General features: G+C 44.5%; 55 protein-coding genes and 7 tRNA genes (2 of these 62 cut by a window edge). 53 read left to right on the top strand and 9 right to left on the bottom strand.

Annotated features, from left to right (window positions below; translation table 11 throughout):
• Together pstA and pstB are read left to right on the top strand one after the other, a co-directional pair.
• Window positions 1–710, top strand: the 3' portion of a protein-coding gene (gene pstA, locus ACYFDN_RS03705) for a phosphate ABC transporter permease PstA (RefSeq protein WP_016402867.1). It extends 133 nt beyond the left edge of the window; the window shows 710 of its 843 coding nt (coding positions 134–843); its start codon lies off the left edge, out of view; the stop codon is at window positions 708–710.
• Window positions 711–719: 9 nt separating this feature from the next.
• A complete protein-coding gene (gene pstB / locus ACYFDN_RS03700) occupies window positions 720–1,469 on the top strand; it encodes a phosphate ABC transporter ATP-binding protein PstB (RefSeq protein ID WP_016402866.1) in 750 nt (249 codons plus the stop codon).
• Between the two features lie 69 nt (window positions 1,470–1,538).
• On the opposite strand, the gene ACYFDN_RS03695 is transcribed toward pstB, so the two are convergent.
• Complete coding sequence (locus tag ACYFDN_RS03695; protein ID WP_483510018.1) at window positions 1,539–1,751, bottom strand: DUF1289 domain-containing protein; 213 nt, start codon at window positions 1,749–1,751, stop codon at window positions 1,539–1,541.
• Between the two features lie 34 nt (window positions 1,752–1,785).
• Window positions 1,786–2,730: a tRNA-modifying protein YgfZ gene (ygfZ, locus tag ACYFDN_RS03690; protein ID WP_483510017.1), complete on the bottom strand. Its 945-nt coding sequence runs from the start codon at window positions 2,728–2,730 to the stop codon at window positions 1,786–1,788.
• A gap of 155 nt (window positions 2,731–2,885) precedes the next feature.
• Here ygfZ and ACYFDN_RS03685 point away from each other — a divergent pair, with 155 nt between their 5' ends.
• Both ACYFDN_RS03685 and ACYFDN_RS03680 read left to right on the top strand, forming a co-directional pair.
• Complete coding sequence (locus ACYFDN_RS03685) at window positions 2,886–3,131, top strand: FAD assembly factor SdhE (protein ID WP_016402863.1); 246 nt, start codon at window positions 2,886–2,888, stop codon at window positions 3,129–3,131.
• Window positions 3,132–3,258: 127 nt separating this feature from the next.
• On the top strand, window positions 3,259–3,516 hold the full coding sequence (locus tag ACYFDN_RS03680; protein WP_483510016.1) for a hypothetical protein: 258 nt from the start codon (window positions 3,259–3,261) through the stop codon (window positions 3,514–3,516).
• A gap of 52 nt (window positions 3,517–3,568) precedes the next feature.
• Here the strand turns inward: ACYFDN_RS03680 and nadB are convergent, their stop codons facing one another.
• The gene (nadB, locus tag ACYFDN_RS03675; protein WP_016402861.1) at window positions 3,569–5,182 is read right to left on the bottom strand and encodes an L-aspartate oxidase; all 1,614 of its coding nucleotides are present in this window, start codon (window positions 5,180–5,182) and stop codon (window positions 3,569–3,571) included.
• 202 nt (window positions 5,183–5,384) lie between these two features.
• Here nadB and rpoE point away from each other — a divergent pair, with 202 nt between their 5' ends.
• The 12 genes from rpoE to ACYFDN_RS03615 all read left to right on the top strand — a co-directional run bounded on the left by rpoE (window position 5,385) and on the right by ACYFDN_RS03615 (window position 14,674).
• Window positions 5,385–5,963 carry an RNA polymerase sigma factor RpoE gene (gene rpoE / locus ACYFDN_RS03670; protein ID WP_016402860.1) on the top strand — a complete coding sequence of 193 codons (579 nt, stop codon included), beginning with the start codon at window positions 5,385–5,387 and terminating at the stop codon, window positions 5,961–5,963.
• Window positions 5,964–5,984: 21 nt separating this feature from the next.
• On the top strand, window positions 5,985–6,521 hold the full coding sequence (locus tag ACYFDN_RS03665) for a sigma-E factor negative regulatory protein (RefSeq protein WP_152781653.1): 537 nt from the start codon (window positions 5,985–5,987) through the stop codon (window positions 6,519–6,521).
• Between the two features lie 32 nt (window positions 6,522–6,553).
• Complete coding sequence (locus tag ACYFDN_RS03660) at window positions 6,554–7,567, top strand: MucB/RseB C-terminal domain-containing protein (RefSeq protein ID WP_194164106.1); 1,014 nt, start codon at window positions 6,554–6,556, stop codon at window positions 7,565–7,567.
• Window positions 7,551–8,015 carry a SoxR reducing system RseC family protein gene (locus ACYFDN_RS03655; RefSeq protein WP_483510015.1) on the top strand — a complete coding sequence of 155 codons (465 nt, stop codon included), beginning with the start codon at window positions 7,551–7,553 and terminating at the stop codon, window positions 8,013–8,015. The genes ACYFDN_RS03660 and ACYFDN_RS03655 overlap by 17 nt, the downstream gene beginning before the upstream one ends.
• 198 nt (window positions 8,016–8,213) lie before the next feature.
• Window positions 8,214–10,013: a translation elongation factor 4 gene (lepA, locus tag ACYFDN_RS03650; RefSeq protein WP_016402856.1), complete on the top strand. Its 1,800-nt coding sequence runs from the start codon at window positions 8,214–8,216 to the stop codon at window positions 10,011–10,013.
• Between the two features lies 1 nt (window position 10,014).
• Window positions 10,015–10,929, top strand: a complete 915-nt coding sequence (gene lepB / locus ACYFDN_RS03645; RefSeq protein ID WP_338625035.1) for a signal peptidase I — start codon at window positions 10,015–10,017, stop codon at window positions 10,927–10,929.
• Between the two features lie 7 nt (window positions 10,930–10,936).
• Complete coding sequence (gene rnc, locus ACYFDN_RS03640; RefSeq protein ID WP_483510047.1) at window positions 10,937–11,611, top strand: ribonuclease III; 675 nt, start codon at window positions 10,937–10,939, stop codon at window positions 11,609–11,611.
• The gene (gene era, locus ACYFDN_RS03635; RefSeq protein ID WP_220718532.1) at window positions 11,608–12,507 is read left to right on the top strand and encodes a GTPase Era; all 900 of its coding nucleotides are present in this window, start codon (window positions 11,608–11,610) and stop codon (window positions 12,505–12,507) included. Before rnc ends, era begins: the two co-directional genes overlap by 4 nt.
• Window positions 12,508–12,509: 2 nt before the next feature.
• Window positions 12,510–13,217, top strand: coding sequence for a DNA repair protein RecO (recO, locus tag ACYFDN_RS03630; protein WP_220718531.1), 708 nt, complete (start codon window positions 12,510–12,512; stop codon window positions 13,215–13,217).
• 24 nt (window positions 13,218–13,241) lie between these two features.
• Window positions 13,242–13,982, top strand: coding sequence for a pyridoxine 5'-phosphate synthase (gene pdxJ, locus ACYFDN_RS03625; protein ID WP_338625040.1), 741 nt, complete (start codon window positions 13,242–13,244; stop codon window positions 13,980–13,982).
• Between the two features lie 3 nt (window positions 13,983–13,985).
• Window positions 13,986–14,360 (top strand): holo-ACP synthase, encoded by a 375-nt coding sequence (gene acpS / locus ACYFDN_RS03620; protein ID WP_483510014.1) that lies wholly within the window; start codon window positions 13,986–13,988, stop codon window positions 14,358–14,360.
• 14 nt (window positions 14,361–14,374) lie between these two features.
• Entirely contained in the window at window positions 14,375–14,674 is a 300-nt protein-coding gene (locus ACYFDN_RS03615; RefSeq protein WP_483510013.1) for a hypothetical protein, read from the top strand.
• Between the two features lie 79 nt (window positions 14,675–14,753).
• Here the strand turns inward: ACYFDN_RS03615 and barA are convergent, their stop codons facing one another.
• Entirely contained in the window at window positions 14,754–17,531 is a 2,778-nt protein-coding gene (gene barA / locus ACYFDN_RS03610) for a two-component sensor histidine kinase BarA (protein WP_483510012.1), read from the bottom strand.
• A 94-nt stretch (window positions 17,532–17,625) separates the two neighbouring features.
• Between barA and rlmD the strand changes: the two genes are divergently transcribed.
• From rlmD to rpoS, 14 genes are all read left to right on the top strand, one after another.
• Complete coding sequence (gene rlmD, locus ACYFDN_RS03605; protein ID WP_483510011.1) at window positions 17,626–18,936, top strand: 23S rRNA (uracil(1939)-C(5))-methyltransferase RlmD; 1,311 nt, start codon at window positions 17,626–17,628, stop codon at window positions 18,934–18,936.
• Between the two features lie 51 nt (window positions 18,937–18,987).
• Window positions 18,988–21,207: a GTP diphosphokinase gene (gene relA, locus ACYFDN_RS03600; protein ID WP_483510010.1), complete on the top strand. Its 2,220-nt coding sequence runs from the start codon at window positions 18,988–18,990 to the stop codon at window positions 21,205–21,207.
• A 22-nt stretch (window positions 21,208–21,229) separates the two neighbouring features.
• Window positions 21,230–22,045, top strand: coding sequence for a nucleoside triphosphate pyrophosphohydrolase (gene mazG / locus ACYFDN_RS03595; protein ID WP_483510009.1), 816 nt, complete (start codon window positions 21,230–21,232; stop codon window positions 22,043–22,045).
• A gap of 134 nt (window positions 22,046–22,179) precedes the next feature.
• Complete coding sequence (locus ACYFDN_RS03590) at window positions 22,180–23,811, top strand: CTP synthase (protein WP_483510008.1); 1,632 nt, start codon at window positions 22,180–22,182, stop codon at window positions 23,809–23,811.
• A 63-nt stretch (window positions 23,812–23,874) separates the two neighbouring features.
• On the top strand, window positions 23,875–25,173 hold the full coding sequence (gene eno / locus ACYFDN_RS03585; protein WP_016402842.1) for a phosphopyruvate hydratase: 1,299 nt from the start codon (window positions 23,875–23,877) through the stop codon (window positions 25,171–25,173).
• Window positions 25,174–25,309: 136 nt separating this feature from the next.
• Window positions 25,310–25,597 carry a cell division protein FtsB gene (ftsB, locus tag ACYFDN_RS03580; protein WP_483510007.1) on the top strand — a complete coding sequence of 96 codons (288 nt, stop codon included), beginning with the start codon at window positions 25,310–25,312 and terminating at the stop codon, window positions 25,595–25,597.
• Window positions 25,598–25,620: 23 nt separating this feature from the next.
• Window positions 25,621–26,325: a 2-C-methyl-D-erythritol 4-phosphate cytidylyltransferase gene (ispD, locus tag ACYFDN_RS03575; protein WP_483510006.1), complete on the top strand. Its 705-nt coding sequence runs from the start codon at window positions 25,621–25,623 to the stop codon at window positions 26,323–26,325.
• Window positions 26,326–26,331: 6 nt separating this feature from the next.
• On the top strand, window positions 26,332–26,805 hold the full coding sequence (ispF, locus tag ACYFDN_RS03570) for a 2-C-methyl-D-erythritol 2,4-cyclodiphosphate synthase (RefSeq protein WP_338626418.1): 474 nt from the start codon (window positions 26,332–26,334) through the stop codon (window positions 26,803–26,805).
• Window positions 26,806–27,861, top strand: coding sequence for a tRNA pseudouridine(13) synthase TruD (gene truD, locus ACYFDN_RS03565; RefSeq protein ID WP_483510005.1), 1,056 nt, complete (start codon window positions 26,806–26,808; stop codon window positions 27,859–27,861).
• Window positions 27,842–28,597 carry a 5'/3'-nucleotidase SurE gene (gene surE, locus ACYFDN_RS03560; RefSeq protein ID WP_483510004.1) on the top strand — a complete coding sequence of 252 codons (756 nt, stop codon included), beginning with the start codon at window positions 27,842–27,844 and terminating at the stop codon, window positions 28,595–28,597. Before truD ends, surE begins: the two co-directional genes overlap by 20 nt.
• Window positions 28,597–29,238 carry a protein-L-isoaspartate(D-aspartate) O-methyltransferase gene (locus ACYFDN_RS03555; protein ID WP_040307426.1) on the top strand — a complete coding sequence of 214 codons (642 nt, stop codon included), beginning with the start codon at window positions 28,597–28,599 and terminating at the stop codon, window positions 29,236–29,238. The genes surE and ACYFDN_RS03555 overlap by 1 nt, the downstream gene beginning before the upstream one ends.
• Entirely contained in the window at window positions 29,235–29,813 is a 579-nt protein-coding gene (locus ACYFDN_RS03550; RefSeq protein ID WP_406610871.1) for a YqaA family protein, read from the top strand. The genes ACYFDN_RS03555 and ACYFDN_RS03550 overlap by 4 nt, the downstream gene beginning before the upstream one ends.
• A 4-nt stretch (window positions 29,814–29,817) precedes the next feature.
• Complete coding sequence (locus ACYFDN_RS03545; protein ID WP_483510003.1) at window positions 29,818–30,621, top strand: peptidoglycan DD-metalloendopeptidase family protein; 804 nt, start codon at window positions 29,818–29,820, stop codon at window positions 30,619–30,621.
• Between the two features lie 55 nt (window positions 30,622–30,676).
• On the top strand, window positions 30,677–31,627 hold the full coding sequence (gene rpoS / locus ACYFDN_RS03540; protein ID WP_016402833.1) for an RNA polymerase sigma factor RpoS: 951 nt from the start codon (window positions 30,677–30,679) through the stop codon (window positions 31,625–31,627).
• Window positions 31,628–31,696: 69 nt separating this feature from the next.
• Here the strand turns inward: rpoS and mutS are convergent, their stop codons facing one another.
• On the bottom strand, window positions 31,697–34,270 hold the full coding sequence (gene mutS, locus ACYFDN_RS03535; RefSeq protein WP_483510046.1) for a DNA mismatch repair protein MutS: 2,574 nt from the start codon (window positions 34,268–34,270) through the stop codon (window positions 31,697–31,699).
• A gap of 161 nt (window positions 34,271–34,431) precedes the next feature.
• Between mutS and recA the strand changes: the two genes are divergently transcribed.
• The 15 genes from recA (at window position 34,432) to ACYFDN_RS03460 (ending at window position 44,845) form a co-directional block, all read left to right on the top strand.
• Window positions 34,432–35,475: a recombinase RecA gene (gene recA, locus ACYFDN_RS03530; protein WP_016402831.1), complete on the top strand. Its 1,044-nt coding sequence runs from the start codon at window positions 34,432–34,434 to the stop codon at window positions 35,473–35,475.
• A gap of 34 nt (window positions 35,476–35,509) precedes the next feature.
• On the top strand, window positions 35,510–35,959 hold the full coding sequence (locus ACYFDN_RS03525) for a regulatory protein RecX (protein WP_483510002.1): 450 nt from the start codon (window positions 35,510–35,512) through the stop codon (window positions 35,957–35,959).
• Between the two features lie 142 nt (window positions 35,960–36,101).
• Window positions 36,102–38,726 carry an alanine--tRNA ligase gene (alaS, locus tag ACYFDN_RS03520; RefSeq protein WP_483510001.1) on the top strand — a complete coding sequence of 875 codons (2,625 nt, stop codon included), beginning with the start codon at window positions 36,102–36,104 and terminating at the stop codon, window positions 38,724–38,726.
• 38 nt (window positions 38,727–38,764) lie between these two features.
• Window positions 38,765–39,979: an aspartate kinase gene (locus ACYFDN_RS03515; protein WP_483510000.1), complete on the top strand. Its 1,215-nt coding sequence runs from the start codon at window positions 38,765–38,767 to the stop codon at window positions 39,977–39,979.
• A 107-nt stretch (window positions 39,980–40,086) separates the two neighbouring features.
• Window positions 40,087–40,266, top strand: a complete 180-nt coding sequence (gene csrA / locus ACYFDN_RS03510; RefSeq protein WP_016402827.1) for a carbon storage regulator CsrA — start codon at window positions 40,087–40,089, stop codon at window positions 40,264–40,266.
• 243 nt (window positions 40,267–40,509) lie between these two features.
• Window positions 40,510–40,602, top strand: a tRNA-Ser gene (locus tag ACYFDN_RS03505).
• A gap of 11 nt (window positions 40,603–40,613) precedes the next feature.
• Window positions 40,614–40,690 (top strand) — tRNA-Arg (locus ACYFDN_RS03500).
• Between the two features lie 46 nt (window positions 40,691–40,736).
• Window positions 40,737–40,813 (top strand) — tRNA-Arg (locus tag ACYFDN_RS03495).
• A gap of 54 nt (window positions 40,814–40,867) precedes the next feature.
• Window positions 40,868–40,944 (top strand) — tRNA-Arg (locus ACYFDN_RS03490).
• A gap of 45 nt (window positions 40,945–40,989) precedes the next feature.
• Window positions 40,990–41,082 (top strand) — tRNA-Ser (locus ACYFDN_RS03485).
• A gap of 11 nt (window positions 41,083–41,093) precedes the next feature.
• Window positions 41,094–41,170, top strand: a tRNA-Arg gene (locus tag ACYFDN_RS03480).
• A gap of 59 nt (window positions 41,171–41,229) precedes the next feature.
• Window positions 41,230–41,306: transfer RNA gene (locus ACYFDN_RS03475), tRNA-Arg, on the top strand.
• Between the two features lie 351 nt (window positions 41,307–41,657).
• Window positions 41,658–41,900, top strand: coding sequence for an OadG family protein (locus ACYFDN_RS03470; RefSeq protein ID WP_483509999.1), 243 nt, complete (start codon window positions 41,658–41,660; stop codon window positions 41,898–41,900).
• Window positions 41,901–41,920: 20 nt separating this feature from the next.
• Window positions 41,921–43,702 (top strand): sodium-extruding oxaloacetate decarboxylase subunit alpha, encoded by a 1,782-nt coding sequence (oadA, locus tag ACYFDN_RS03465; protein WP_483509998.1) that lies wholly within the window; start codon window positions 41,921–41,923, stop codon window positions 43,700–43,702.
• 12 nt (window positions 43,703–43,714) lie between these two features.
• Window positions 43,715–44,845 carry a sodium ion-translocating decarboxylase subunit beta gene (locus ACYFDN_RS03460; RefSeq protein WP_016403962.1) on the top strand — a complete coding sequence of 377 codons (1,131 nt, stop codon included), beginning with the start codon at window positions 43,715–43,717 and terminating at the stop codon, window positions 44,843–44,845.
• Window positions 44,846–44,897: 52 nt separating this feature from the next.
• Here the strand turns inward: ACYFDN_RS03460 and ACYFDN_RS03455 are convergent, their stop codons facing one another.
• Window positions 44,898–45,065 (bottom strand): hypothetical protein, encoded by a 168-nt coding sequence (locus ACYFDN_RS03455; RefSeq protein ID WP_016403963.1) that lies wholly within the window; start codon window positions 45,063–45,065, stop codon window positions 44,898–44,900.
• A 412-nt stretch (window positions 45,066–45,477) separates the two neighbouring features.
• Here ACYFDN_RS03455 and ACYFDN_RS03450 point away from each other — a divergent pair, with 412 nt between their 5' ends.
• The 6 genes from ACYFDN_RS03450 to luxS all read left to right on the top strand — a co-directional run bounded on the left by ACYFDN_RS03450 (window position 45,478) and on the right by luxS (window position 52,252).
• The gene (locus tag ACYFDN_RS03450; RefSeq protein WP_483509997.1) at window positions 45,478–46,083 is read left to right on the top strand and encodes a beta-phosphoglucomutase family hydrolase; all 606 of its coding nucleotides are present in this window, start codon (window positions 45,478–45,480) and stop codon (window positions 46,081–46,083) included.
• 9 nt (window positions 46,084–46,092) lie between these two features.
• The gene (locus ACYFDN_RS03445) at window positions 46,093–46,524 is read left to right on the top strand and encodes a YqaA family protein (protein ID WP_483509996.1); all 432 of its coding nucleotides are present in this window, start codon (window positions 46,093–46,095) and stop codon (window positions 46,522–46,524) included.
• A gap of 24 nt (window positions 46,525–46,548) precedes the next feature.
• Window positions 46,549–49,395 (top strand): M16 family metallopeptidase, encoded by a 2,847-nt coding sequence (locus tag ACYFDN_RS03440; RefSeq protein ID WP_483509995.1) that lies wholly within the window; start codon window positions 46,549–46,551, stop codon window positions 49,393–49,395.
• 86 nt (window positions 49,396–49,481) lie between these two features.
• A complete protein-coding gene (gshA, locus tag ACYFDN_RS03435; protein ID WP_483509994.1) occupies window positions 49,482–51,059 on the top strand; it encodes a glutamate--cysteine ligase in 1,578 nt (525 codons plus the stop codon).
• 34 nt (window positions 51,060–51,093) lie between these two features.
• Complete coding sequence (locus ACYFDN_RS03430; RefSeq protein ID WP_016403968.1) at window positions 51,094–51,690, top strand: transglycosylase SLT domain-containing protein; 597 nt, start codon at window positions 51,094–51,096, stop codon at window positions 51,688–51,690.
• 52 nt (window positions 51,691–51,742) lie between these two features.
• Window positions 51,743–52,252, top strand: coding sequence for an S-ribosylhomocysteine lyase (gene luxS, locus ACYFDN_RS03425; RefSeq protein ID WP_152781609.1), 510 nt, complete (start codon window positions 51,743–51,745; stop codon window positions 52,250–52,252).
• Window positions 52,253–52,316: 64 nt separating this feature from the next.
• Here the strand turns inward: luxS and ACYFDN_RS03420 are convergent, their stop codons facing one another.
• Window positions 52,317–53,594: an HlyC/CorC family transporter gene (locus ACYFDN_RS03420; protein WP_040307703.1), complete on the bottom strand. Its 1,278-nt coding sequence runs from the start codon at window positions 53,592–53,594 to the stop codon at window positions 52,317–52,319.
• Window positions 53,595–53,665: 71 nt separating this feature from the next.
• Window positions 53,666–54,457: a cytochrome C assembly family protein gene (locus tag ACYFDN_RS03415; RefSeq protein ID WP_152781607.1), complete on the bottom strand. Its 792-nt coding sequence runs from the start codon at window positions 54,455–54,457 to the stop codon at window positions 53,666–53,668.
• Window positions 54,458–54,599: 142 nt separating this feature from the next.
• Between ACYFDN_RS03415 and ffh the strand changes: the two genes are divergently transcribed.
• A complete protein-coding gene (gene ffh / locus ACYFDN_RS03410) occupies window positions 54,600–55,994 on the top strand; it encodes a signal recognition particle protein (protein WP_152781605.1) in 1,395 nt (464 codons plus the stop codon).
• Window positions 55,995–56,118: 124 nt separating this feature from the next.
• Window positions 56,119–56,535, top strand: coding sequence for a GNAT family N-acetyltransferase (locus ACYFDN_RS03405; RefSeq protein WP_152781603.1), 417 nt, complete (start codon window positions 56,119–56,121; stop codon window positions 56,533–56,535).
• A gap of 56 nt (window positions 56,536–56,591) precedes the next feature.
• On the opposite strand, the gene aroF is transcribed toward ACYFDN_RS03405, so the two are convergent.
• A protein-coding gene (gene aroF, locus ACYFDN_RS03400; RefSeq protein WP_483509993.1) for a 3-deoxy-7-phosphoheptulonate synthase crosses the window boundary here: on the bottom strand, window positions 56,592–57,671 show its 3' portion. Its footprint extends 924 nt past the window's final position; only the last 1,080 of its 2,004 coding nucleotides appear in the window; its start codon lies off the right edge, out of view; its stop codon occupies window positions 56,592–56,594.

Genomic DNA, 57,671 nt, shown 5'->3' with positions numbered 1-57,671 from the left:
TTAGCTCTGCTTATACAACCGTTGGCAAAACCTCGGGTATTTTCTCGATGATTGTTTCAACCATTTACATGGTTGGATTATCTATCGCAATTGCCGCACCTATTGGCATTATGACCGCTTTGTATCTGACCGAATATGCAAAGCCAGGTAGTAAATTAGTTAAGGTTATTCGCTTCTGTACTGAGTCCTTAGCGGGCATACCGTCGATCATTTACGGTTTGTTTGGTATGACCTTCTTTGTGGTTACCTTAGGTTTGGGTTTCTCTATTTTGTCGGGCGCCTTAACTCTAGCTATTTTGATTTTGCCAGTGATTATTCGTACCACCGAAGAAGCGTTAATTGCGGTGCCTCAAGCTTATCGCGAAGCGTCTTATGGTTTGGGAAGCTCACGTATTTACACAATTTGGCGTGTGGTACTACCGTCAGCAATGCCAGGCATTGTTACCGCAGTTATCCTAAGTACTGGTCGAATTATTGGTGAATCTGCACCGGTATTCTTAACCGCGGGTATGGTAACTCGCATCCCTGAATCAGTGATGGATTCAGGCCGAACTTTAACGGTTCATTTATACAAATTAACTCAAGAATTGTTCACCGTTCATGAATGGAATCAGGCTTATGCAACTGCAACAGTACTGATTGTTTTAGTACTGCTTATTAACCTAACAACTAAGCTAATCGCTAGCCGATTCAACAAAGCTTCTTACTAAGAGATTGATATGAATAAGTTTGACGTTAACCAACTAGACCTACATTACGGTGACACTCACGCCCTTAAAGGGATTAACTTACCGATCCCTGAAAAGAAAGTTACTGCGTTAATTGGCCCTTCTGGCTGTGGTAAATCTACTTTATTGCGAACGTTAAATCGTATGAACGATTTAATTGAGAACGTAACCATTAAAGGTGACGTAAAGCTCGAAGGCAAAGACATTTATCAAGATCGCAATGTCGCCGCGCTTCGAATGAAAGTGGGCATGGTATTCCAAAAAGCGAATCCTTTCCCAATGAGCATTTATGAAAATGTAGCCTACGGCTTGAAAGCCCAAGGTATTCGCAATAAAAAAATTCTAGATGAAACGGTAGAGACAGCGCTACGCAGTGCAGCTTTATGGGATGAAGTAAGTGACCGCTTAAATAGCCCTGCTTTTGGTTTATCTGGTGGACAACAACAACGCTTGTGTATTGCGCGCACCATTGCGATTCAACCAGACGTGATTTTGATGGATGAGCCAACCAGTGCCTTAGACCCTATTGCTACTCACAAGATTGAAGAGTTGATGGACGAGTTGCGTAAAAAGTTCACGATTGTGATTGTGACGCACTCAATGGCTCAAGCTAAGCGTATTTCAGATAAAACCGCCTTCTTTTGGATGGGCGAGTTGGTTGAGCATGGCGATACCGACCAAGTATTTAATGCACCAGTGGATGAGCGAACTCGCGGTTACGTGAATGGCGATTTTGGTTAAGTATTAGATAGTTAAATAAAAGCCGCAGAGCTATGTTCTGCGGCTTTTTTGTATCTATAGTATAGCTTTCTAGCGCTTAACAATGTTGTGGTTAAATTGCCATTGTGGCGCTAGTTTTCGGCGTTGTTCACAGCGCTGCAAAATCGCTTTTCGAGATGCATTGTCAGAACCACTCCAAGCGCAAATCTCATCGAGGTGGCGAAAGCAGCCAACACAAACATCATCACCGTCAAGGGTGCATTGCCTAATACAGGGCGAATCAATAAGTTTGTGTAATTCCATGGCTAGGCAATCTCTACAGGCGCTTAATACTAGTTTAGTCTACTAAGCTGTAGGGCAGTTGAGCGATGGTATACAAGCTTTGCTCATCGCCTGCTAAGCGAAACTTAGCCTCTGCATCGGTATCGTTGTTTAGCACTGCCAATAGCTCCACGTAACCCGGTTCTAATTGAACTGCTTGTAATACAGTTCCTTTGCCGCGCCAGTTGTCACCCATTTGCTGTTCTAGTCTATCTCCAGCTTTAGGCAAAGTAGCACCGTGACCCGCTAAACGTAACGAAGCGCGTTTATTTGCGCCGCGATACTTGGCTCGAGCAATGGTTTCTTGGCCGGTATAACAGCCCTTAGAAAAACTTAAGGCGTTTAAATGCTGCAAGTTAAGCGCTTGAGGAATAAATTGCTGCTGAGTTGCCTGTTCAATGGTGGGTAAACCAGAAACAATCTGCAACGCACGCCAAAGCTCATTGGCATCAAGATCACTGTTAGGAGCATCTGCCCCCCAATTGTTATCTTCTGTAATCACCAAGTAGCGGCGTTTGGGGCCATCAATATGTACACAAATACCTTGCTCAATTAGGCCGCCATGGCTGGCAATTTCTTCACTAAATTGCTCGGCAATATAGTGAGGCGCTTCGGCTCCCATTACCGCTACTGTATGTAATGTGGATTCGGTTTCGATATTTACCTTTGAAAACACCGCATACTTTTTCAGTTCTTTTAATTGTGACTCTGCTAAAGATGCTGGTTGCAAGTAAAGGTAGTCTTGCTCCAAGCGCAGTAGACGTAATACCGACCACATTTTTCCGGTAGGGTCACAGTGAGCAGCCAAGCTTTGTTGGCCCGGTAACAGGCTATTTACATCGCAGCTAAGTTGGCCTTGTAAATAACTTTGGGCGTCTTCGCCACTTACTCTAACTAGGTGCCATTGATCCAAAGGTTGAACCAATAATGGAGGAAGAGTACATAAAGTTTGTTGAGACATAGTCGGCTTCCGTTGAGAGCTAAGTCAAGCTTATAAGGGTGTAATTTTGTTGTTGAAATGGTATCTTCGTCAATACTTTTACAGCACTACTTATAAGGCTTTTAGTCGAAATAAGTTGATGCTGACCAGTGTAACTCATGTCTACAAGGAACAACATGCAGGAAAATAAATCACGTTTAAAATGGGCTTGCCGTCGTGGGATGTTAGAGCTAGATGTTTTGTTTATGCCCTTTGTTGATGAAGCCTACGATGAACTAAGCGACGAGCAAAAGCTTACCTTTAAACGTTTACTAGCTTGTGACGATCCTGATTTATTCGCTTGGTTTATGGGCCATAAAGAATGTGAAGATGCACCGTTAGCGGCCATGGTTGAGCATATCCTTAAGCGTGTCAAAGTGTAACTTTTCGGCTCATCGCTCGCGCAGTTACTTGTACTTGATAGCTGCGAGTGTGCTTTTCCAAGGCTTGGTTTTAAGCCTCTTTCCTCAGTTATTTCCGCTTATAGTTTTTTGTCTGTTAACCAGTGCAGTGCTTGTCTCTCATTGGTGGCATTATCAGCCTAGTGGCTACTTCAGCCCTGACAGAATGGTTTTTGAACAACAAGATGAACAGCTTGAATGCACATGGTCAAGCTATTCTCGAGTTGCATTTGGCTGTTGTTTGGTGATTGTATTTGAGCAAGATGTACCTAAATGTAAACTGATTTTTGCCGACAGCTTGCCAGAGCATATTTATCGCAAGTTGTGCTTTGTGATTAATTTCCCTAAGGCGGAAGTAAGCCTTTAACTAAGCAAACTTATGGCTACAAAAAAGGCTTACCTATGTAAGCCTTTTTTAATTACCTTTCGTTATCTTCTTCTTGATAGAAGGTATTGGGGTCGAGAATGGTTGGTTTGATTTTATCCAACTTATCTGGGTAATCTAGGTTGTAATGAAGGCCGCGGCTTTCATGACGGCGCATCGCACAGCCAACAATTAATTCTGCTACTTGCAGTAAATTACGCAGCTCCAACAAGTTATTACCCACTTTAAAGTTTGAGTAATACTCAAAAATTTCTTGCTGCAGTAAGTGAATACGGCGCATTGCTCGCTGCAGGCGTTTGTTGGTGCGAACAATGCCTACGTAGTCCCACATAAATAAGCGCAGTTCATGCCAATTGTGGTTAATGATGACCTCTTCGTCAGAGTCGCTTACTTGGCTGTCATCCCAAGGCTGAATGCTGTTACATAGCTGCACCTCGTTTAAGTGCTGCTTTATATGCTCACTAGCCGCGTGGGCGAATACCACACATTCCAACAGTGAGTTGCTGGCCATGCGATTAGCGCCATGCAGGCCAGTGTAGGCCACTTCACCAATGGCGTATAAGTTGGCTAAGTCGGTTTCGCCTTGTAGGTTGGTGACTACTCCACCACAGGTGTAGTGAGCTGCAGGAACCACCGGAATAGCTTGTTTGCGGATGTCGATCCCCAGCTCTAAACAGCGCTTTAAGATAGTAGGGAAATGCAGCTCAATAAACTCATCATCGCGGTGGCTAATGTCTAAGTAGACACAATCTGCACCTAGTCGCTTCATTTCATAATCGATAGCGCGTGCTACTACATCTCGGGGAGCTAGCTCTTCACGAGAGTCAAAATCTGGCATAAAGCGGCTGCCATCAGGGCGTTTTAGTAACGCGCCTTCGCCGCGCAGCGCTTCGGTAAGCAAAAAGTTTCGCGCTTCTGGGTGAAATAAACAGGTTGGGTGGAACTGATTAAATTCCATATTGCCTACCCGGCAGCCCGCACGCCAAGCCATGGCAATGCCATCGCCGCTACTTACGTCTGGGTTACTGGTGTATTGGTAAACCTTACTTGCACCGCCAGTAGCCATTGCCACAAACTTGGCTTTAACTACCTCTACTCGCTCTTTATTGCGGTTCCAAACATACGCGCCAACCACTTTTTTCTGCTCGTTGTCAGTTTCGGTGATTAAATCAACGGCGTTGAAACGCTCTAGCAACGTAATGTTAGGGTGGCTTAATACCGCACGTACTAACGTTTTTTGTACCGCTTTACCGGTGGCATCGGCGGCATGCAAAATACGGCGGCGGCTGTGTCCGCCTTCACGGGTTAGGTGGTACTTGGCCTCGCCATTGGTGGCGGTTTCTTGATCAAAAGGAACGCCTAGATTAATTAGCCAGTCAATACATTGCTTGCTGTTTTCTGCGGTAAATTTAACCGCATCTTCGTCACATAAGCCATCACCCGCGATCAAGGTGTCATTGACATGTTCTTCTACGCTGTCATTCTTATCAAATACAGCAGCGATGCCTCCTTGAGCATAATAAGTAGAACCTTCTTTGAGAGGTCCTTTGCTCAGTACGTGGACTTTGGCATAATCAGCTAAGTTTAAGGCCATAGTTAAGCCTGCAGCGCCACTGCCTATTATTAGAACATCGCTAGTGTATTCCATTAGATGCGCTCTTATACGTAGTTAAAAGAAAAATTGGAGTATAAGCTAGTTTAACTGAAACTTACGCAAGTTTGCAGTGTCTCACAGAGGCGCAAAAATTTTATTTGGTTGGAAGAGAACTTTTTTGAAAACAAGCAGTCTGAAGAGATGTGCCGCCAAAAAAGCTACCGAATCTCAAGCATTAGGAGGACGGTAGTTACAAATGTCAGAACAGTGGACAGATCAAACGTTGGTCGAAAGAACGCAACGTGGCGATAAGGCGGCATTTAATTTGTTGGTACAAAAGTATCAGCATAAGGTAGCAAACCTTATATCACGCTATATTGTGAATCACGGGGATGTAGCCGATGTAACGCAAGATGCGTTTATTAAGGCTTACCGTGCACTACCAAACTTTCGAGGAGAAAGTGCGTTTTATACATGGTTATACCGAATTGCAGTAAATACTGCTAAAAACCACATTGTTGCTCAAGGTCGTAGACCGCCTGCAAATGATGTGGATGCTGATGAAGCAGAGTTCTATGATGGCGCAGATGCTTTGAAAGAAGCCGACACTCCAGAAACTTTGTTGTTATCCGAAGAAATAAAAGAGGTAGTTTTTGCTACAATGGAAGGACTACCTGATGATTTGCGCACTGCAATTACTCTTCGAGAGATAGATGGTTTAAGCTACGAAGAGATTGCCAATGTAATGGATTGTCCTGTCGGGACCGTGAGATCACGGATTTTCCGAGCAAGGGATGCAATTGAAAAGCGAATACAACCGCTTTTAAGTAGGTAACTTTGGGGATTGATGACTAATATGGCAAATAAAGAACAGTTATCCGCACTGGTTGATAACGAATTAACCGACGCAGCACTGTTAGATCTGTTAGCCAATGAGCCGGAGCATGCAGAGCAGTGGAGTAATTATCACTTAATTGGTGATGTACTTCGCGGAGAAACTCCCAAGCAAATCGATATTGATATTGCTAGTGGTGTAGCTGCTGCCTTGGAGCAAGAGCCAGCGATTGTAGCCCCTAAACCTCAGGTGGCCGAACAAAAGGAATCGTCAGTACGTGTCGTTCGATTCTTCAAATATGCTGGGCAATATGCAATTGCTGCATCGGTAGCGGTAGCCGCTATTATTGGTGTTCAGCAATATTCATATCAAGCCAACGATGCTGACCAACCTTTACCCGTATTTAGCACAGTACCGGTGGGGGGAGCTGTAGCACCAGTTAGCTTACAGTCTAACCCTCAGCCTCGTGAGCTAAGTGAAGCTGAAATTATGGAGCAGCGTAAGCGTATTAGCGCCTACTTACAGGACCATCGCTTCCAGCAACGAATTGTAGAGTAAATAATTAGCCTATGCGCTTAAAAACTATCTCGATGCCAGTAATCTTATTACTGGCATCTTTTTCTGTTTCAGCAGAGTTCCCCGTAACCACCACTGATGCCTCGGCTACCTCAGTTAGCCAAACCAGCCCTGCGGTGAGTTTATTACACGATTACCAACAGGCTTTTCATCAGCGTCAGTATGAGCTCTCTTATATTGTGGTTCGCCAAGGACACATCGAGCCAGTGCGCTTAATTCACGGAGTGGTTAATGGGGTAGAAGTTGCCCATCGCGTTTACTTAAACGGCCCTGCTAATGAAGCGGTATACCGTGAAGGTACCGTAGCGTTTTTTGAACCAGGGCAATCACCTTACAGTTTGGCCTCAAGTCGTTTACCCGGCATGTTTGGCAATTTAGCGGCGGTAAAACTGGAAGATTTACAAAGCAATTTTGACTTAGTGATTGCTGGTAAAAGCCGGGTTGCCGGTCGACCCGCACAGGTGATGCGCATAGTGCCGAAGTCTTCCGATTTGTACGGTTTATACCTATGGATTGATTACGCATCTCACTTACCCTTGCGTTTAGATGTGGTTGATCAAACAGGTGAATTGATCGAACAGCATATGGCTGTGACGTTGGCTGAATATGAAAAGCCCAGTGAATGGATGACAGAATTGGCCAGCTTAGAGTTGCCTAGCACTGTAATGGGTAAAGAATCGGTAGATAAACAAGAGCACCAAATTAATTGGCGCTTGGGTTGGTCACCTAAAGGGATGAAAGTTGCCCAAAAAGAACAGCATTCCTTGGCGGCGATATCAGAATCGGTTGATTACATAAAACTTAGCGATGGCCTGTTTGATATTTCGGTTTATGCCAATGCCGTTGGCAAGACTAACCCCTTACGTGAACAACTGGTTCGCCAAGGTGCGACCAGCCTACATACCGTTGTACGTAAAGGCATAGAAATCACCGTTGTTGGTGAAATTCCACCAGAAACTGCCTCAAAAATGGCCGATTCAGTAACCATTGGTCCTTACTTCGAGAAGCCCATTGAGCCGGCCCAGTAATTCCGCATTAATCATCGAAACAGCCAAGGTTGTTGAGGTAAGTGACGGTTACGCAAAAGTTGAATGTGTAAGTAAAAGTGCATGTGGTAGTTGCGCCAGTGCAGACAATTGCGGAAATAGTGCCATAGCTAAAGCCTTTCCTACTCGGGTTCATCAGCTTCAGGTAAAGCTTACTGAAACGGTTGAGGTGGGGGACCAGATAGAGTTAGCCTTGAACGCCAAAAACATGCTGCAAAGTGCATTGCTTGTTTATTTGGTTCCCATTGCCATGCTGATTATAGGCGCAGCACTCGGTAAATTTATCACTATGCAAGGCTTTGCGGGTGAATGGGCTATTGCCATCTGCACCTTACTAGGTTTAGCCCTAGGCTTTTTATTGGTTCGTGGCTTTACTCGTTACTTTGCACGGCAGCCACGATATCGCCCCCAAATGCATGCTAAGCAATAAACTTCTTTTAGAAAACGCCCTGTAATGGGCGTTTTTTGATTTTAGGGATACAAAACAATTACTAATTTAAGCCTGCATTTTTTTTGGTTCTGGGTGGATTGTGGTAGTATCCGCGTCAACGATATAATGCGCGATTGCTGCATTTTTAAGAAAAGCGAATCCTAATTCGCGTATAGATGACTTTTTATAGGTAAGCTCTTGATAAATAAGAATATTCGTAACTTTTCGATTATTGCCCATATCGACCATGGCAAATCGACCTTATCTGATCGCCTGATTCAACACTGTGGTGGATTGAGCGCGCGCGAAATGGAAGCGCAGGTTCTTGACTCTATGGACTTAGAGCGCGAACGCGGAATTACCATTAAAGCACAAAGTGTAACCTTAGATTACACCGCCAAAGACGGTGAAACCTATCAGCTTAACTTTATTGATACCCCAGGACACGTAGACTTCACTTATGAAGTATCTCGTTCACTGGCGGCGTGTGAAGGTGCTTTACTGGTTGTTGACGCTGCGCAAGGCGTAGAAGCACAAACCTTAGCGAACTGTTATACCGCTATGGAAATGGACTTAGAAGTTATTCCAGTGCTGAACAAAATTGATTTACCACAGGCAGATCCAGACCGCGTAGCGGAAGAAATTGAAGATATCGTAGGCATTGATGCCACCGATGCAACGGTTTGTTCAGCTAAAACAGGCCTAGGTATTGAAGATGTATTAGAAACCATTGTACGTGACGTACCACCACCTGAAGGTGATGATACAGCTCCGCTACAGGCGCTAATTATTGATTCGTGGTTCGATAACTACCAAGGCGTCGTATCACTGGTACGTATTAAAAGCGGTGAGTTAAGAGCAGGCGAGCGCATGACAGTAATGTCTACCGGCCAAGCACATGTGATTAACGAAGTGGGTATTTTTACCCCTAAACAAACCAATACCGGAGTATTAAAAACCGGTGAAGTAGGTTACGTAATTGCTGGTATTAAAGAGATTTTGGGCGCACCTGTTGGTGATACTTTAACTACGCAAAAAAATGGCTCTACCGAAGCCCTGCCTGGATTTAAAAAAGTAAAACCCCAGGTATACGCCGGTTTGTTTCCTACCAGTTCTGATGAGTATGAAAACTTCCGTGATGCGCTAGCTAAGTTAAGCCTTAACGATTCTTCGTTATTTTATGAGCCAGAAAACTCTACCGCTCTAGGTTTTGGTTTCCGTTGTGGTTTCTTAGGCATGTTGCACATGGAAATCATTCAAGAGCGTTTAGAGCGTGAATACGATCTTGATTTAATCACTACAGCGCCAACCGTAATATACGAAGTAGAGATGAATAAAGGCGAAGTTATCTACGTAGATAGCCCTGCTAAGTTACCACCTACGAACAATATTGCAGAGATTCGCGAGCCTATTGCCGAAGTAAATATTCTGGTTCCTCAAGAATACTTAGGGAATGTAATTACCCTGTGTGTAGAAAAGCGCGGCATTCAAAAAAATATGGCTTATCACGGTAAGCAAGTTGCCTTAACTTACGAAATACCAATGGCTGAAGTGGTGTTGGATTTCTTCGATAAACTTAAGTCTACCAGCCGTGGATATGCGTCTTTGGATTACAACTTCAAGTACTTTAATGCGGCTAACATGGTGCGTGTAGATATCATGATTAACGGCGATAGAGTTGATGCGCTAGCCTTGATTACTCACAAAGATCACTCTGAATCTCGCGGGCGTCAGGTGGTTGATAAGATGAAAGAGCTTATTCCGCGCCAAATGTTTGATATCGCGATTCAAGCATCTATTGGTATGCACATTATTGCTCGTTCTACGGTTAAACAACTTCGCAAAAACGTAATCGCCAAGTGTTATGGCGGTGACGTAAGTCGTAAGAAGAAGCTGCTAGCGAAGCAGAAAGAAGGTAAAAAACGTATGAAGCAAGTAGGCAACGTGGAAGTGCCTCAAGAAGCGTTTTTAGCCGTACTTCATATTGGTAAGGATTAACATGGCCACAATATTTCCGCTAATTCTGGTAATTGCTACGTTTGTTACGGGCATTATTTGGGCCTTAGATAAGTTTCACTGGGAAAAGCAGCGCGAACTTAAATTGCAAGATGCTCGCACCGCTGCAGGTGGAGAGTTACCTAACGACGCAGAAGAAAAGATAACCACACCGCCAAGCTGGATTGAGAATGGTCGCTCGGTGTTTCCGGTTATTGCGATTGTGATGGTGCTGCGTTCGTTTATTTACGAGCCTTTCCAAATTCCTTCTGGCTCGATGATGCCTACGCTGTTAGTGGGCGACTTTATCTTGGTTGAAAAGTTTGCTTACGGCTTAAAAGATCCAGTTACTCGTAGCACTATTGTAGAAACTGGTTCACCTGAACGTGGTGATATTGCGGTATTTAAGTATCCTCAAGATACTCGTATTGATTACATTAAGCGCATTGTTGGCCTGCCTGGCGACAGAGTGATATATCGTGGTAAGCAGCTGTTCATTCAACCTAAGTGTGAAGCTAAACCTTGCCCTGAGCTAAAACCTGTACCCTTGGATTTTGAAGTTTCGGGGCGTTTTAAACAAGGTCCAATGGCTCTAGAGAATTATAGAGAGAGCCTAGCAGAAGTTGAGCACGAGATTTTGATAAATCCTGCTGCACCAGATCGTGTGCAATACTTTTATCAACAGCCGGGCACGGCTAAAGATGAGTGGATTGTACCAGAAGGCCACTATTTAGCCTTCGGTGACAACCGTGATAACAGTACCGATAGTCGCTACTGGGGGTTTGTATCAGACGACCACTTAGTGGGCAAAGCGGTAGCAATATGGATTAGCTTTGAATTTGAGCGTGCTGAAGATTCAGTATTACCGGGATGGATACCCACAGGTGTTCGATTTAATCGCATTGGCGCGATCAAGTAGGTAGATGATGATTAGCTCAAACCCAGAACGCTTGCAGCGTGCTATAGGGTATACATTTAAAGATGACAGTTTATTGCACCTAGCGCTTACTCACCGTAGTGCTGGTGGCGTACATAACGAGCGTCTCGAGTTTTTAGGGGATGCAGTGCTTAGTTGGGTAATTGCCGACGAATTGTATCACCGCTTTCCAGAAGTGTCGGAAGGCGATTTAAGCCCCATGCGCTCAACCTTAGTAAAGGGGAAAACCCTAGCTGAGCTAGCGCGCAGTTTTGAATTAGGCGAGTATATTAAGCTTGGGCCTGGTGAGTTGAAAAGCGGTGGTTTTCGCCGTGAGTCAATTTTGGCCGATGCCGTAGAAGCTATTATCGGCGCAGTATATTTAGATAGCGGTAACGATAGCGCCAAAGAAATGCTTTTGCGTTGGTATAAAGAGCGCTTAAATACCATTGAGCCAGGCCTAAGCCAGAAAGATCCTAAAACTAGATTGCAAGAAATACTGCAGTCTAGAAAGCAAGCCTTACCTGATTATCAAGTCGTTGAAATTAAAGGCGAAGCACATAATCAGCAATTTACCGTAAGCTGCTCAGTAGAAGGCTTGGATAAGCCCGTTATTGGGATTAGCACTAGCCGCCGCAAGGCCGAGCAAGTGGCGGCTGAACTGGTATTGGAGCGTTTAGTATGAACTATGATACCCGTTGTGGCTTTGTAGCCATTGTTGGTCGTCCAAATGTGGGTAAGTCGACCTTACTGAATGCTATTTTAGGCCAAAAGGTAAGCATTACATCTAAAAAGCCACAAACTACGCGCCACCGTATTTTGGGCATTGATACCGATGATATTTATCAAACAATTTTTGTTGATACGCCGGGTTTACACATTGAAGAACAGCGGGCCATTAACCGCTTAATGAACCGAGCTGCTACTAGTTCACTGGGCGATGTTTCGATGGTGATCTTTGTGGTTGAAGGTACCAAGTGGAACCCCGATGATGAGTTGGTTCTAGGTAAATTGCGCCACTTGAAAGTGCCTGTTGTATTGGCAATTAACAAAGTGGATAACGTACAGGAAAAAGAAGAGCTGTTTCCGCACATGCAAATGATGCAGGAGAAATTCGACTTTTCTCATATTTTGCCTATTTCTGCTAAGCAGGGAAAAAATGTTGAACAGCTGCGTGAGTGGGCACAGCAAACCTTGCCAGAGAACGTGCACTTCTTTCCAGAAGATTACATTACTGACCGTTCTTCACGCTTTATGGCGGCAGAAATTGTGCGTGAAAAGTTGATGCGATTTACTGGCCAAGAACTACCATATTCTACCACCGTAGAAATTGAGCAGTTCAAAATGCAAGAAAACGGTGTTTACCAAATTAACGCACTTATTTTGGTAGAACGCCCTAGCCAAAAGCGCATGATTATTGGCAGTAAAGGCGATAAGTTAAAAACCATTGGTAAAGAAGCTCGTCTAGATATGGAGCGTTTGTTTGATAACAAAGTGTTCTTGGAGATGTGGGTTAAAGTTAAATCTGGTTGGGCTGACGACGAACGCGCTTTGCGTAGTCTAGGTTACGGAGACGAATAAGCTTGCCTGAACAGGCACTCACACCTGCGTTTGTTATTCATACGCGGCCATATCGAGAAACCAGTTTGTTAGTACAGCTGTTTACCCTTGAATATGGCAAAGTGAGTGCTGTGGCTCGCGGAGCTAGAGCTAAACGCTCTAAGTGGCGAGGCATATTGCAACCCGGCGTTCCACTATTAGTTGAGCTTAGTGGTAAAGGTAGTTTACGTAACTTTAAACAGGTAGAAGCCAGTAACTTGGCGCTACCGCTGTTTGGGCAATATCTTTATAGCACCCTTTACCTTAATGAACTGCTTTATTATTTGCTGGAAGAAAATACCGCTTATCCAAGCTTGTATCATCATTATCAAGACAGCTTAATGGCCTTAGCCAAACAGCAGCCTTTAGAGGGCTGTTTGCGTGAGTTTGAGCTGTTGTTGGTGGCTGAGTTGGGTTTTGCCTTAGCCGAGCCGCAAGAATTTGCTCAAGGTCTTAGCTATCAATACCGATTACATGAGGGTTTTGTGGTTAGCAACAGCCGCTTTTCGCAGGTGGAATTTAGCTATCAGGAAATACTTATGTTATTAGCTTTTGACCCACAGCAAGCGCAACACTTATTATGTGCCAAAAGATTTTGTCGAATTGTGATTGCTCAACTGCTCAATGGCAGAGAGTTGACCAGTCGCAAATTGTTCAGTCAAATTAAAACTACCAATAGAGCCTTCAATTAAGGCCTTGTTGAAAAAGGAATATTTGTGAGTGAGATTTTATTAGGCGTAAATGTTGATCATATCGCCACACTTCGCCAAGCACGCGGCACGACATACCCAGATCCTGTGCTTGCTGCTGGTATTGCCGAGATGGCTGGCGCTGATGGTATTACCATTCATTTAAGAGAAGACCGCCGTCATATTGTTGACCGTGATGTTGCTATCATGAGTCAAACGGTGCAAACCCGCTTAAACCTAGAAATGGCGGTAACCGACGAGATGGTAGCCATTGCTTGTGAGCACAAGCCTCACTTTGTGTGTTTGGTTCCAGAAAAGCGTGAAGAGTTAACCACCGAAGGTGGTCTGGATGTTGTTGGCAATCTTGAGAAAATCACCGAAGCTGTTACTAAGCTAACTGACGCGGGTATTTTAGTTTCGCTATTTATCGATGCCGATGATGAGCAAATTGATGCTTCTATTGCATCTGGCGCGCCGTTCATTGAGCTGCATACTGGTCATTATGCCGATGCAGAAGATGAAGCCGAGCAGCAAGCTGAGCTGAAAAAGATTGCCGCTGCGGCCAGTTATGCTGCAGACAAAGGCTTAAAAGTAAATGCTGGCCATGGTTTGCATTACCATAATGTATTGCCAATTGCTGCTATGCCAGAAATTATTGAACTTAACATTGGCCATGCGATTATTGCGCGTGCAGTAATGGTTGGCATGGACGCCGCCGTGCGTGAAATGAAAACCTTGATGGTTCAAGCTCGCCAAGGTGAAGCGTAAACTGTGGCGATAGTAGGCTTAGGTACCGATATCGTTCAAGTAGAGCGAATAGCCAATAGCAAGCAAATGCATGCATTGGCTAAGCGGGTATTAACCGAAGCTGAATTTGTGCGGTTTGAGCAGCATGCTGCCCCAGCGCGTTTTTTAGCAAAACGGTTTGCTGCAAAAGAAGCAGCTGCAAAAGCGCTGGGAACAGGGATTGCCAAAGGTGTTGGTTTTCAACAAATAGAAGTGTCCAATAACCAATTTGGAAAACCTGAGTTGGTATTTAGCGGCGCTGCAATGGCCTTGTGCGAGCAGCTTGAGGTAAGCAGCCAGTTTATTAGTATTAGTGATGAGCGTGACTACGCGGTAGCTACCGTGGTGCTAGAGCGCTAATTAGGAGAAGAACATTGGTTGAACGATATCGCGTTCAGTTAGACCTGTTTGGTCTAATGAAGTTATTAGCCTTGGTAGGTTTTGGTGTGGGTGTGATTGCTGGTTTAGCATTACTAATTTATACGATAATGAATGGTGGCAATATTATTCAGGCGTTATTGCCTATGATTATTTCGCCGTTTAGTAATGCGTTAGTAACAGCCTTATTTGGTTTAGTTAGCTACCCATTTTATAACTGGTACTGCAATCGTAATCGCGGTCAAGTATTAACCGGTCGCTTCCTTAAAGAGCAAGAAGCTAATCAAGATATTTAGTGAGCATTGCTTACAATGCTTGCCAAAGAAAAAAGCCGCATAATAGCGGCTTTTATTTTGCGCCAAATACCTTGGAAGCTTAGCTTAGCTGCTGATTTAACTGCTTGGCAGCCTGTTTGACCTTTTCAATTTCATCACTTAATTCCAGCAATTCGGGCTCAACCTGAGCAACATCACCGTGCTGACGTAGGCTATCTTCGATGGTGGTTGTAAGTGACTCTAAGCGCTTACAACCACTGTATGCACAACCTCCGCGGAAGCGATGAACTAGCAGCACAAATTCGTCGGCATTGATTTGCTGATTCAGTATCTGCTCAATTGCTTCTTCTATCTCTACAAAACTGTCTTGCAACATAACAAACATATCTATGGCTAAGGCTTGGTTGTTGTTAGCGCGTTGCATGGCTAGTTGCCAAGACAGGCTAGCATTTTCAAATTCAATAGTTTTAGGTTGATCCAAGGTGGCGGCAAAGTCTTCTCGGCTAAGCAATTTAGCATTGGGTTGCCAGCGGTGGATAAGCTTCTCTAGTGAAGATTCATCTATGGGTTTTGCTAGGTAATCATCCACACCTTGCCCCAACAACTGCTCTTTTTCGCCCGCTAGAGCATGCGCAGTAACCGCGATAATTGGGGTTTGTTCATTTTTACTGTTCTGGCGAATTTTTTGGGTAGCGCTAATGCCATCTAAAATCGGCATTTGAATATCCATTAAGATGAGGTCGTAACTTTCTTCTTCAGCTTTAGTGATGGCTTCTAAGCCGTTAGTGCAGGTATCAACTTGGGTAACCAGCTCATGCAGCATTGCTGATATAAGTTTTAAGTTTGCTGCGTTGTCATCTACCGCTAGCACCTTTAACACCAGTTTTGAGCGGGAAACTTTTGCCATTGGCGTAACAACATCATTTACAGCAATCTTCTCATCAACTAATGCTTGCGCCAGTTTGCGATGGTTAATTGGCTTACTCATGCAGTGTTTAGCACCTGCTTCAATAACCCGTTGGTGAATATCAGGATCGCTGGAGTTGATTAATACAATCACTTCCGAGCTACGCTCTAGCGCTTCGGCTATTTTCTTTTGTAAGGGCTCGAGTGTTTGCCAGTCGCTATGGCCAATGATTACTGTACCTGAGAAGTGTTTTATCGCGCTTTGCCATTGAGCATCGTCAGTTGCGGTTTGCAGTGGCAGTTGCCACTGTTGGGCTAAACCGCTAATCACAGACTGGCTGACTTGGTGCGGTTCATATAGCAACACAGATAGCTGACTTAGCGCGGTTAATGGCAGCGGGGCTCCCAGTACCATGTTGGCCTGTTCTAGGTGAATATCGAAACTAAACACTGCGCCTTTTTCTGGCTCGGAGCTTAGTTTGATATCGCCACCCATATGTTGAACCAGCTTCTGAGTAATGACTAAGCCTAAACCGGTGCCGCCGTACTCGCGGTTAATACTGGTATCTGCTTGTTTAAAGGCCTGGAACAATTGCGATTGTTGCTCTTTAGAAATGCCAATGCCAGTATCTTTCACCGCAGCATTTAGCACCACTTGCTGGCCTTGTTGCTTGATTAAACTAATCGCAACGGTAATTTCACCCTGATGGGTGAACTTAATGGCATTGCCTAGTAGGTTAGTGAAAACTTGTTGTAAACGCAGTGGGTCGCCACGTAAACCTTCTGGCACACTAGGTTCTATCAGCAAGTTAAGTTCTAAGTTTTTATCTTGAGCACTTGGTGCTAGCAGTGTTACTACGTCGTTGATGGTATCTCGGAAGTTAAAATCAATGCGCTCGAGCTTCAGTTTTCCTGCTTCTAGTTTAGAGAAATCAAGAATGTCATTAATGATGGCAAGTAGATTGTTAGCTGACTTTTCAATGGTAAGCAGGTAGTCGGCTTGATTACTGTTTAGCTGAGTTTTAAGCAGTTGACGAGCAAATCCAATGACACCATTTAACGGAGTTCTTAATTCGTGGCTCATGTTGGCTAAGAATTCCGATTTCGCCTTAGCACCTTGTTGCGCCTCTTTTTTGGCGATATCTAACTCGATGTTTTGAATTTCAATCTGTTCAAGTGTTTCACGCAAATCACTCGTGGCTTGATCAATGCTTTGGTGCATTTCCTCATGATATTCGGCTAGCGATTTAGCCATGGAGTTAATACCGTGTTTCAGCAACCCCAACTCGCCGGTGTAACTGCCATCAACCCGGGCATCTAAGCGACCTTGGCGGATCCGGTCAACAATGTTCACCATGTTGGTAATGGGTTGGGTAACTTGCTTACTTAATTGGAAGGCGAATAGCACACTAATGAGTACGCCAAATAACACAATAAACAGCGCTACCGTGGTATCTCTAAACTGCAGCAGTAAGGCGCGGTCTTTGTTGTACTGCATTGAGATGTAACCCAGCAGCTCAGGTTTCCCATTACTAAAGGCGGCAAAACTACCTTCGGCTTCGGCCCAGATTGGCGCACGTAAAATAATTCGATTGGGGTAAATTTCTACCTGAGTTGATTGCGGCAGCGGTAGCTCTGGGTCGCTTTGTAGCAAGCGAATATTGCGGTGGTAGTTACTGGTTACAAAAAGTTGGTTGTGTTTATCGTACACCGCAATACTTTTAATTAACGGTGACATTTTTCGATGTGTAACGCTAATCAGCGATTTTACTTTTTCCCGGTTATAGCGGCTTAGGCCAACTTCACTGGCGATGGCGAGAGGCTCAATAACATTAACACCCTGCTCGATAACAAAGTTATCTAATTGCTGATTTCGATTAAAGGTGAAGTAGCTCGCCAACAAGATACCGACAAAAAGTGTAGGTATAATAGTGAGAATATATACGCGGGCGCGTAAGCCATACTTGGTCATAAACGTTTCTTATGGGAAAATGACATGGTTCCAATCGCTTATGATGACATAAGCCCGTCCCTTTTTGTATTCACCGAGTAAATAAGTCTCTTCTATGGCCCAATTTTTTAAAGCAAAAGCAAAATCTACTTCGATAAAGGCAATTAGAGACGCTCAGGTTCTAGCGCTTGATCACCATTTAAACGGAGTGGTAAAACACCAAGGCAAAACCTATTTTGTTGACGGGGTGTTGCCTGGAGAGCTGGTTGATGTATTACCTAGTGCTAAATCGGGCCCAGCTAAGTTACTAAAACGTTTAAATGATGCGCCCCAGCGCATCGAGCCTGCTTGTCAGTTTTACCAAGAGTGTGGTGGATGTAGTGCCCAGTATTTGTCGGCCCAGGCTCAGCGAGAATACAAACAAAGAGCGGTAGCTGAACTCATCAGTCGCCAGTCTGGTTATCGAGACTTGCCCGAGTTTGAAATATTAAGTGGAGATGATTGGCATTACCGACGCGCTACTCGTTTGAGCACTTGGTTTGATAAGCAGCGTGGTTGGCAGCTTGGTTTTCGTAAAAAGTCCAGTAAAGACATTGTGGCTATATCAGAATGCATTGTCCTTAAACCGCAACTGTCGGCGCTACTGGTGCCCCTTCAGCAATTATTAAAAACATGGCCAAAGTCTATCAATTTAGGTCATATCGAGCTTATTGACTGCCAGCCGAAAATTGTATGTCGGATCCGTGTTCGTAGTGAGCCTTCCGATAAAATTGCAGCGCAATTACGCAGCTTTGCTCAGCAACATTCCATAGCACTAGTTATCGCTACCGATGAGCAATCGAGCTATTTGATGGGGGAGCACGCTTACTACGATTTGGCTGAACAGGGCTTGCGCTTAGCCTTCACGCCCGGTGATTTTATTCAAGTGAACGAGGCCATGAATCAAGCTCTGGTTTCTAAAGCTTTAGAGTGGTTACAGCCTTGTGCAGAGGACCAAATACTGGATTTGTATGCCGGCATTGGTAATTTTAGCTTGGCTCTGGCGCAAAAAGCGCAGCAAGTGATTGCGGTGGAAGGGGTTACAGCAATGACTAAGCAAGTGCTAGCTAATGCTGAAGCAAATGGTTTAAGCAACGTTAGTGCATTTAGCGGCGATTTAGAGCAAGTTGAAACCGCTAAAGCTTGGCAGAAAACCAAGGTTAATAAAGTATTACTCGACCCTGCTAGAGCAGGAGCAAAACTAGCCATTTCACAGGTTGCCAAGCTTAGTCCAAGCACCGTAGTATATGTCTCATGTAATCCTGCTACCTTAGCCAGAGATGCCAAAGTGCTTAAACAAGCGGGGTATCGCTTAAGTAAGTTGGCGTTAGTAGACATGTTCGCACACACTGAACATGTAGAGACAATGGCCTTATTTGAACGTTAATGGTTGATGAGCAACCTGTGTTGGTAGCATTGATATAGGAATTTTTGTTGTATGGTTTCGGTACGAGAAACACATCTAAATGAACAACTTTTATTTGATGAGAATCAGTGGGTTGCTAGCCTTGATATTGCGGTAGAAGATCAACAGCACTTGTTTGCCGCCAGCAACTACTTTCGTGCTTTAGAAGCAGATAAAGACCAAGTCCATCGTTGTTTAACCAAGGGTAAGGAGATGGTGGAAATCTTAGTTACCCTTAACATGGATTTGCCTACCCTGGAAGCTGCGTTGTTATTTCCGTTTGTTGATGCTGGTTTGCTCGCAGAAGAAAAACTTAGCCCACAATTTAGTGATGAAGTGATCAAGTTGCGTCACGATGCGGCGCAAATGGACGCGATGAAGGCGCTAAGAACCGGTCAAAACAAAAGCCTATCATCTGGGCAAATAGATAATGTGCGACGGATGCTGCTGGCCATGGTGGGGGATGTTCGCGCTATTGTGATCAAGCTGGCCGAGCGTATTTGCTTTTTACGAGAAGTAAAAAATGAAGAAGAAGAGATCCGCGTATTAGCGGCCAAAGAAAGCCAGGATATTTATGCTCCGCTAGCGAACCGTTTGGGGATAGGCCAATTAAAGTGGGAGTTAGAAGATTTTACCTTTCGCTACTTGCATCCGGTCACCTACAAACAAATTGCTAAGCAGCTAGATGAAAAACGCCTCGCAAGAACCCAGTATATCGATGATTTTGTGGCTAAGTTGCAGCAGGATATTGAAGCTGCAGGCATTGATGCGCAAGTTTATGGTCGCCCAAAACATATTTACAGCATTTGGCGAAAAATGCAGAAAAAAGACTTATCTTTCGATAAGTTGTTTGATGTGCGTGCAATTAGGATTGTGGCTGAAAAACTGCAAGATTGTTACGCCATATTAGGCATAGTACATACCTCTTGGCACCATATCCCCAGCGAGTTTGACGACTATGTTGCCAATCCAAAACCGAACGGTTATCAATCTATTCACACCGTGGTAATTGGACCAGAAGGTAAGTCGATAGAGGTTCAAATCAGAACCAAGCAAATGCATGAAGAGTCTGAGCTTGGCGTGGCCGCACACTGGAAGTATAAAGAGGGTGGCAGCGGCGGTCGCAATGACTTCGAAGATAAAATTGCTTGGTTGCGTAAGCTATTAGCATGGCAAGACGATATTGCCGAAAATGGTGCCATGCTTGAGGAGCTGCGCTCCCAAGTATTTGACGACCGGGTATATGTATTCACCCCAAGCGGTGAAGTGATTGATTTGCCCGCTGGCTCCACGCCTTTAGATTTTGCCTACTACGTGCATAGCCAAGTGGGGCACCGCTGTATCGGCGCCAAAATTGGCGGCAGAATTGTCCCTTTCACCTACCAGTTACACACTGGTGAGCAAGTCGAGATTATTACTCAAAAAGAATCTAGCCCCAGCCGCGATTGGCTCAATCCCAATTTGGGCTATGTGAAGTCCTCGCGAGCGCGCAATAAAATAGCTACCTGGTTTAAAAAACAAGACAAAGACAAGAATCAAGTTGCTGGTAAAGAGCTGCTTGAAGCAGAGTTACATAAACATGGTTTTAAACTGAGTGATGCTGAGCTGTGTGTAGAACGTTTCAATGTAAAAAACCTCGATGATCTGCTGGCCGCTGTTGGCGCGGGCGATGTAAAGCTCAGCCAATTAATTCATCATTTGCAGGCCACGCTTAATAAGCCAACCGCAGAAGAAGAAGATCGTCAAGCATTGGAAACAATTGCCAAAAAGGCAGAGCATCACGGCCAAAAGAAAAAGCAGGCTAAAGATTCCATCGTAGTAGATGGCGTTGGCAACCTGATGACCCATATTGCTAAATGTTGTCAGCCTATTCCGGGTGACAGTATTAAAGGCTTTATTACCCAAGGGCGTGGTATTTCTATTCATAGTCACGATTGTGAACAGCTTGCTGAGTTAGTGAGTCGCACACCAGAGCGAGTGATTGATGCGGTATGGGGCGACAATACTGCCAGCAGCTACAGTTTAACCATTCGCATTATTGCCAATGATAGAAGCGGTTTATTACGTGATGTCACCACTGTGTTGGCTAACGACAAAGTGAATGTGATGGGTATGCAAAGCCACTCAGATGTAAAAAGCCAAACCGCTACCATTGATATGGAAATAGAGATTTATAACTTGGAAACCTTATCGCGGGTATTAGCCAAAATAAATCAGCTTAACCATATTATCGAAGCGCGCCGTTTACGCTAACTAGTCAGGAATTTTCATTTCAATGTCACAACGCCCTTATAGCATAGAGACGCTGTTAAGCATTATGACGCAGCTGCGCGACCCAGAAACGGGTTGCCCTTGGGACCAAAAACAAAATTGGCAAAGTATTGTTCCTTATACCATTGAGGAAACCTACGAGCTGGCAGATGCAATTAACCAAGCTTTAGAGCAAGCAGACTTTTCAGAAGTGAAGCTTGAGCTGGGAGATGTGTTGTTCCAAGTGGTGTTTTACGCACAATTTGCTAAAGAGCAGGGCGATTTTGATTTTGCCGATGTGGTTGATGGTATTTGTGAAAAGCTTATTCGCCGTCATCCCCATGTTTTCACTGAACAAGCTTTTAAGAATGAAGCGGCTATTAAAGCTAATTGGGAAGCTGAAAAAGCCAAAGAGCGCGCCAGTAAAGCGCAATCTAGCAGAGTGAGTGTTTTAGATGATGTGCCCTTGGCGCTTCCGGCTTTAAGCCGAGCGCAAAAACTACAAAAGCGTTGTGCAAATGTGGGTTTTGATTGGCCAGATGTGGCTCCTGTTATCGATAAGGTAGAAGAAGAGTTAGTGGAAGTTAAGCAAGCCATTGCCGAGAAGAATCAGCAAGAAATTGCTGAAGAAATCGGTGATTTGTTGTTTTCTTGCGTAAATTTAGCCCGAGCTTGTGATTTTGATGCAGAAGACTTACTACGTTCTGCTAACCAAAAGTTTACTCGTAGATTCCAAGGCGTTGAAGCGCTGGCAAGGGATTCGGGGAAAATCTTAGAAAGTATGAGTCTTTCAGAGATGGATGCGCTGTGGGATAAAGTGAAAGAAAATTACAAAAATTGATTTACAACAAAACCACTAAATCTTAGTCTTGATAGAGTGACATTGATTGTGGTGTTAAAGAGGCTTTGCTATACTATGCCCCCGTCCAAGTATCGCAGATACGCCCTTAACACATCCAACTTCTCAGGTTAGACATGACAACAAAGTACATTTTCGTCACTGGAGGCGTAGTATCCTCCTTGGGTAAAGGTATTGCCGCTGCATCATTAGCTGCGATCCTCGAAGCTCGCGGTCTTAAAGTGACCATTATGAAGCTTGACCCGTACATTAACGTTGATCCCGGCACAATGAGCCCGATCCAACACGGCGAAGTATTTGTAACCGAAGATGGCGCTGAAACTGACTTAGATTTGGGTCACTACGAGCGTTTCATTCGTAACAAAATGACTAAGCGCAATAACTTCACTACGGGTCGTGTTTATTCTGATGTACTGGCTAAAGAACGTCGTGGTGATTACTTAGGCGCAACTATCCAGGTGATCCCTCATATCACTAACGCAATTAAAGAGCGTGTAGTGGCGGGCGGCGAAGGTGTAGATGTAGCCATTGTTGAAATTGGTGGCACCGTGGGTGACATCGAATCGCAACCTTTCTTAGAAGCTATTCGTCAATTAGGTACCGAGATTGGCCGCGAACGCGCCATGTACATGCACCTCACCTTAGTGCCATATTTGGGTGCCGCTGGCGAAGTGAAAACTAAGCCTACTCAGCACTCGGTTAAAGAGTTGCGTTCTATTGGTATTCAGCCTGATATTCTTATTTGTCGTAGTGACCGTGCAATTCCTGCTAACGAGCGCGCTAAGATCGCCTTGTTCACTAACGTGCCAGATCGCGCGGTAATCTCCTTAAAAGATGTTGATAGCATCTACAAAATTCCAGCATTGCTTAAGTCTCAAGGCTTAGATGCTTTAGTGACCGAACGTTTCGGTATAGAGTGCGAAGAAGCTGATTTGAGCGAGTGGGAACAAGTTATTTACGAAGAAGCTAACCCAACCAATGAGATTGTTATTGGTATGGTGGGTAAGTATGTTGAATTACCTGACGCTTATAAATCAGTTAATGAAGCGCTAAAACACGGCGGACTTAAAAACCGTTTAAGTGTGAAAATTCAATATGTAGATTCTCAAGATCTTGAAGTAAAAGGCACCGATGTACTAAAAGACTTAGATGCGATTTTAGTACCAGGCGGCTTTGGCGAGCGTGGCGTAGAAGGCAAGATTTTGGCCGCACAATATGCTCGTGAGAACAATGTACCTTACTTGGGTATTTGTTTAGGCATGCAAGTAGCGTTAATTGAATACGCTCGTAACGTAGCTGGCTTAAAAGGTGCCCACTCAAGTGAGTTTGACCCTAAATCAAAACACCCAGTAGTTGGTTTAATTACCGAGTGGATTGATGAAGACGGTAAAGTAGAAACTCGTGATGTAGATTCTGACCTAGGCGGCACAATGCGTCTTGGCTCGCAGCTTTGTCATCTAACCAAAGGGTCTAAGGTGGCAGAGTTATATGGCAGCGTAGAGATTTATGAGCGCCACCGCCATCGCTACGAAGTTAATAATACTTTGTTACCAAAAATTACCGCGAAAGGCTTACTGGTAACCGGTCTTTCTTCGGATAAAAAGTTAGTAGAAATCATTGAAAACCCAGCTCACCCTTGGTTTGTGGCAGCACAATTCCACCCTGAATTCACGTCTACGCCTCGCGATGGACATCCGTTGTTTGCAGGTTTTGTAAAGGCAGCTGGTGAATTTAATAAAGCTCGCTAGACTCAATTAGCGAGTAATGTTTTTTAGAGAGTTAGAAGTTCATTTATATAGAGGAAATTAGTAATGTCTAATATCGTAAAAGTACTTGGTCGCGAAATCATGGATTCACGCGGTAACCCAACTGTAGAAGCTGAAGTACACCTAGCTGACGGTTCTATCGGTATGGCTGCTGCTCCATCTGGCGCATCAACTGGTTCACGTGAAGCCCTAGAATTACGTGACGGCGATAAAGCTCGTTACTTAGGCAAAGGTGTATTAAAAGCAGTTGAAGCTGTAAACGGCCCAATCGCAGAAGCACTTGCTGGTAAAGACGCATTGGCTCAAGCTGAGCTTGACCAAATCATGATCGACCTAGACGGCACTGACAACAAAGCTAACTTTGGTGCTAACGCTATCCTAGCTGTATCTCTAGCTGCTGCTAAAGCTGCTGCTGCTTCTAAGAAAGTACCACTATACGCTCACATCGCTGACCTAAACGGTACTTCAGGTGTTTACTCTATGCCTCTTCCAATGATGAACATCATCAACGGTGGTGAGCACGCAGATAACAGCGTAGACATCCAAGAATTTATGATTCAGCCAGTTGGCGCTGCTAACTTCCGTGAAGGCCTACGTATGGGCGCTGAAGTATTCCACAGCCTAGCTAAAGTTCTTAAAGCTGGTGGTCACTCAACTGCTGTTGGTGACGAAGGTGGTTTCGCTCCAAACCTAGAGTCAAACGAAGCTGCACTTGCTGCAATTAAAGAAGCTGTTGCTGGCGCGGGTTACGAGCTAGGTAAAGACATCACTCTAGCTATGGATTGTGCTGCTTCTGAATTCTACGACAAAGAAGCTAACATCTACGACCTTAAAGGCGAAGGTAAGAAATTCACTTCAGAAGAGTTCAACTTCTTCCTTAAAGATCTTACTGAACAGTACCCAATCGTTTCTATTGAAGACGGCTTAGACGAGTCTGATTGGGACGGTTTTGCTCACCAAACTAAACTTCTAGGTGACAAAATCCAATTAGTTGGTGACGATTTGTTCGTAACTAACACTAAGATCCTTAAGCGTGGTATCGACAACGGCATCGCTAACTCTATCCTAATTAAATTCAACCAAATCGGTTCTTTAACTGAAACTTTGGCTGCAATTAAAATGGCTAAAGACGCTGGCTTCACTGCTGTTATCTCTCACCGTTCAGGCGAGACTGAAGATGCAACTATCGCTGACTTAGCTGTTGGTACTGCTGCTGGCCAAATCAAAACTGGTTCACTAAGCCGTTCTGACCGTGTTGCTAAGTACAACCAACTTCTACGTATCGAAGAAGCTCTAGGTTCAAAAGCACCTTACAACGGCCTTAAAGAAGTTAAAGGCCAGTAATTCTTTTGAATTAAGCCGATAGCTTTAAAAATCCTCGCACTAGCGGGGATTTTTTTTGCCTAGGATTTAGATAAATAACACGCTGCTTATGGAGTAACAAACGGCTTTATGGGATTATCTCTGTTAGGGAGGAACCATGCGTTCGTTTAAGATTTTACTGATATTGATTGTTTTGCTGTTGCAGTATCAACTGTGGTTTGGCAAAAACTCGCTTAATGACTACTTCGCGCTACGTGAAGAGGTCACCAAGCATGACTTAGCAAATCAAGAATTAGCGCAGAGAAACTCGGTGTTAGTTGCCGAAATTGCTGATCTACGCAGCGGTTTTGATGCGGTAGAAGAGCATGCGCGTAATGAACTTGGCATGATTAAGCAGGGTGAAACTTTTTATCGCATAATTCCGTCCTCCGAAATAGAACAATAAGTGGCTCCGAGTATCAACATTTCATGAAATCTGAATGCAAGCAATATACTGCGCTGTTACCTGCCGCAGGTATTGGTAGTCGTATGCAAGCCTCTCTTCCTAAACAATATTTGCGTTTAGGTGAGCAGACCATTTTAGAAACTACCGCCAAGGTCTTTTTATCCCACCCTGCTATTAAAAACTTAATCATTGTATTGCACCCCAACGACACTTGGTTTAACCAATTACCCTTAGCCAAAGACGTACGCATTAATACGGTGGTTGGTGGCGATGAGCGGGCAGACTCTGTATTAGCTGGGCTTAAAGCGGCTAAGAAAGATGAATGGATTCTAGTCCATGATGCGGCCAGGCCTTGTATTACCGAAAGTGACATTAGCAAATTGATTAGCGCCGTTGAGCAACAGCAATGTGGTGGTATTTTAGCCACTCAAGTTCGCGATACGATGAAGCGCGCTGCGGATGGAAAAATTGCCCAAACAGTATCTAGAGAACAGCTTTGGCATGCATTAACCCCACAAATGTTTAAGGTTAAGCAGCTTAAAGACAATATACAAAATGCCTTGTTAACTGGCGTAGTGATTACCGATGAAGCGTCTGCTATGGAGTGGGCGAACTGCCCGGTGAGCTTAGTGACAGGGCGTAGCGATAACATTAAAGTGACTTGCCCAGAAGATTTGGCCTTAGCAAAATGGTTTATCAGCCAGCAACAGAATGAAGAGGAAGTATAAGTGAGTATTCGCATTGGCCACGGTTTTGACGTTCACAAGTTTGGTGGAGAAGGCCCATTAATGGTTGCTGGTGTTGCCATTCCTTACGAGCAAGGATTTGTTGCTCACTCTGATGGCGATGTTGCTCTTCATGCTTTATGTGACGCTTTGTTGGGAGCACTAGCCTTGGGTGATATCGGTCACCATTTCCCCGACAATGATCAGGCATATGCCGGCATCGACTCGCGAATTTTATTACGCCAAGTGGTCGCGCAGATATTTGAGCGCGGCTTTAAACTGGCAAATCTTGATTTAACCATTGTGGCCCAAGCACCTAAGATGGCGCCGCACATAGAAGCCATGCGGCTAAATATTGCAGAAGACTTGCAAGCCGATATAAGCCAAATTAATGTAAAAGCCACAACAACCGAAAAGCTTGGTTTTGAAGGGCGTAAAGAAGGCATCTCTAGTCACGCCGTTGTATTGCTGGAGAAAAACTAAGTGAGTGATTATCTAGAGCAAATTAACCAGCTCAATTATCTCCATGGTAAACCACAAAGTAGCGGTATCTTAAAACAACAAGCCGCGGATTTTTGTGTGGATGAAGTATTGCCCTTTGAGTTTAGTGGCGATGGCGAGCACATGATGGTGAAGGTGGAAAAAACCGGTGAAAATACTTCATGGGTGGTAAAAATGCTGGCCGAAGCCTGCCAAGTAAGCCCTAAAGTGATTAGCTACGCGGGTTTAAAGGATCGCCACGCAGTAACGACTCAATGGTTTAGTATTCAGTTGCCCGGAAAGCCTAATGTTGAGTTACCCGAGCTCTTGGGTGAGGGGGTAAAAGTTGTTGCCGTTGAGCGGCATAACCGAAAGCTAAAACGCGGGGCCTTGTCTGGAAACAATTTTAAGATCCGTTTGCGTGATGTATCAGATGCGAAAGATGCGTTAATCCGTGCAGAGTTAGTTGCAAAAGCGGGAGTGCCAAATTACTTCGGAGCGCAGCGTTTTGGACGAGGCGCCAGCAATATAGACAGTGCTTTAGCTATGTTTGCCGGTAAGCGCATTAAAAACCGTGATAAACGCAGTATTTACCTCTCGGCCGCGCGTAGCTTAGTATTTAACCGAGCTGTGAGTGAACGAATAGCCCAGCAGCATTTTTCAGAGCTGCTAACTGGTGATGTGATGAAATTTGCTAGCAGCAATGCTTACTTTGTCGCTGAGCAAGTTGATGCAGATATTGTTGAGCGTTTCCAGCAAGGTGAAATTGAGCTTTCTGCACCTATGGTAGGGAAGGGGGAGTTAGCTTGCGTAGAGGACGCTTTGCGCTTCGAGCAAAGCGTGCTGAGTCTCTATCCTCAAATTATTACAGGCTTAAGTGAAGCAGGTTTGAAGATGGAACGCAGGGCTCTGGCACTTAAACCACAACAGTTTAGCGCGAAGCTTGATGGTAATGACTTAGTACTGAGCTTTTACCTAAGTGCAGGAAATTACGCAACAAGCATATTGCGTGAAATAGTAAATTGCCAAGGTGAAGGTCATGACCATATTAGTGAGTAATGATGATGGTATTCATGCACCTGGCATTCAATGTTTAGCGCAGTGCTTAAAGCAACTAGCGCCGGTGTTAACGGTTGCCCCAGATCGCAATTGTAGCGGTGCCAGTAACTCTTTAACTCTAGAAAACCCCTTACGCATTGTGCACTTAGATGAACAGACTATCTCTGTTAAGGGGACGCCCACAGACTGCGTGCATCTGGCGATTAACGAGTTAGTGGATGAGCTACCAGAACTGGTGGTGGCGGGTATTAACGCAGGAGCCAACCTTGGTGATGACGTACTGTATTCTGGTACCGTTGCTGCAGCAATGGAAGGAAGAAACTTGGGTTTACCAGCAATTGCTGTATCGTTAGTTGGAAGTAAAGGGAAGCACTATCAAACCGCTGCAGAAGTAACTTTAAAGTTGATTAAGCAACTGCGCGAGCATGCCTTACCGAGTAATCAAATTCTTAATGTGAACGTTCCTGATTTGCCAATGGAGCAGATTAAGGGCGTAAAGGTAACTCGGGCTGGCAGCCGGCATCGTGCAGAAGTGATGGTTAAACAACAAGATCCACGTGGCCACGACATTTATTGGCTTGGTCCACCTGGAGAAAAGCAAGATGCAGGTGAAGGCACCGACTTTCACGCTGTTGCTCAGGGCTATGTATCAATAACACCTTTAACAATAGATATGACAGCCCACAGCTTTATTGGCAAACTAGACACATGGATCAAGGATTGGGAGGCAAGGTAATGCAATTTGGCGAAAGCCCAAATAGTGTGAAACTGGTGAATCAACTACGTCAACACGGTATACAAAACCAAGCCGTTTTGAACGCTATCGCTAAACTACCCCGACAATATTTCATTGATGAAGCGCTTGCACATCAAGCTTGGGATAATACCGCCCTGCCTATTGGTCAAGGGCAAACCTTATCTCAACCTTATATTGTGGCCAAAATGACTGAAATATTGCTGCAAACACAGCCGAAAAAAGTGCTCGAAATTGGCACCGGCTCGGGTTATCAAACTGCGGTTTTAGCTTCTTTAGTCGACCAAGTTTACTCAGTTGAACGGATTAAAACGTTGCAGTTTCAAGCCAAACGCCGCTTAAAAATGCTCGATTTACATAATGTTGCAACAAAACATGGCGATGGTTGGCAAGGTTGGGCTAGCAAAGGGCCATTCGATGCAATTATTGTAACTGCCGCTGCAGCAGCTATTCCTCAAGCGTTAGTTGAGCAATTGAGTGTAGGTGGCCAAATGATTATTCCAGTAGGTGAGCAACAGCAGCAACAGTCGCTTATCTTAGTAGAAAAACAAACCCAAGGTTTTACCCAACGTAATCTTGAACCCGTTCGTTTTGTTCCTTTAATTAATGGTGAATTAGCGTGAAAATTTTTAGTGCCTTATACGATAGAGTGATGACGTGGTCTGAGCACCGCCATGCTGTACGTTATCTTTCAGGGATGAGTTTTATAGAATCTATCTTTTGGCCTATTCCTGTCGATGTCATGCTGGCGCCTATGGCGCTTTCTCGCCCTAATAAAGCATTACGCTTTGCTATGTTGGCGACTATTTTTTCAGTATTAGGGGCGGCTTTGGGTTATGCCTTAGGCCAGTTTTTCTACGAGCCTCTTGTGGAGCCGCTGATTAAATCGGTCGGCTACCAACATAAAATGGATGTGGCCTTTGAATGGTTTGAAAAGTGGGGGGTATTAGTAATTTTTGTGGCTAGCTTCACCCCAGTTCCATACAAAGTCTTCACCTTAACTGCCGGTATTCTGAATATGGCATTTATCCCGTTTTTGCTTATCTCTTTAGTTGGTCGCGGTATGCGCTTTTACCTAGTGGCTGGCTTGATGATGTGGGGCGGCGAAAAAATGGAAGCTCAACTTCGTAAATATGTAGAAATTTTAGGTTGGTTAGTTGTGGCTTTAGCTGTGGTAGCGTACTTATTGCTTCGTTAACACTATGAATTACTGGCGTTATTTGGGCTTAGTGTTTCTCGTTTGCTTGCTACAAGGGTGTAGTCGAGAAGGCGGCCCCGCGCCAGTTACTAATGCTGGAACTTATAACGAAGAGACCCGAGGTGTCCTAAATAGCTCCAGTTATAAAGTAACAAAGGGCGAAACACTGTACTCGATTGCTTGGCGGGCTGGGATCGACCCCGAACAATTAGCAAAAAGAAATAATATTCCGCCTCCATACACAATATATGTTGGTCAAACTATAAATCTGAAAGCTAGCAGTGTTAAAACCAGTAAAGCTAAAACCAATAAGCATAAAACTGTGAAGCCGCAAGTTAAAGATGTTAAAAAATCGTCAAAAGAACTTGAATCAACGTCAACAAAGGCATACGCTAAAAACTCGCCGAAAGTTACCGTGAAGGCTAAAACCGGTCCCGTCAAAGGCTGGGTTTGGCCAACAAAAGGCAAGATTATCAAGGGTTTCTCTAACAAAGAGAATGGTAATAAAGGCCTAGATATTCGCGGTAAGCAAGGCCAAAAAATCGTAGCTTCAGCACCGGGTCGAGTGGTGTATGCAGGTAGTGCATTACGAGGTTACGGAAAACTAATAATAATAAAACACAATGATGATTATTTAAGTGCTTATGCTCATAACAGTCGTTTACGTGTCAAAGAAAAACAGCAAGTAGTAGTAGGGCAACATATCGCCGATATGGGCGATACAGGAACAACAGATACGCGATTACATTTTGAGATCCGTTTCAAAGGAAAGTCAGTAGATCCAGCTAAGTATCTACCGGCACTCTAGCCTAGATTGCATATAACAATAACAGCAATCAGGTCTTGTTCAGGGAGGTTATGCTATGACCCAAGTAAAAACTGCTGTAAAACTTAAAAGCGTTTCAACAGAAAATTCAAAGAATCAAACTGTTGATAAAAAATCTGATAAAGATGACATCATGCAAGCCGATGTTTCCAAGAGTTTAGATGCTACTCAGCTCTATCTTGGCGAAATTGGTTTCTCTCCATTGCTTACCGCCGAAGAAGAAGTCCTATATGCCCGCCGCGCCCTTAGAGGTGATGAAGCCGCGCGTAAAAGGATGATTGAAAGTAATCTTCGCTTGGTGGTAAAAATTGCTCGCCGCTACAATAATCGTGGTTTAGCACTGCTAGATTTAATCGAGGAAGGGAACCTTGGTTTGATTCGAGCAGTGGAAAAATTTGACCCGGAGCGTGGTTTCCGATTCTCCACCTATGCTACATGGTGGATTCGTCAAACCATCGAACGAGCAATTATGAATCAAACTCGAACTATTCGATTACCGATTCATGTGGTGAAAGAACTAAATGTATATTTACGTACAGCACGTGAATTAGCACACCGTTTAGATCACGAACCAACCGCCGAGGAGATTGCTGAAACGCTAGATCGTCCGGTTGAAGATGTCACTAAGATGTTACGTCTAAACGAACGCATCAGCTCAGTTGATACGCCTATTGGTGGGGATAATGATAAAGCCTTGCTTGATATCATTTCAGATGAGAATGACCACGGGCCTGAACACCGCACCCAAGACGACGATATGAAAAATAGTATCGTTGGTTGGTTAGGTGAGCTAAACAGCAAACAACGCGAAGTATTAGCACGTCGCTTTGGTTTACTAGGTTATGAAGCATCTACTCTGGAAGATGTGGGCCGTGAGATAGGCTTAACACGCGAGCGTGTTAGACAAATTCAGGTTGAAGCGCTACGTCGCTTACGTGACATACTTTCTCTACAGAATTTATCTATAGATTCGCTGTTTAAAGTGTAGTTAAAGAAATATTAGATAATAAAAAGGAAGCTTAGGCTTCCTTTTTTAGTTGCTGACTGAACAGGTAATTTAATGACTTTGCTGTTTTAGTTTATACAATAAATCTAAAGCTGCTTTAGGAGTTAGTTCGTTGGGGTCGAGCTGTTTAAGCTGCTCAACAACCGGGTGAGGTTCTGGTTCGCCTAAGTCCATGTTTAACTGAGCAGCTAAGTCTCCATTTACTGCATTTGAGCCAACAGGCTCAATCGCCTCAAGTTGTTTGAGCTTTCGTTTCGCTTGGTTGATGACTGCTTTTGGAATGCCAGCAAGAGCAGCTACTTGCAAGCCATAGCTTTTACTCGCCGCGCCATCTTGTACTTGATGCATAAATGCGATGGTATCCTGATGTTCAACCGCGTCTAAATGCACATTAGCTGCCCCTTCCAACAATTCTGGAAGCTGAGTTAACTCAAAATAGTGAGTAGCAAAAAGCGTTTGTGATTTAAGTTTAGCTAATGCCTGCGCTACGGCCCAAGCTAATGACATACCATCATAAGTGCTTGTTCCTCGGCCAATTTCGTCCATCAGTACTAGGCTATTGGCAGTGGCGTTATGCAATATATTTGCAGTTTCAGTCATCTCAACCATAAAGGTAGAACGACCACTTGCCAGATCATCGGAAGCACCAATACGAGTGAAGATTTTATCTATTGGTCCAAGTTCTGCGCTATCAGCCGGAACATAACTTCCCATGTAAGCCATCAAACAGATAAGTGCTGTTTGGCGCATATAAGTCGATTTACCACCCATGTTAGGGCCTGTAACTATTAATAGCTGGCGCTGTTTGTTTAGCTGAACTGGGTTGGCAATAAATGGTGTTTCATTTACATGCTCTACAACCGGGTGACGGCCGCCCTGGATACTAATACCTGAGTTTTTCACAAAGCTTGGGCGAGAATAGTTTAAGCTTTCGGCTCTTTCTGCCAAACACGCTAGAACATCTAGTTGAGCAATGGCTTGAGCACTTTGTTGCATTTTGTTTAGCTCTGGCATTAACAGGTCGAGTAGTTGCTCGTATAACTGTTTTTCAAGGGCTAGCGCTTTACCTTGACTAGAAAGCACTTTTTCTTCGTGCTCTTTAAGCTCAGGGATGATGTAGCGCTCCATATTCTTTAAAGTTTGACGGCGAATATAGTGCTCAGGAACTTGTTCTGCATGGGCTCTGCTAACTTCGATATAAAAACCATGCACTTTGTTATAGCCAATTTTTAGATTAGCGATGCCTGTTTGCTCGCGCTCACGCTGCTCTATATCACTTAAGAACTGAGTAGCCCCGTCACTTAAGTTACGCCACTCATCCAGTTCTTGATTGTAGTCTGGCGCAATAACCCCACCATCTCGAATGAGTACTGGAGGATTATCAATAATTGCATTTTGTAGCAGTGTGAGGGTATCTGGGAACTCACCGATGTTTTTAGCTAAAGGGGCTAAAGCCTGGCAGTTAAGTAAATAACTTTGCAGCTCGGGCAGTTGGTCAAAAGCATTGCGTAAGCGAGCAAGATCCCGAGGACGAGCAGAGCGCAATGCTAAACGCGCTAAAATACGCTCAATGTCACCTATGGATTTAAGAATGCTTTGAAGTTGTGGATAGAGGTCAGCACTTAAGATCTCGGCAATACAATCTTGGCGAGCTACAACTTCTTGCTGATTGCTCAACGGTTGATGGATCCAGCGGTTGAGCAAGCGGCTACCCATGGCAGTGGCGCTGCGATCTAAAATGGCGCTGAGAGTATTGTCATAAGTGCCGGCCAAGTTTCGAGTAAGCTCTAAGTTTTTGCGACTAGCTGCATCTAGCTGAATAAACTGGCTTTGGCTTTCAATAATAATTGCATTGATATGTGGCAATGCAGTGCGCTGGGTATCCTGGACATATTGCAATAAGCAACCCGCTGCCGACAGGGCGAGGGGATATTCACTCACGCCAAAACCATCTAGATGACGAGTACCAAATTGCTGGTTTAGCACTTTTTCCGCTGTGGCTAAATCAAACTCCCACTCACCGCGTCGGCGTAGGCCTTTGTAGCTTTGCAAACTTGGGTAAAATTCAAAATCGTCGGGGTAGAGCAATTCGGCTGGGTTTAGTCTCTGAAGTTCGGCTTGTAGCTGATCCTCGCCATTAAACTGATTGATAACGAAGCGACCACTGGCAATATCCAGGTAAGCAAGACCAATTTGTTCTAGTTGATTCACTACGCTAACTAGTAAGTTGTCTTGCTTTTCCTCTAGTAGCGCTTCGTCACTTACTGTACCAGGGGTGATGATTCTAACTACTTTTCGTTCGACCGGCCCTTTACTGGTAGCTGGGTCGCCAATCTGTTCACAAATCGCGACTGACTCGCCTAGTTGTACAAGTCGTGAAAGATAGTTCTCGGCCGCGTGATAGGGAATGCCTGCCATGGGAATCGGCGTACCGGCTGATTGTCCACGTTTGGTTAGCGAAATATCCATTAGTTCAGATGCGCGTTTTGCATCCTCATAAAACAACTCATAGAAATCGCCCATCCGATAGAACAGAAGGATATCAGGGTGTTGCGCCTTTAGATTAAGGTACTGGCGCATCATCGGCGTATGTTTTTCTAGGTTTGTTTCAGTCATCAGCGTAATCGAATTATTGGCTATTTAGGTGAACGAAGCTGCAAGGATAAAAGCTGCCAGCTAATTAGGCAAAACTCTTTTAGGAATTTTATGGAATAAACTTGATACTGTATGAATACCCAGTATACTACTGTTCAACAAGATAGTTAAAAGCACCTAACGAGGGCGATATGGATCAGAACAAACAAAAGGCATTAGCTGCGGCCCTAGGCCAAATTGAGAAGCAATTTGGTAAAGGCTCAATCATGAAGCTTGGTGATAACCGTACCATGGATATTGAAACCATTTCTACTGGTTCTTTATCAATTGATATTGCTTTGGGTGCAGGTGGCTTGCCAATGGGCCGTGTGATTGAAATCTATGGCCCTGAAAGTTCTGGTAAAACCACACTTACTTTAGAAGCTATCGCGCAAGCCCAAAAAGTGGGTAAAGTATGTGCCTTTGTTGACGCGGAGCATGCCTTAGACCCTATCTATGCGAAAAAGCTAGGTGTAGACGTAGACAACTTATTGGTATCTCAACCTGATACTGGTGAGCAAGCTCTAGAAATTACCGATATGTTAGCCCGCTCTGGTGCTGTAGATATGATTGTTATTGACTCGGTTGCAGCCTTAACACCAAAAGCAGAAATTGAAGGAGACATGGGCGATAGCCACGTTGGCCTGCAAGCACGTTTGATGTCTCAAGCATTACGTAAGTTAACCGGTACCCTTAAGCAAACTAACTGTATGTGTATCTTCATTAACCAAATCCGTATGAAGATTGGTGTAATGTTTGGTAACCCTGAAACCACTACCGGTGGTAACGCACTTAAATTCTACGCATCGGTTCGTTTAGACATTCGCCGCATTGGCGCAGTTAAAGCTGGCGATGAAGTTGTTGGTAACGAAACTCGCGTTAAAGTGGTTAAAAACAAAATTGCACCACCGTTTAAACAGGCTGAATTCCAGATTATGTATGGTGAAGGTTTTAACCGCTACGGTGAGCTGGTTGACCTAGGTGTTAAAGAGAAGCTGGTTGATAAAGCCGGTGCTTGGTTCTCTTACAAAGGCAATAAAATAGGTCAAGGTAAAGCAAACGCTTCTACCTACTTAAAAGAGCATCCAGAAGTTGCTCAAGAAATTGAGATGACAATTCGTAACAACCTGTTAAATAAGGTTGAGCTCGAAGAGCAAGAGCCTGCCGCTGAAGCTCCAGTAGATCAAGAAGCATAAGCGAGATAAAGGAGCCTAAGGGCTCCTTTTTGTTATGACTAATCGTAGTGCCTTACATACCACCATCGACTTGCTATCAAGACGTTCTTATAGCCAACTGCAGCTGTTGCAAAAACTGCGGCAAAAAGGCTACCAAGATGACGAAGTTAGTGATGCTCTAGAGTACGCGCAACAAAATGCTTGGTTAGATGATAGAAGTTATGCTGCATCGTTAACCCGCGCTAGGGTTAGCAGAGGCTATGGCAAAAACTATATTAAGCAGTATTTGCAAATCAAGGGTATTAGCGGCGATTTAGCGATTGAAGTTTTGGAACAGGATGACTGGGATTGGTACCAAGCCATCGAACTTTGTTTTAACAAGAAATTTAAGCAAGGTTTACCCAGCGACCGAATGCAAAAGCAAAAATGTACAGCCTACTTGTTTCGACGAGGCTTCGATTTCGAACTAATCAATATCTTGTATAGCGAACTACAACAGCAATAAGCCTCGAACACTTTGCCTGCAAAGGTCTGCGTGATATATTGTCGCGATTAGTAACGGTTTCACCTTTTTTAGCGCTTATCGACGGGAAACTTTAGGTTTCACCGCTATGTCGAGTTGCTACAAACCCCCAGGAAAGAGTTTCATGAAGATGACTTCAGCTGAAGTAAGAAATGCATTTTTAAGCTTCTTTAACAGCAAAAATCACCAAGTAGTTGCCAGTAGTTCATTAGTCCCTCACGACGATCCTACCTTACTATTTACCAATGCGGGTATGAATCAGTTCAAAGACGTATTTCTTGGCATTGATAAGCGAAATTACAGTCGAGCCACTAGCTCACAACGTTGTGTGCGAGCAGGCGGTAAGCACAATGATTTAGAAAACGTAGGCTATACGGCGCGTCACCATACTTTCTTTGAAATGCTAGGTAACTTCAGCTTTGGTGATTACTTCAAAGAAGAAGCCATTGGCTATGCATGGGAGTTCTTAACTGAAGTTGTTAAGTTACCTAAAGAGAAGCTTTTAGTCACCGTTTACCAAACCGATGATGAAGCCTTTGATTTGTGGGCTAACAAAATTGGTGTGCCTAAAGATCGCATCATTCGTATCGGCGATAAGTCTCCAGAGAAAAAGTTTGAGTCAGATAACTTTTGGCAAATGGGTGACACTGGGCCTTGTGGTCCTTGTACCGAAATCTTTTACGACCACGGTGAACATATCTGGGGCGGTCCTCCAGGAAGTCCTGAAGAAGATGGCGACCGTTTCATTGAGATTTGGAACGTAGTATTTATGCAGTTCAACCGTCAAGCCGACGGAACAATGGAGCCCTTACCAAACCCATCGGTTGATACCGGTATGGGCTTAGAGCGAATCGCCGCCATTTTGCAAGGCGTACACTCTAACTATGAAATTGATATTTTCCAAAACCTGATTGCAGCAGCTGCCAAAATTATTGGCACCAATGATTTGGAAAACAAATCATTGCGAGTAATTGCCGATCATATTCGTTCATGTGGCTTCTTAATCGCAGATGGTGTTATGCCAGCTAATGAAGGTCGCGGTTACGTACTTCGCCGTATTATTCGTCGAGCGGTTCGACATGGTAACAAGCTGGGTGCTACTGATGCATTCTTTTATAAATTGTTGCCTGCACTAATCGCTGAAATGGGTGAAGCCTACCCAGAGCTACAAACTCAACTACCGGTTATTGAGCGTGTTCTTAAGCTAGAAGAAGAACAGTTTGCCAAAACCCTTGACCGTGGTTTGCTAATTTTGGACGAAGCACTTAGCGAATTGGAAGGTTCGGTTATTCCAGGTGACCTGGTGTTTAAGCTTTATGACACTTATGGCTTTCCCGCAGATTTAACCGCTGATATCGCCCGTGAGCGAGAGTTAAGTGTAGATGAGGCCGAGTTTGAAGCGGCCATGCAAGCTCAACGTGAGCGAGCGAAGCAAGCCAGTAACTTTGGTACCGACTACAACGACAATCTAATTATTGACAGCGCGACTGAGTTCCTTGGTTACCAACACTTAGAAGCAGACGTTAAGATTGTTGAAATGTATAAAGATGGCGAGCCTCAATCGTCTCTTACCGGTGGTGACCAAGCTATTATCGTGTTAGATAAAACACCGTTTTACGCCGAGTCAGGTGGTCAAGCTGGCGATGCTGGCGAGTTGATGTACCAAGGCGGAAGCTTTGTTGTGCAAGATACCTTAAAAGTGGGCAAGGCTTTTGTACATAAAGGTTACCTGCAAGGTGGTGACTTAAATGTTCAGCAGCAGGTGCAAGCTAAAGTTGATTCTCGTCGTCGCTGGAATACTGCGCTAAACCACTCGGTAACACACCTATTGCACGCTGCATTACGTCAAACATTGGGTGAGCACGTTACTCAGAAAGGTTCTTTGGTAGAAGCGGCGCGCTTACGTTTCGATTTTTCACACTTTGAAGGTGTGTCTATGCGCTCGTTACGCCAAGTTGAACACCTAGTAAACCAACAAATTCGTCGCAACCTGCCTGTTGAGACCAAGGTAATGAACCTTGATGAAGCTAAGCAGGCTGGTGCGATGGCCTTATTTGGTGAGAAATATGACGACGACGTGCGTGTTGTAAGCATGGGTGATTTCTCAACTGAGCTATGTGGGGGAACTCACGTAAACCACACTGGTGACATTGGTTTCTTTAAAATCACCAGCGAAGCAGGTATTGCTGCTGGGGTTCGTCGTATTGAAGCAGTAACCGGTCAATTTGCTATCGACTTGATTCACCGCCTAGCCGAAGAGACAGAAAAAGCTGCTAACTTGGTTAAAGGCGACCAATTTAATATTGGCGAAAAAGTGATTCAGTTAGTTGATCGCAACAAAATGCTCGAGAAAGAAGTAACTCAGCTAAAAGCTAAGTTAGCTAGTGCCGCCAGTAATGATGCTGCAGATCAAATACAAACCATTAATGGTGTGAAAGTATTGATTGCTTTAATCGATGGCGCAGAAGGTAAAGCACTGCGTAGTAGCGTTGATGAGCTCAAAGTTAAGCTTGAAAGCGGCGTAATTTTACTAGGCACTGTAAACGACGGAAAAGTTAGCTTGGTTGCTGGTGTAACTAAAGATCTTACTGGTCGCGTTAAAGCGGGTGAGATGGTGAATATCGCTGCACAATGTGTTGGTGGTAAGGGTGGCGGCCGTCCAGATATGGCACAAGCCGGCGGTTCAAATCCAGATGGTTTACCTAAAGCCTTAGCTGAAGTGAAAGAGTGGCTTGTTGAGAAGCTTTAAATAGTTATACATTAAGTGTTAGAGAAAAAGGAAAGCAAGTGGCACTAATTGTTCAAAAATATGGCGGCACTTCGGTAGGTACTTTAGAGCGTATCCAAGCCGTAGCTGATCGCGTTATTCGCTGTAAAGAAGCGGACGATGACATCGTGGTTGTCCTTTCAGCAATGTCTGGTGAAACCAACCGTTTATTAGGCTTGGCCCAAGAGATTGATGAAAACGCCAGTGAGCGAGAAAAAGACGTATTGGTATCTACCGGCGAGCAAGTCACTATTGCCTTGCTGAGTATCGCACTGCAGAAGAAAGGTTGTGATGCGATTTCTATGACTGGCGACCAGATCCGCATGCATACCGATAATGCGCATGGTAAAGCGCGTATTACTGATATTGACGACCACAATATTCACGCACACTTGAAAGACAATAAAGTGGTGGTGATTGCTGGCTTCCAAGGTAGGAGCCCAGACAACTACATTACTACTTTGGGTCGTGGTGGTTCAGACACTACCGCAGTGGCTATTGCCGCCGCGCTTAAAGCCGATGAGTGTCAGATATACACCGATGTAGATGGTGTTTACACCACTGACCCACGGGTAGAGCCTAAAGCTCGCCGTTTAGAGAGCATTACTTTTGAAGAAATGCTGGAAATGGCCAGTTTAGGCGCAAAAGTTTTGCAGATCCGCGCTGTTGAGTTTGCCGGCAAATATAATGTGCCGTTGCGTGTTCTATCGAGTTTTACTGAAGGTAATGGCACCTTAATTAGTTATGAGGGAAATAAAATGGAGTCACCCGTAATATCAGGCATCGCATTTAATCGTGATGAAGCAAGTTTAACTATTTTGGGTGTACCAGATAAACCTTCCGTTGCTGCATCAATTTTGGCACCAATTGGTGATGCTAATATTGACGTTGATATGATCATTCAGAACTCGATGGGCGATAATACGGCAGATTTTACCTTTACGGTTCACCGTAATGATTACAAGCGAGCAAAAGAGTTACTAGAAGAAACCTCTAGCAAACTAGGCGCACGTGAAGTTCAAGGTAAAGATTCCTTGGCAAAAATTTCTATCGTTGGGGTGGGCATGATGAACCATCCTGGTGTTGCTAAAACCATGTTTGAAACCTTAGGAGACGAGGGCATTAATATGCAACTTATCTCGACTTCTGAAATCAAAGTGTCGGTTGTAGTAGACGAAAAGTATTTAGAGTTGGCTGTACGTGCTTTGCATAGTGCATATAACCTAGAGCAATAATAATGACTCTTTGGCTTAAACAAGCTAGTCTATACGCTTAATAGCAGAAAAATAACAGCTTAGATAAGTCGCTAAAGAACAAGAATATGAATTTAAGGAGATAATGAATGCTAATTTTGACGCGCCGTGTAGGCGAAACGTTAATGATTGGGGATGAAGTAACCGTAACTGTATTAGGTGTTAAAGGTAACCAAGTACGTATCGGCGTAAACGCACCAAAAGAAGTATCTGTGCACCGTGAAGAGATCTACATGCGCATTCAAGCAGAGAAAAGTGCCGGCGCCTAAGCAAGCCTTACATTGCCAAGATTTATCTTTAGGAAGCCTCTGGCTTCCTTTTGTTTTTTTAGGCTTTTGATGTTGATGAGCAGCGGCCACAAATTCACCTCTCAATAGCCAGAACGTTTGCTTTGTAGTCAGTTGCTAAACAAATACATAGCCAACTGTTCGAAAGCTGAACGAACAAGAGAAAAGTGGTAAAAAAGGTTTGACTATATTTTTGGAAGCAGTAATATCTGCATCCGAAATCGCGGTGAGGTGGCCGAGTGGCCGAAGGCGCTCCCCTGCTAAGGGAGTATAGGGTTTGTAGCCCTATCGAGGGTTCGAATCCCTCCCTCACCGCCATCGATTTCAACGCGCGTGTAGCTCAGCTGGATAGAGTACCTGGCTACGAACCAGGCGGTCGGAGGTTCGAATCCTTCCACGCGCGCCATATTTTAAAGAGTGACTCGTCATTCTTGTTTCAAAGTGTTTTCTGCGCGCGTGTAGCTCAGCTGGATAGAGTACCTGGCTACGAACCAGGCGGTCGGAGGTTCGAATCCTTCCACGCGCGCCATTATTTAAAAAGCTCATAGTTAATGTGAGCTTTTTTTATTGAAGTGTTACCTACGCGCGTGTAGCTCAGCTGGATAGAGTACCTGGCTACGAACCAGGCGGTCGGAGGTTCGAATCCTTCCACGCGCGCCATTCTTCTTTAGTTTGCCCTTGGGCGAGCTTGCTGAAGGAAATCGAGGTGAGGTGGCCGAGTGGCCGAAGGCGCTCCCCTGCTAAGGGAGTATAGGGTTTGTAGCCCTATCGAGGGTTCGAATCCCTCCCTCACCGCCATCGATTTCAACGCGCGTGTAGCTCAGCTGGATAGAGTACCTGGCGACGAACCAGGCGGTCGGCGGTGCGAATCCTTCCACGCGCGCCATTTTCTGTTTTTATTTGATGCATTGCCCATTCTCTTCTAGGCTTTGTTTCATAACCCACGCGCGTGTAGCTCAGCTGGATAGAGTACCTGGCTACGAACCAGGCGGTCGGAGGTTCGAATCCTTCCACGCGCGCCATTTTCTCTCTTTCTATTTATCCTCTTTCACGCCCTAGATCACTATTCACCTCTTATTCATCTTAAAATTGCATCTCTTGTGATCGACATTACTACTTTTGAGGTAGCTAAGCTGCTAGATTAGTTAATGAATTATGCTGTCGTACAGCTGTAAATCAGTTGTTAACTAAATGTTATCGTTTGGCGGTTTAAGCTGTGTAATGAGCGATGTGGCGTATAATTGCGAATTTTGTCATTGGCAAAATAAAGTTAACAATACCAAGGTTTTGAATAATTATTCAAAAATCAAGTTTGATTTTTGTTGTTTAGCATGTAATTCTTACGCCAATCTCAAAGGATGTGGATTAATAATATGATGGATTTGACTGAGCTGTTAGTGGAAGCAGCAACGTTAATGGGGGGCGGGATGATCGCCGTATTCGCTTTTTTATCGCTACTTATTGTTGCGGTAAATGGCTTAGCTAAGCTAGCGCCACCGCTAGCTGAAGTAGCGGAACCAACGCAAACCTCGTCTCCAACTCCCCAACCTGCCAATAACGCCACTGTAGTAGCCGCTATATCAGCAGCTGTTCAACAGTACCGGAAGGCCCAATAACTAAAAGAGGATTTAACGCAATGTCTAAACCACTTGCATTAACCGATGTTGTATTGCGCGACGCGCATCAATCATTATTAGCAACCCGTCTTCGTATTGAAGATATGTTGCCTATTGCTGAGCAACTCGACCAAATTGGTTATTGGTCTTTAGAAACATGGGGCGGCGCAACCTTTGACGCTTGTATTCGTTACCTTGGTGAAGATCCATGGGAGCGTTTGCGTGAGCTGAAAAAAGCCATGCCAAATACTAAACAGCAAATGCTGTTGCGTGGCCAAAATCTGCTAGGCTACCGTCACTACGCCGATGACGTAGTTGAACGCTTTGTTGAGCGAGCGGTTAAAAACGGTATGGACGTATTCCGTATCTTCGATGCGATGAACGATCCACGAAACTTCCAAACGGCGGTAAAAGCTGCTCTTGATTGCGGCGCACACGCTCAAGGTACGATTTCTTACACTACTAGCCCAATTCACACCACGGATAACTGGGTAGACTTAGCTAAGCGTTTAGAAGACATTGGTTGTCACTCAATTGCAATTAAGGATATGTCGGGCTTATTAAAGCCCTATGAAGCTGAAACCTTGATTAAGCGCCTTAAAGCTGAAACAGATGTGGAAATTGCGCTGCACTGTCATGCAACTACCGGTTTAAGCTTACCGACCCACATAAAGGCCATTGAAGCAGGCGTAGACATTATTGATACCGCCATCTCTTCAATGAGCTGTACTTATGGTCACAGCCCAACAGAGACCATTGTAGCAATGCTAGAAGGCACTGAACGCGATACTGGCTTAGACCTAACTAAACTGGAATCTATTGCCGCTTACTTCCGTGAAGTACGTAAAAAGTACGCTAAGTTCGAAGGCAGCCTTAAAGGTGTTGATTCACGCATTCTTATCGCGCAAGTACCTGGTGGCATGTTAACCAACATGGAAGGTCAGCTTAAAGAGCAAGGTGCTGCAGATAAACTTGATGAAGTATTACTTGAGATCCCTAAAGTACGTAAAGACTTAGGTTACATTCCATTGGTAACACCTACTTCGCAAATTGTAGGTAGCCAAGCAGTGCTTAATGTTTTAACCGGTGAGCGTTACAAAACGATTACCAAAGAGACCGCAGGTATCTTAAGTGGTCAATACGGTAAAGCGCCTGGTGAGCTGAATGCAGAGTTACAAGCGCGTGTTCTTGATGGCGCCGAAGCTATTACCTGTCGCCCTGCTGATTTACTGCAAGCAGAGATGGAGCGTCTTGAAACCGAAGTTGAGCAACTAGCCAAAGAAAAAGGCTTTACTCTAGCTGAAGACAAAATTGACGATGCCTTAACCTACGCATTGTTCCCACAAATTGGCCTTAAGTTCCTAGAGAATCGTGGCAACCCAGATGCCTTTGAGCCAGTACCAAGCGCTGATGACGTCAAAGTAGCAGCTCCTGCTAAACCTGGCGCGGTAGAAACTTACTCGGTGCGAGTAGACGGTCAGCTGTACACCGTAGATGTTGGCCCAGAGGGGTCTATTGATGGCGTAACACCAGTAGCCAGCTCAGCGCCAGCTGCGGCCACTCCAGCAGCACCAGCTGCCAGTGGCAAAGGCGAAGCGCTACCAGCTCCTTTAGCGGGTAACATTTTTAAAGTTCTCGCTAAGCCTGGTGCCAATGTGCAAGAGGGCGATGTATTGCTGATTATGGAAGCAATGAAAATGGAAACCGAAATCCGTTCCGCTAAAACCGGGGTTGTTGACGAGGTATTAGTTAGAGAAGGTGATGCGGTTGCAGTGGGTGAAGTCCTACTTAGCATCGCATAAGGGAGCGAGAACGTGGAAGGAATTACTAAGCTATGGCTGGAAACCGGCCTAGCTAACTTCGAACCTGCACAATTAGTGATGATGGCAGTAGGTTTACTACTGCTGTATTTGGCAATTGTGCGTAAATTTGAGCCTTTATTATTATTACCCATTGGTTTTGGTGCGGTGCTGGCCAATATTCCAAATGCTGGGTTTAACGATGAAGGTGGTTTGCTTTACTACGTTTACCATGTAGGAATTGAAACCGGTGTTTTCCCACTACTTATCTTTATGGGAGTAGGTGCATTAACTGACTTTGGTGCGCTTATCGCAAACCCAAGGATGTTATTGCTAGGCGCTGCGGCTCAGTTTGGTATTTTTGCAACGCTATTTGGCGCAATTTTATTAAACATGATCCCAGGTTTTGATTTCACGCTGGCTGACGCTTCTGCGATTGCCATTATTGGTGGTGCAGATGGTCCGACGGCTATCTTCCTTGCCTCTAAACTTGCACCCGATTTATTAGGTGCGATTGCGGTAGCTGCTTATTCATACATGGCGCTGGTTCCAATTATTCAGCCGCCGATTATGAAGGCCTTAACCTCTAAAGAAGAACGCGAAATTCAAATGGAGCAATTGCGTCCGGTAAGCGTGCGAGAAAAGATTGTTTTCCCTATCGCAGTACTTGGCTTAACCATTTTGTTCTTGCCAGCAGCAACGCCTTTAGTAGGTATGTTCTGTTTAGGTAACCTAATGCGTGAAAGTGGCGTAGTTGACCGTTTAAGTAAAACTGCGCAAAACGAGCTAATCAATGTAGTAACTATTTTCTTAGGTTTAGCGGTAGGTTCTAAGTTATCTGCAGATAAGTTCTTAACCGTAGAAACTTTAGGTATTCTTGGTTTAGGAGCTGTGGCATTTGGTATTGGTACTGCTTCAGGCGTATTAATGGCTAAGCTAATGAGCCGTTTAAGTGGCGGTAAAATTAACCCACTGATCGGTGCTGCTGGTGTATCTGCGGTGCCAATGGCTGCACGTGTAGTAAACAAGGTTGGTTTGGAGTCAAACCCTCATAACTTCTTGTTGATGCATGCAATGGGGCCAAACGTTGCTGGGGTACTAGGTAGTGCTGTAGCCGCGGGTGTATTGCTGTCTTTAGTTGGTTAATACTCAAGCGCTAAATAAAAAGCTTGCCTCGGCAAGCTTTTTTTATGTCTAGCTAATGGGTTAGCCAAATCATTAATGAGAAAAAACCGATCAATGCGCTGCTAATTCCAATAATCCAATAGTAGCCTTTTAAACCTTGTTTAAAGCTTAAACCGTAGTGGAATAGAAACAGTGTCCATAAAATGGTTAATAACAAGGGCAACAAGAAAAATCGCACCATAATTGTACCTACTGGGTCACTTAAGTAATTGAAGAACTTTTAGTTTACCTTCATTACTTACAAATTGAAGTAATACCAATCACACTAAGTAAGTGATCAGAAATAACGCAGGAAAAATACTCGAGAATAAGGCAGGATTTTTCTATAAGTAGTTATTCTACAATCAAAAATCCTAACGTAGTTATCGAGCATTTTAACCAGATAGAATGAATAGCTACTTAGTACGATTGGTATAAGCAAATCATTAACTTCGCTACGTTTCACACAGATTACTCGTTTTTACTCAACTTACTTTCATTGCTGGTTTCCCGTGTTACCACGCTTAATAAAATATTCTAGTTAAATCGCCGCTAATTGGTATGATGCAGGCTACATCGGCTGCTGTTCAGTCCGACCGCATACAGAGTAGATTATGAACTTCCAAGATTACCAAAACTATGCCGCTTTCATTTTTGACATGGATGGAACCTTAATTGACTCCATGCAACATCATCAAAACGCGTGGCAGTCTGCTCTCGATCAGTTTTCTATTCCTTTCACCTCAGAGCAAATGCTGGCGATGAGCGGTATGCCAACCTTACAAACAGTTGAAAACTTGCTTGCGGATGCCCATATAAAGGGGATAGATGTTAACCAAGTGGTTGAAGCTAAAGAGCAGTGTTATCACCAACTAGTGAATCGTGAAATACTGCCAACACCTTTAATTAAAGTGTATGAGCATTTTTTAGGTGAAAAACTGATGGCGGTAGGGACAGGTGCGAGCCAGCAGCAAGCCGAGATGATACTCAGTAAATTAGGTATAGCTGACAAGTTGCAGGCGATTGTTGGTGCCGATCTCGTTGCTGCCCATAAACCAGCTCCTGATACCTTCTTAAAGTGTGCAGAATTGATGCAAGTAGAACCGCAAGCATGCTTGGTATTTGAAGACGCTGATGCCGGCATTGAGGCTGCTAAAGCCGCCGGGATGGCGGTGGTTGATGTAAGAAACTTATGGCCAGCGAATTATTTTGTTGATTAGGCGGTTCTATTGTTAGTTGTTTTATTTTTTAGCGCCTTTGTATCGGCTACCTTGTTACCCGGTAGCTCAGAAGTTGTGTTGTTGGGTTTAGCCAGCCAAGTTCCTGAACAGTGGCTCAGCTTGCTAGTGGTAGCTACCTTAGGCAATACCCTAGGTGGCTTGGTCACCTTTGCGATGGGCTGGGGCGCTTTTTACTTTGGTAATAGGCATTTTAGTTGGTTACCTAACTTGAACGAACAAGCCAAGGCTAAGCCTTGGTTGGTCAAATACGGAGCCTGGAGTTTACTCATGAGCTGGGCTCCGGTAATTGGCGATGCGCTTTGTTTTGTTGCGGGCGCGGCTAGGCTTCCGGTTTGGCAAAGCACTATTGCCATGCTTATTGGCAAAGCTATTCGTTACGCTTTGCTGTTGGCATTAGGCAACGCAGTTGTGAATATTTAATAAATGATTAGAGAGGTCAATATAGTGCTTAGATGGTTAAGTGTGCTTAGCATTCTGTGGTTAGCTGCTTGTACTCAGATAGACCCTAACTCTTCAGTTGAGCTACCCAAAGGGGTGGAGTTAGTCGAAACCTCACAGGCCAATAATAGCGACATCCAGATAGCTTACAAAAAGTATCGCTTAGCTAATGGCTTAACGGTATTGCTCTATCAAGATGATAATGCGCCTTTAGCGCATGTAGATATTACTTATCATGTTGGCTCTAATCGCGAAGAACCGGGTAAATCGGGCTTTGCCCACTTCTTTGAACATATGATGTTCCAGGGCTCTAAGCATGTCGGAGACCAAGAGCACTTTCGCATTATTAATGAAGCGGGCGGAACCATGAATGGTTCTACTACAAAAGATCGCACCAATTACTACCAAACTGTTCCAGCTAATCAGCTGGAGAAAGTACTGTGGTTAGAGGCCGATCGAATGGGCTTTTTACTCGAAGCGGTAAGCCAGAAAAAATTCGAAATCCAGCGCGATACCGTAAAAAATGAACGTGCACAGCGAGTCGACAATGCTCCTTACGGTTTATTGTCAGAGCGGGTAGACGAAGCGCTTTACCCCCGAGAACATCCATACTCGTGGCAACCTATCGGCTACATAGAAGATTTAAATCGGGTAGATGTAAATGACTTAAAGGCATTTTTCCTTCGTTGGTATGGGCCAAATAATGCGGTGTTAAGCATTGGTGGTGATATTGATGAGCTACAAACCTTAGAGTGGATAAACAAATATTTTGGTGGTATCCCCAGTGGCCCCGAAATTCCCAAAATTACTCCAAGCCCAGCCAAGCTTAGTGAAACTCGCTATATTTCTTTAGAAGATCGTATCCATATCCCTTTGCTCTATATCAGCTATCCCACGGTGTATGCCGGTGCTGAAGACGAAGTCGCCTTAGATATGTTTTCTGAGATTTTAGGTGGTGGCAAAAGCTCACTGCTGCATCAATCATTGGTTGAATCAGGTAAAGCCTTGTCTGCGGGCAGCTCGCATTATTGCCGCGAAATGGCCTGTACATTGTCGATTTATGTGCGTGCTAATCCGCAAGCTGGCTTAACTTTGGCCCAGCTGGAGCAAGATGTTGACCAAGCCATTAACGATTTTGCAGAGCGCGGAGTAAGCGCAGAAGATTTACAACGCGTTCGCTCATCGCTTAAAGCTTCAACTATTTACAGCTTAGAAAGTGTCTCTGATGTGGTCACTCAGCTTGCCTTTGGCGAAACCTTCTTTGAACAGCCTTTATATATCAGTGAAGTACTGCAACAGTTTCAAAATGTAAACGATCAACAGGTTCAAGAGGCTTATCAGCATTACATCATAGGTAAACCTCGGGTGGTGATGAGTGTGGTACCAAGAGGGCAACCTCAATTAATTGCTGGCAAAGACAACTTTACACCCGCTCCGCGCACTTTGCCTGAGCAGCAGCACATTGATGACAGTGAGCTAGCACTGCGCGAAGTGAAAGATAACTTTGACCGCAGTATAGAGCCGCCTTCTGGCCCTGCTGTGGCTGTTAAATTACCGGAATTATGGCATGCAGAGTTAACCAATGGCTTGCAGGTATTAGGTACCTCAGAGCAGCCGACGCCTACGGTTACCCTGCAGTTTCGATTACCCGGCGGCAGTATTTCAGAGCCCAAAGGCAAAGAAGGTTTGGCTAAGCTCACTGCGCAAATGTTAATGCAAAGCACCCAGCAAACCACCGCCGCTGAGATATCAGATCAACTTACAGAGCTGGGCGCGTCAGTTAGCTTTAGTGGCGGGTTATACAGCCAAAATATTAGTCTGTCTTCATTAACCGAGAACTTGCCTCAGGTTCTGGATATTTTGCAGCAGCGCCTATTAACCCCCGCATTTAATAGTGCCGAGTTCGAGCGTGAAAAAGCACGCCACCTACAAAGTATCGAGCAGAAATTTAATCAGCCAAATTGGCTAGCCAGTATCGCCAGTCAAAGCTTGTTCTTTGGTGAAGGCAGCCGTCTAGCAACCTCTAGCTGGGGAAGCCGCGACAGCGTAGCTGCGCTCACCTTAGAAGATGTGAAGCAGTTTTGGCAACAGCATTACCAACCAAACGGCAGCCAGCTTGTTGCTGTGAGCAACCTCAAGCAAGCACAGATTGAAAAGGCATTGCAGCCTTTACAACAAAAATGGCAAGGCGAGGCGAGTAAGGCTGCTCATTTAACGGCGAAACCTTCTGCAGACAACAACACCATTTACCTGCTCGATAAGCCGGGTGCGGTGCAGTCGGTGATTCGGATTGGCCGTTTAGCGATGCCTTACGATGCTACCGGTGAGTACTTTAAAGCTAACTTGATGAACTTTAATTTTGGCGGCAACTTTAATAGTCGAATTAACATGAACTTACGTGAAGACAAAGGTTATACCTATGGCGTAAGTAGTGGATTTGGCGGTTTTAAAGATAGCGGTAGCTTTGTTATCTCAACCGATGTGCGACAAGATGCCACCGCATCGGCCATTCAAGAGTTGTTGGCGGAGCTAGAAGCTTACTCAAAAACTGGCCCAAGCGATGAAGAACTCTCATACATGCGCAGCGCAGTTTCTCAGCAAGAGGCCCTGGCCTACGCAACACCATCGCAGAAAGCTTCATTTTTGATGCAAATGTTGGCATTTGATTTGGGGCCAGAATTTGTCGCCACTCAGAATCAAATTACCGCCAATATTAGCCAAGCTGAATTACAGCAATTGGCGGCGAAGTACTTCTCACCAGAAGAAATGATAGTAGTGGTTGTGGGTGATAAACAGCAGCTACTACCAGAGCTAAAGAAAATAGGTATGCCAGTTCAAGAACTTGCATTGTAACGTAGCAACGCACAGTGGTGGCAAAACATGAGCGATCTCGCTATGCTTTGCCACATTAAGCGTTTTAACAAGATAGTGAGTTCAACTTGACTCAACAGTTTACTACTCGGCTGACGCAATTGAGCGCAGCAATGGCAGATACCGGAGTGCTTGGCATTAAACGCGGTATTGAACGTGAAGCTTTACGCATTTGCGAACAGGGAAAGTTAGCACCTAATGGCCATCCTAAAGCATTAGGTTCAGCACTTACTCACCCTCTAATTACCACCGATTACGCAGAAACCTTGTTAGAGTTTATCACTCCGGTTTCAGACAGCGTTGAACAGGTGCTGTCTCGACTCACCGATATTCACCATGAAACACTAAAGCAGCTTGATGGACAACGCTTGTGGCCTTTGAGCATGCCTTGTTACATTGGTGACGAGCAAGACATTGTGTTAGCGGATTACGGCCAATCAAATATTGGTAAGATGAAACATGCTTATCGCCAGGGGCTACGTCATCGTTATGGCAGCGCCATGCAGGTGATCTCTGGTGTGCACTATAACTTCTCATTGCCGCAAAGCTTTTGGCAGCAACTACAAAAAGTTGATGGCGACCAACAGCCGCTTTCTGAGTACATCTCGCAACGTTACATGGCTTTAATTCGTAACTTTTATCGCTATGGTTGGATGGTGGCTTATCTTTATGGAGCCTCACCGGCGCTATGTGGTTCATTCATGAACGCTGGCGAGAGCCAACTCGCTTTTGAGAAAATGGCTAAAGGTACACTTTATTTACCTTACGCCACTTCATTGCGCTTGAGTGACTTGGGTTACACCAGTTCGGCCCAACATGAGCTAGATATTAACTACAACAGCGTTAGTGAGTACGTACAAAGCGTTCGCAAAGCGGTGAGTTCTCATTCTGAAGAGTTTGCCAAGATTGGGGTTAAAGTTGATGGTGAATATCGTCAGCTAAACGCCAACATATTGCAGATAGAAAATGAGTTGTATGCGCCTATTCGGGCCAAGCGTGTTGCTAAGTCTGGTCAAACTCCTTCTCAAGCTCTAGCTCAAGATGGTATTGAATACATCGAAATTAGAGCGCTAGATGTTAACCCTTTTGATGCTGTAGGTGTAACCGAGGCGCAGGTGCGAGTGATAGATAGTTTGTTGCTAGCTTGCGTTTTGATGGACTCACCTGAAATGTGCAAAGAGGAGTTACAAGCGTGTCGTGACAACTTTAATGCGGTGGCTATTGAAGGGCGTAACCCTGAATTGTCACTCACCATTGCCGGTGAAGAACAAAGCTTGCCAGTACACATCGAAAGTTTGCTAGCTAAGATGCAACAGGCCGCGCAACTGCTTGATACTCAGCGTGCTGAGCCGGACTTTAGTGTATCGCTAGAGCAGGCGATAGCCGATGTTGCTAATGACAATACATACTCTTCACGTTTTCTACGTTTGTTAAAATCACAATCGGTAGACAACAGCAGCTTGGGCTTGCAATGGGCTGCACAATATCGCGAAGAGATGCTTGGTCATAAGCCTAATAACTGGCAAGATCAAGACTTTAGCGCGATGGCTGAACAAAGCTTTGCTGAGCAACAAGCAATAGAAGCTAGTGATGACCTCGATTTTGATCACTTTTTAACGAAGTATTTTGAGAATGCCAATAAGTAGGGATGTATCGCTTGTTCAGTGGGCTAAGGTAGCCATGGTAGTTTTGGGTTTAGGTGTATTGGCAGGATGCAGCAGTGCGCCGCCCAAAGATCCTGAGAACCTATGTAGCATTTTTGAAGAAAAGCGCGATTGGTATAAATCAGCTAAGAAGATGAACAAGAAGTGGGGCACCCCTGTGCATGTTCCTATGGCGATGATGTATCAAGAATCCAGCTTCAAGCACAATGCTCGCCCCCCAATGCAATATTGGTTTGGGTTTATTCCTGTAGGCCGTGCTAGTAGCGCTTATGGCTATAGCCAAGCTAAAACCATGACCTGGGATGACTACGTGCGTGAAACTGGCAACTCTTGGTCGTCACGAACTAACTTCGACGATGCTATCGACTTTATGGGCTGGTTTACCAACAAAACCCATAAAATAAACGGGGTATCGAAGTGGGATGCGCGCAATCAGTACTTAAACTATCACGAAGGCTGGGGCGGTTATAAACGTGGTACTTATCACCAGAAACAATGGTTGGTGAAGGTAGCGGGTACAGTAGACCAGCGATCGAAACGCTATGCTGCCCAGTATAATAAGTGTAAAGACGATCTAGATAGTAGCTGGCTATGGCGATTATTCTTTGCTTAAATACACCCAAATAATGAGTCTCAGCTACGCTGAGATATGAAGAGAGAAAATCATGCCTTTATTAGATAGTTTTACCGTGGACCACACCCGCATGCATGCGCCAGCGGTTCGCGTTGCCAAAACCATGTCTACGCCTAGCAAAGACACTATTACTGTATTTGATTTACGTTACTGTGTGCCTAACGAAGAGATTTTGTCTGAGAAAGGTATTCATACCTTAGAGCACCTTTATGCCGGCTTTATGCGTGAGCACTTAAATTCTGCCGACGTAGAAATCATCGATATTTCGCCAATGGGTTGCCGCACTGGCTTTTACATGAGCTTAATTGGTAGCCCTAGCGAGCAACAAGTTGCCGACGCTTGGTTAGCTTCTATGCATGATGTACTTGCTGTAGCTAATCAAAATGACATTCCCGAGCTCAATGAATACCAATGTGGCACTTATGCTATGCACTCTTTAGACGAAGCGAAGAGCATTGCTACTAGTATCATTGAACGCGGTATTAGCGTAAACAAAAATGATGAACTGGGATTATCTGACGAGATTCTTGGTAAGCTTTAAGCCGTATTTCGCCACTAAAAAAGCCAGCACTTAGCTGGCTTTTTTGTATCTCTGATAGATGAATTTATTTTTTAGGCTTGCTGTAAAACGCTGGAATGACTCGGGCCAAGCTTACAGTGTTGTTTTCTATCTCGACTATTTCGATGGGGTAACCCGCTAAACGTAAACATAAGTTAGCTTCGGGAATGTCTTCTAAGTGTTCCACAATCAGACCATTTAGCGTTTTAGGGCCATCGATGGGTAAACTCCAGCTCATTTCTTTATTCAAGTCTCGAATATTCACAGCACCGTCGATCAAATAGCTGCCATCAATTTGTGGATGGATTTCATCACTAGGGTCGGGGGCAATGCTAGTGGTAAAGTCACCAACAATTTCCTCTAGAATGTCCTCTAACGTTACCAAGCCTTGGATGTCGCCATATTCATCCACAATAAGTCCAATTCGCTCTTTACGGCGCTGAAACTTCAATAGCTGCACATTTAAAGGTGTGCCCTCGGGGATGAAGTAAATCTCTTTGGCGGCACGTAGCATCGAGGTTTTATCAAACTGCTCTCGAGATAATAGTCGCAGCGAATCACGTGAGTGGACAAAGCCTACCGAATCATCAATGGTGTCGCGAAATAACAAAATTTTGGTGTGAGTACTTTGAGTGAGCTGGCGAAGAATACTGTCCCAATCATCGTTGATATCGATGGCGGCAATTTCGTTGCGCGGGATCATAATGTCGTCAACCGTCACTTTCTCTAGGTCCAAAATGCTTAGTAGCATGTCTTGGTGACGCTTAGGGATAAGTGTGCCAGCTTGGTCAACTACGGTACGCAGTTCTTCAGGATTTAGTGCTTCATCATCTTTGTTTGTGGGGTTTACCCCTAATAAACGCAACAGGCCATTAGTGACGCCATTGGTAGCCCAAATAAATGGGAACAATAATTTCATTAATGGGCGTAGCAATATTGAAGCGGGGAAGGCAATCTTTTCCGGATAAAGCGCAGCCATGGTTTTGGGCGTTACTTCAGCAAAAATCAAAATGACAAAAGTAAGTGCAAGCGTAGCGATAGCTACCCCTACATCGCCGAACAGTCGCAAACCAATAATGGTGGCGATGGCCGAAGCAAAAATATTAACGAGATTATTGCCAATTAGAATCAATCCAATTAATCGGTCGGGGCGATCTAGCAGTTTGTCTACTCGGCTAGCTGCTTTATGTTTAGTATTAACTAAATGCCGCAGGCGGTAGCGGTTAAGCGACATCATGCCAGTTTCGGAGCTAGAAAAGAAAGCAGAGCAAATTATGAGGAACACGAGAAGTAGCAGTAAGCTACTCGTAGATATGTCGTCCAAACAGGAGAGTCCTTGATTAATATAACAGGGCTAATTTATATGCAGCCCCAAAGGGCTGTCAAGGTCTCATTTTAGTTGAGGATGATTTCCTTAACAAAGCGTGAGCCAAAATAGGCCAAACTAAGCAAGATTGAACCAATTACCGTCATGATCACGACCATTTTCCCGCGCCAGCCTCGATAGTGGTGTCCCCAAAGAAGGCTTGAGTAGATAAACCAAGCAATTAAGCTGAATATTGCTTTATGGCCACGGCCATTGGCAAAAAAGTCGGTTAAAAATACAAAGCCGCTTAATAACGACACGCTAAGCAGTATGAGCCCAACCCGAATCAAGGTGAATAACTGTTTCTCAATGCTCATTAAAGAAGGCATTGCTGGGTGAATTGCCCCAGGCTTGTGGCGTTTTAAAGTCCAGTCTAAGTAAGCCATCTGCAAGGCATACAAGCTTGCAATCATGAGAACTGTAAAGGCGGCTAAGGCAACGCTGATGTGGATCAGTACTTGCGGTTTTAACTCCAGATGAATGATGTAGTCACTAGGGATCATTACCGCTAATAACATGCTCACAATGGAAAATAGGTACACCACCGGTAAAATAAACCATAGTTTGAATGGTTTAACTAAAGCGGTAACGGTGAGAGCAATCAGCAAGCTGACCAAACCCGCTACATTAAAGATGCTTAAATCTTGGCCTTGCGCCAAAAATAAATGCTCTACTTCCCAAATGCCATGCAGTAGCATTGCGCAGCCAGCGCTGAGCCATAGCCATTTGTTGGCTCCGCTTTGTTTATTCAGTAAACCACTTATACATACGTAAGCGGCTAACAGATAAAAAACGGTGGTAGGAAGTACCAATACATTCATGATTTGAAGCTAACTATATGATTGTTTGGGTTCAGTATACTCGCCCTAAACAGTCAGGGCTAGAATTAGCTTTTAGAATATCGGCGCTTCGGTATAATGTGGCGGCTAAACAGTGCTCGCTATATGATCAACAGGAAAAAGCATGTTTGAAAACTTATCTGATCGACTCTCGAAAACTTTAAAAAATATCAGCGGCCGCGGCCGACTAACCGATGACAACATTAAAGATACCTTGCGCGAAGTGCGTATGGCCTTGTTGGAAGCGGATGTTGCCTTACCCGTAGTTCGCGAGTTTGTTAAAAAAGTAAAAGAACGTGCCCTAGGCCAAGAAGTAAATAAGAGCCTTAGCCCTGGTCAAGTATTCGTTAAGATTGTTCAGCAAGAGCTGGAATCAGCCATGGGCGAATCTAACGAAAGTCTTAATTTGGCAGCCCAGCCTCCGGCAGTCGTAATGATGGCTGGTTTGCAAGGTGCGGGTAAAACCACCTCTGTTGCTAAGTTAGCTAAGTACCTAAAAGAGCGCGAAAAGAAAAAAGTAATGGTAGTGAGTGCCGATATCTATCGTCCCGCTGCGATTAAACAGCTAGAGACTCTAGCAACAGAAGTTGACGCTATTTTCTTCCCAAGTAACGAAAAGCAAAATCCGGTTGATATCGTTAACGGTGCTATCGCCGAAGCCAGAACTCAATTTGCGGACGTACTACTTGTAGATACAGCGGGTCGTTTACATGTTGATGAAGACATGATGGACGAAATTAAAGCGCTTCATCAGGCGGTTGAGCCAGTAGAAACCTTGTTTGTTGTAGATGCGATGACTGGTCAAGATGCGGCAAATACCGCTCAGGCCTTTAACGAAGCTCTGCCACTTACCGGCGTGATTTTAACTAAAACCGATGGTGACGCGCGTGGCGGTGCAGCTTTATCGATTCGCCACATTACTGGTAAGCCAATTAAGTTTATGGGTGTGGGTGAGAAAACCGATGCTCTAGAACCTTTCCACCCAGACCGCATAGCTTCACGTATTTTAGGTATGGGCGATGTGCTTTCTCTTATCGAAGAGGTAGAGCGCAAAGTTGATAAAGACCAAGCGCAGAAGCTGGCTAAGAAAGTTCAAAAAGGTAAAGGCTTCGATTTAGAAGACTTCCGTGAGCAATTAGTACAGATGAAAAGCATGGGCGGCATGATGGGCATGATGGACAAGTTGCCTGGCATGGGGCAAGTTCCCGACAGTGTTAAAGACCAAATGAATGATAAGCTTACTAACCAAATGGAAGCGATTATCAACTCTATGACGCCGGGCGAGCGCCAACGCCCCGATATTATTAAAGGCTCACGTAAGCGTCGTATTGCTGCTGGTTCTGGTACCCAGATCCAAGATGTGAACAAGTTGCTGAAGCAGTTCACTCAAATGCAGAAAATGATGAAGAAAATGTCGGGTAAAGGCGGCATGCGCAAAATGATGAGCCAAATGAAAGGCATGATGCCTCCAGGTGGTATGGGCGGATTTGGCGGCGGTCGCGGACCAGGACGTTTCTAAACACTTATTTAATCTAAAAAAGCCCAGCGATTTGCTGGGCTTTTTGCTATTAAAACGGTGCTAAAATGGCTTATTTGGTTTGCCGCTAGCCTAGCGGCATATTTTTGTTTAGAGGGACTTAGCGTTGATATTTGAATTGAAGGAAGACCCTTCCCAAAAGGACATCGAGGCATTAAGGGCCGAATTGCTTAGTTTTAATCAAGTTTTTCTTGGAGATATTCAAGAGCAAACGGTGGCGTTATTTGTGTACGATGACAATAAGCAAAAGCTAGCTGGTATTACGGCCGAAATATTGGGTGAGTGGCTGATGATAAAACTGCTTTGGGTTAGCGAGGTCTGTCGAAAGCAAAAGATAGCGAGTAGATTATTGGCTGAAATAGAAGACTATGCTATCAGCCGAGGCTGTTTACATGCCCACGTTGATACTTTTAGTTTTCAAGCAAAACCATTTTATGAGAAGCAGGGTTACCAATGCCAATTAACACTGGGTAATTACCCCGTCACAACAGCCATGCATATATTGACTAAACAATTAAAGTGACGAGGTCTTAAATATAAAGCCCAGCTTTTAGCTACTGGGCTTTTTGTGCACAACTCTTAGTAAAGTTCGCTCATCAAGTGTTGTAGTTGTTTAAAATCTAATGATTTATCAGCATCTACACTGGCATCACTTGGTGATGGATGAGCACAAAGTACAATACCGTCGGCACCTAATAACTTGGCTGCTTTGGCCATGGGAGCCACTGCGCTTAGCTCGTCTACTGCTTCACCTGGGTTTACCACAATCGGTAGGTGGGTTCGTTGGCGCAACAAGCTAATCGCGCCTAAGTCCAAGGTGATTTTATTCTTGCCTTCAAGCGTTCTAACGCCTGCTTCACATAAAATCACCTGTTGGTTGCCTTGTGCCAAAATGTAGTCTGCGGCATGCAACCACTCATCAATAGAGGCCATGTTGTTGCGCTCTAAAAGAATAGGGCGAGTAGACTTACCCAGTTCTTTTAACAGGTTAAAGTTTTTCATGTGGCGCGAGCGAACATGCAGTATGTCTGCTTTAGCCGCTAAAGTAACAACCTGATCAACCGAGCTTACTTCGGTCATAGTTGGAAGCTTGTACTTTTTACCGGCGGCGTTTAAATAACTTAGGCCTTCTTCGCCTAAACCTTGGAAGCTATAAGGCGAACTGCGTGGTTTAAAGCAACCTGCGGCAAGTACTGCAGCACCACTTTCTTTGGCCGCTCCTGCACAGTTTATGATTTGTTGCTCAGACTCTACTGCACTAGGGCCTGCAAAGGTAACAAAGCCACCATCACCAATTTTAACATCGCCAACGCGTACTACCGTAGCACTAGCCTTATGTGAACGGCTAGAGAGTGCACCATCTTCTTGTACGGTGCTAATTAAGCTTGGTTCGCCACCTTTATTTCTGTCTTTGTTGGCTAAAGCTTCTAGTGGAATAAGTGTTGGGTCAACATTTTCACTTGGGTAGCAGCCAAGTACCTTAATGTAGCGGGTAAGGCGCGTTAGCTCTGCCAGTGCAGATTGCATTTGGCTAGACTTAACATTGGCGGAAACATCCACATAAAACATTTCTTCCCAAGGATTGCCTTGTACTGGGCGAGACTCCAGTTTGCTCATGTTTATATCGTGCTCGCGCAATACCAACAGTGCTTCTACCAA

The sequence above is a fragment of the Agarivorans sp. D1326 genome, from assembly GCF_056958115.1.
The sequence above is the reverse complement of the archived record's forward strand: the minus strand, read 5'-3'. Positions and strand labels throughout refer to the sequence as shown.

What these genes read in the sequence shown, in the direction of transcription:
- recA (WP_016402831.1), top strand. Translation starts at nt 34,432, where the DNA reads ATGGATCAGAACAAACAAAAGGCATTAGCTGCGGCCCTAGGCCAAATT.
- ACYFDN_RS03590 (WP_483510008.1), top strand. Translation starts at nt 22,180, where the DNA reads ATGACAACAAAGTACATTTTCGTCACTGGAGGCGTAGTATCCTCCTTG.
- ACYFDN_RS03545 (WP_483510003.1), top strand. Translation starts at nt 29,818, where the DNA reads ATGAATTACTGGCGTTATTTGGGCTTAGTGTTTCTCGTTTGCTTGCTA.
- nadB (WP_016402861.1), bottom strand. Translation starts at nt 5,182, where the DNA reads ATGGAATACACTAGCGATGTTCTAATAATAGGCAGTGGCGCTGCAGGC.
- lepB (WP_338625035.1), top strand. Translation starts at nt 10,015, where the DNA reads ATGGCCACAATATTTCCGCTAATTCTGGTAATTGCTACGTTTGTTACG.
- ACYFDN_RS03665 (WP_152781653.1), top strand. Translation starts at nt 5,985, where the DNA reads ATGGCAAATAAAGAACAGTTATCCGCACTGGTTGATAACGAATTAACC.
- ACYFDN_RS03450 (WP_483509997.1), top strand. Translation starts at nt 45,478, where the DNA reads ATGAACTTCCAAGATTACCAAAACTATGCCGCTTTCATTTTTGACATG.
- surE (WP_483510004.1), top strand. Translation starts at nt 27,842, where the DNA reads ATGACCATATTAGTGAGTAATGATGATGGTATTCATGCACCTGGCATT.
- ffh (WP_152781605.1), top strand. Translation starts at nt 54,600, where the DNA reads ATGTTTGAAAACTTATCTGATCGACTCTCGAAAACTTTAAAAAATATC.
- rpoE (WP_016402860.1), top strand. Translation starts at nt 5,385, where the DNA reads ATGTCAGAACAGTGGACAGATCAAACGTTGGTCGAAAGAACGCAACGT.
- rpoS (WP_016402833.1), top strand. Translation starts at nt 30,677, where the DNA reads ATGACCCAAGTAAAAACTGCTGTAAAACTTAAAAGCGTTTCAACAGAA.
- ygfZ (WP_483510017.1), bottom strand. Translation starts at nt 2,730, where the DNA reads ATGTCTCAACAAACTTTATGTACTCTTCCTCCATTATTGGTTCAACCT.
- ACYFDN_RS03695 (WP_483510018.1), bottom strand. Translation starts at nt 1,751, where the DNA reads ATGGAATTACACAAACTTATTGATTCGCCCTGTATTAGGCAATGCACC.
- barA (WP_483510012.1), bottom strand. Translation starts at nt 17,531, where the DNA reads ATGACCAAGTATGGCTTACGCGCCCGCGTATATATTCTCACTATTATA.
- rnc (WP_483510047.1), top strand. Translation starts at nt 10,937, where the DNA reads ATGATTAGCTCAAACCCAGAACGCTTGCAGCGTGCTATAGGGTATACA.
- ftsB (WP_483510007.1), top strand. Translation starts at nt 25,310, where the DNA reads ATGCGTTCGTTTAAGATTTTACTGATATTGATTGTTTTGCTGTTGCAG.
- era (WP_220718532.1), top strand. Translation starts at nt 11,608, where the DNA reads ATGAACTATGATACCCGTTGTGGCTTTGTAGCCATTGTTGGTCGTCCA.
- relA (WP_483510010.1), top strand. Translation starts at nt 18,988, where the DNA reads ATGGTTTCGGTACGAGAAACACATCTAAATGAACAACTTTTATTTGAT.
- pstB (WP_016402866.1), top strand. Translation starts at nt 720, where the DNA reads ATGAATAAGTTTGACGTTAACCAACTAGACCTACATTACGGTGACACT.
- ACYFDN_RS03415 (WP_152781607.1), bottom strand. Translation starts at nt 54,457, where the DNA reads ATGAATGTATTGGTACTTCCTACCACCGTTTTTTATCTGTTAGCCGCT.
- ACYFDN_RS03470 (WP_483509999.1), top strand. Translation starts at nt 41,658, where the DNA reads ATGATGGATTTGACTGAGCTGTTAGTGGAAGCAGCAACGTTAATGGGG.
- ACYFDN_RS03660 (WP_194164106.1), top strand. Translation starts at nt 6,554, where the DNA reads ATGCCAGTAATCTTATTACTGGCATCTTTTTCTGTTTCAGCAGAGTTC.
- ACYFDN_RS03555 (WP_040307426.1), top strand. Translation starts at nt 28,597, where the DNA reads ATGCAATTTGGCGAAAGCCCAAATAGTGTGAAACTGGTGAATCAACTA.
- ACYFDN_RS03525 (WP_483510002.1), top strand. Translation starts at nt 35,510, where the DNA reads ATGACTAATCGTAGTGCCTTACATACCACCATCGACTTGCTATCAAGA.
- alaS (WP_483510001.1), top strand. Translation starts at nt 36,102, where the DNA reads ATGAAGATGACTTCAGCTGAAGTAAGAAATGCATTTTTAAGCTTCTTT.
- oadA (WP_483509998.1), top strand. Translation starts at nt 41,921, where the DNA reads ATGTCTAAACCACTTGCATTAACCGATGTTGTATTGCGCGACGCGCAT.
- mazG (WP_483510009.1), top strand. Translation starts at nt 21,230, where the DNA reads ATGTCACAACGCCCTTATAGCATAGAGACGCTGTTAAGCATTATGACG.
- ACYFDN_RS03455 (WP_016403963.1), bottom strand. Translation starts at nt 45,065, where the DNA reads ATGGTGCGATTTTTCTTGTTGCCCTTGTTATTAACCATTTTATGGACA.
- csrA (WP_016402827.1), top strand. Translation starts at nt 40,087, where the DNA reads ATGCTAATTTTGACGCGCCGTGTAGGCGAAACGTTAATGATTGGGGAT.
- ACYFDN_RS03685 (WP_016402863.1), top strand. Translation starts at nt 2,886, where the DNA reads ATGCAGGAAAATAAATCACGTTTAAAATGGGCTTGCCGTCGTGGGATG.
- luxS (WP_152781609.1), top strand. Translation starts at nt 51,743, where the DNA reads ATGCCTTTATTAGATAGTTTTACCGTGGACCACACCCGCATGCATGCG.
- ACYFDN_RS03430 (WP_016403968.1), top strand. Translation starts at nt 51,094, where the DNA reads ATGGTAGTTTTGGGTTTAGGTGTATTGGCAGGATGCAGCAGTGCGCCG.
- ispD (WP_483510006.1), top strand. Translation starts at nt 25,621, where the DNA reads ATGAAATCTGAATGCAAGCAATATACTGCGCTGTTACCTGCCGCAGGT.
- eno (WP_016402842.1), top strand. Translation starts at nt 23,875, where the DNA reads ATGTCTAATATCGTAAAAGTACTTGGTCGCGAAATCATGGATTCACGC.
- rlmD (WP_483510011.1), top strand. Translation starts at nt 17,626, where the DNA reads ATGGCCCAATTTTTTAAAGCAAAAGCAAAATCTACTTCGATAAAGGCA.